Annotated in this window: 51 protein-coding genes and 1 other RNA gene (2 of these 52 cut by a window edge); 28 read left to right on the top strand and 24 right to left on the bottom strand. The window is 46.3% G+C overall.

Annotation, left to right across the window (positions count from 1 at the left end; genetic code table 11):
* The 7 genes in view from LA337_17605 to iolB are tightly spaced (at most 60 nt apart) and all read left to right on the top strand, a layout consistent with a single transcriptional unit that may run on beyond the window.
* Nucleotides 1-36 carry the 3' end of a sugar ABC transporter substrate-binding protein gene (locus LA337_17605; GenBank protein UBI14969.1) on the top strand. 894 nt of this gene lie to the left of the window's left edge, so only the last 36 of its 930 coding nucleotides appear in the window; its start codon lies off the left edge, out of view; it ends in the stop codon at nucleotides 34-36.
* A gap of 60 nt (nucleotides 37-96) precedes the next feature.
* On the top strand, nucleotides 97-1,644 hold the full coding sequence (locus LA337_17600) for a sugar ABC transporter ATP-binding protein (protein ID UBI14968.1): 1,548 nt from the start codon (nucleotides 97-99) through the stop codon (nucleotides 1,642-1,644).
* Nucleotides 1,645-1,655: 11 nt separating this feature from the next.
* Nucleotides 1,656-2,684: an ABC transporter permease gene (locus LA337_17595; GenBank protein ID UBI14967.1), complete on the top strand. Its 1,029-nt coding sequence runs from the start codon at nucleotides 1,656-1,658 to the stop codon at nucleotides 2,682-2,684.
* An 8-nt stretch (nucleotides 2,685-2,692) separates the two neighbouring features.
* Nucleotides 2,693-3,826, top strand: coding sequence for a Gfo/Idh/MocA family oxidoreductase (locus LA337_17590; protein ID UBI18506.1), 1,134 nt, complete (start codon nucleotides 2,693-2,695; stop codon nucleotides 3,824-3,826).
* 12 nt (nucleotides 3,827-3,838) lie between these two features.
* Nucleotides 3,839-5,743, top strand: a complete 1,905-nt coding sequence (gene iolC, locus LA337_17585) for a 5-dehydro-2-deoxygluconokinase (protein ID UBI14966.1) — start codon at nucleotides 3,839-3,841, stop codon at nucleotides 5,741-5,743.
* A 14-nt stretch (nucleotides 5,744-5,757) separates the two neighbouring features.
* Nucleotides 5,758-6,648, top strand: a complete 891-nt coding sequence (gene iolE / locus LA337_17580; GenBank protein UBI18505.1) for a myo-inosose-2 dehydratase — start codon at nucleotides 5,758-5,760, stop codon at nucleotides 6,646-6,648.
* 9 nt (nucleotides 6,649-6,657) lie between these two features.
* Nucleotides 6,658-7,476, top strand: a complete 819-nt coding sequence (iolB, locus tag LA337_17575) for a 5-deoxy-glucuronate isomerase (GenBank protein ID UBI14965.1) — start codon at nucleotides 6,658-6,660, stop codon at nucleotides 7,474-7,476.
* A gap of 129 nt (nucleotides 7,477-7,605) precedes the next feature.
* Here the strand turns inward: iolB and LA337_17570 are convergent, their stop codons facing one another.
* Nucleotides 7,606-8,118 (bottom strand): hypothetical protein, encoded by a 513-nt coding sequence (locus tag LA337_17570; GenBank protein UBI14964.1) that lies wholly within the window; start codon nucleotides 8,116-8,118, stop codon nucleotides 7,606-7,608.
* Nucleotides 8,108-8,878: a winged helix-turn-helix domain-containing protein gene (locus tag LA337_17565; GenBank protein UBI14963.1), complete on the bottom strand. Its 771-nt coding sequence runs from the start codon at nucleotides 8,876-8,878 to the stop codon at nucleotides 8,108-8,110. Before LA337_17565 ends, LA337_17570 begins: the two co-directional genes overlap by 11 nt.
* 976 nt (nucleotides 8,879-9,854) lie before the next feature.
* Between LA337_17565 and LA337_17560 the strand changes: the two genes are divergently transcribed.
* Nucleotides 9,855-16,793 (top strand): autotransporter outer membrane beta-barrel domain-containing protein, encoded by a 6,939-nt coding sequence (locus LA337_17560; protein ID UBI14962.1) that lies wholly within the window; start codon nucleotides 9,855-9,857, stop codon nucleotides 16,791-16,793.
* Between the two features lie 117 nt (nucleotides 16,794-16,910).
* A complete protein-coding gene (locus LA337_17555) occupies nucleotides 16,911-18,344 on the top strand; it encodes an EAL domain-containing protein (protein ID UBI14961.1) in 1,434 nt (477 codons plus the stop codon).
* 58 nt (nucleotides 18,345-18,402) lie between these two features.
* Here LA337_17555 and LA337_17550 read toward each other — a convergent pair whose 3' ends face one another.
* From LA337_17550 to LA337_17515, 8 genes are all read right to left on the bottom strand, one after another.
* On the bottom strand, nucleotides 18,403-18,759 hold the full coding sequence (locus LA337_17550; GenBank protein ID UBI14960.1) for a hypothetical protein: 357 nt from the start codon (nucleotides 18,757-18,759) through the stop codon (nucleotides 18,403-18,405).
* Nucleotides 18,760-19,479: 720 nt separating this feature from the next.
* Nucleotides 19,480-21,813, bottom strand: coding sequence for a toprim domain-containing protein (locus tag LA337_17545; GenBank protein UBI14959.1), 2,334 nt, complete (start codon nucleotides 21,811-21,813; stop codon nucleotides 19,480-19,482).
* Nucleotides 21,814-21,827: 14 nt separating this feature from the next.
* Nucleotides 21,828-22,148: a DUF5375 domain-containing protein gene (locus tag LA337_17540; GenBank protein ID UBI14958.1), complete on the bottom strand. Its 321-nt coding sequence runs from the start codon at nucleotides 22,146-22,148 to the stop codon at nucleotides 21,828-21,830.
* Complete coding sequence (locus LA337_17535) at nucleotides 22,145-22,372, bottom strand: hypothetical protein (protein ID UBI18504.1); 228 nt, start codon at nucleotides 22,370-22,372, stop codon at nucleotides 22,145-22,147. The genes LA337_17540 and LA337_17535 overlap by 4 nt, the downstream gene beginning before the upstream one ends.
* A 104-nt stretch (nucleotides 22,373-22,476) precedes the next feature.
* Nucleotides 22,477-22,926: a hypothetical protein gene (locus LA337_17530; protein ID UBI14957.1), complete on the bottom strand. Its 450-nt coding sequence runs from the start codon at nucleotides 22,924-22,926 to the stop codon at nucleotides 22,477-22,479.
* A complete protein-coding gene (locus LA337_17525; protein UBI14956.1) occupies nucleotides 22,919-23,218 on the bottom strand; it encodes a Derepression protein in 300 nt (99 codons plus the stop codon). Before LA337_17525 ends, LA337_17530 begins: the two co-directional genes overlap by 8 nt.
* Nucleotides 23,211-23,765, bottom strand: coding sequence for a host cell division inhibitor Icd-like protein (locus tag LA337_17520; GenBank protein UBI14955.1), 555 nt, complete (start codon nucleotides 23,763-23,765; stop codon nucleotides 23,211-23,213). Before LA337_17520 ends, LA337_17525 begins: the two co-directional genes overlap by 8 nt.
* Nucleotides 23,762-24,028, bottom strand: coding sequence for an AlpA family transcriptional regulator (locus LA337_17515; GenBank protein ID UBI14954.1), 267 nt, complete (start codon nucleotides 24,026-24,028; stop codon nucleotides 23,762-23,764). Before LA337_17515 ends, LA337_17520 begins: the two co-directional genes overlap by 4 nt.
* A 551-nt stretch (nucleotides 24,029-24,579) precedes the next feature.
* On the opposite strand from LA337_17515, the gene LA337_17510 reads away from it, so the two are divergent.
* From LA337_17510 to LA337_17490, 5 genes are all read left to right on the top strand, one after another.
* Complete coding sequence (locus LA337_17510) at nucleotides 24,580-25,383, top strand: capsid protein (GenBank protein UBI14953.1); 804 nt, start codon at nucleotides 24,580-24,582, stop codon at nucleotides 25,381-25,383.
* The gene (locus LA337_17505; protein UBI14952.1) at nucleotides 25,380-25,622 is read left to right on the top strand and encodes an ogr/Delta-like zinc finger family protein; all 243 of its coding nucleotides are present in this window, start codon (nucleotides 25,380-25,382) and stop codon (nucleotides 25,620-25,622) included. Before LA337_17510 ends, LA337_17505 begins: the two co-directional genes overlap by 4 nt.
* Nucleotides 25,623-25,638: 16 nt before the next feature.
* Nucleotides 25,639-26,214: a phage polarity suppression protein gene (locus LA337_17500; GenBank protein ID UBI14951.1), complete on the top strand. Its 576-nt coding sequence runs from the start codon at nucleotides 25,639-25,641 to the stop codon at nucleotides 26,212-26,214.
* Between the two features lie 259 nt (nucleotides 26,215-26,473).
* Complete coding sequence (locus LA337_17495; protein UBI14950.1) at nucleotides 26,474-28,174, top strand: metallophosphoesterase; 1,701 nt, start codon at nucleotides 26,474-26,476, stop codon at nucleotides 28,172-28,174.
* Between the two features lie 2 nt (nucleotides 28,175-28,176).
* Complete coding sequence (locus tag LA337_17490; GenBank protein ID UBI14949.1) at nucleotides 28,177-29,019, top strand: HAD family hydrolase; 843 nt, start codon at nucleotides 28,177-28,179, stop codon at nucleotides 29,017-29,019.
* A 14-nt stretch (nucleotides 29,020-29,033) separates the two neighbouring features.
* On the opposite strand, the gene LA337_17485 is transcribed toward LA337_17490, so the two are convergent.
* Complete coding sequence (locus LA337_17485; GenBank protein UBI14948.1) at nucleotides 29,034-30,230, bottom strand: tyrosine-type recombinase/integrase; 1,197 nt, start codon at nucleotides 30,228-30,230, stop codon at nucleotides 29,034-29,036.
* A gap of 499 nt (nucleotides 30,231-30,729) precedes the next feature.
* On the opposite strand from LA337_17485, the gene LA337_17480 reads away from it, so the two are divergent.
* From LA337_17480 to LA337_17445, 8 genes are all read left to right on the top strand, one after another.
* A complete protein-coding gene (locus LA337_17480) occupies nucleotides 30,730-31,575 on the top strand; it encodes a DUF6387 family protein (GenBank protein UBI14947.1) in 846 nt (281 codons plus the stop codon).
* A 280-nt stretch (nucleotides 31,576-31,855) separates the two neighbouring features.
* A complete protein-coding gene (locus tag LA337_17475; protein ID UBI14946.1) occupies nucleotides 31,856-32,062 on the top strand; it encodes an AlpA family transcriptional regulator in 207 nt (68 codons plus the stop codon).
* A gap of 20 nt (nucleotides 32,063-32,082) precedes the next feature.
* Nucleotides 32,083-32,382, top strand: a complete 300-nt coding sequence (locus tag LA337_17470) for a hypothetical protein (protein UBI14945.1) — start codon at nucleotides 32,083-32,085, stop codon at nucleotides 32,380-32,382.
* Nucleotides 32,383-32,676: 294 nt separating this feature from the next.
* A complete protein-coding gene (locus tag LA337_17465; protein UBI14944.1) occupies nucleotides 32,677-33,879 on the top strand; it encodes a tyrosine-type recombinase/integrase in 1,203 nt (400 codons plus the stop codon).
* Nucleotides 33,872-35,182 (top strand): site-specific integrase, encoded by a 1,311-nt coding sequence (locus LA337_17460; GenBank protein UBI14943.1) that lies wholly within the window; start codon nucleotides 33,872-33,874, stop codon nucleotides 35,180-35,182. Before LA337_17465 ends, LA337_17460 begins: the two co-directional genes overlap by 8 nt.
* Nucleotides 35,179-37,053, top strand: coding sequence for a DNA-binding protein (locus LA337_17455; protein UBI14942.1), 1,875 nt, complete (start codon nucleotides 35,179-35,181; stop codon nucleotides 37,051-37,053). The genes LA337_17460 and LA337_17455 overlap by 4 nt, the downstream gene beginning before the upstream one ends.
* A 14-nt stretch (nucleotides 37,054-37,067) precedes the next feature.
* A complete protein-coding gene (locus LA337_17450; protein UBI14941.1) occupies nucleotides 37,068-37,454 on the top strand; it encodes a hypothetical protein in 387 nt (128 codons plus the stop codon).
* Nucleotides 37,455-37,550: 96 nt separating this feature from the next.
* On the top strand, nucleotides 37,551-37,976 hold the full coding sequence (locus LA337_17445; protein ID UBI14940.1) for a hypothetical protein: 426 nt from the start codon (nucleotides 37,551-37,553) through the stop codon (nucleotides 37,974-37,976).
* A gap of 54 nt (nucleotides 37,977-38,030) precedes the next feature.
* On the opposite strand, the gene LA337_17440 is transcribed toward LA337_17445, so the two are convergent.
* The 6 genes from LA337_17440 to LA337_17415 all read right to left on the bottom strand — a co-directional run bounded on the left by LA337_17440 (nucleotide 38,031) and on the right by LA337_17415 (nucleotide 42,201).
* Nucleotides 38,031-38,345: a cell wall-binding protein gene (locus LA337_17440; GenBank protein UBI14939.1), complete on the bottom strand. Its 315-nt coding sequence runs from the start codon at nucleotides 38,343-38,345 to the stop codon at nucleotides 38,031-38,033.
* Nucleotides 38,346-38,364: 19 nt separating this feature from the next.
* Nucleotides 38,365-38,751, bottom strand: a complete 387-nt coding sequence (locus LA337_17435) for a hypothetical protein (GenBank protein ID UBI14938.1) — start codon at nucleotides 38,749-38,751, stop codon at nucleotides 38,365-38,367.
* 529 nt (nucleotides 38,752-39,280) lie between these two features.
* Nucleotides 39,281-40,564 (bottom strand): relaxase/mobilization nuclease domain-containing protein, encoded by a 1,284-nt coding sequence (locus LA337_17430; protein ID UBI14937.1) that lies wholly within the window; start codon nucleotides 40,562-40,564, stop codon nucleotides 39,281-39,283.
* Nucleotides 40,533-40,970 carry a hypothetical protein gene (locus LA337_17425; GenBank protein UBI14936.1) on the bottom strand — a complete coding sequence of 146 codons (438 nt, stop codon included), beginning with the start codon at nucleotides 40,968-40,970 and terminating at the stop codon, nucleotides 40,533-40,535. The genes LA337_17430 and LA337_17425 overlap by 32 nt, the downstream gene beginning before the upstream one ends.
* Before the next feature lie 202 nt (nucleotides 40,971-41,172).
* On the bottom strand, nucleotides 41,173-41,976 hold the full coding sequence (locus tag LA337_17420; protein UBI14935.1) for a hypothetical protein: 804 nt from the start codon (nucleotides 41,974-41,976) through the stop codon (nucleotides 41,173-41,175).
* Between the two features lie 18 nt (nucleotides 41,977-41,994).
* Nucleotides 41,995-42,201: a hypothetical protein gene (locus LA337_17415; GenBank protein UBI14934.1), complete on the bottom strand. Its 207-nt coding sequence runs from the start codon at nucleotides 42,199-42,201 to the stop codon at nucleotides 41,995-41,997.
* A 163-nt stretch (nucleotides 42,202-42,364) separates the two neighbouring features.
* On the opposite strand from LA337_17415, the gene LA337_17410 reads away from it, so the two are divergent.
* Nucleotides 42,365-42,862 (top strand): hypothetical protein, encoded by a 498-nt coding sequence (locus LA337_17410; GenBank protein ID UBI14933.1) that lies wholly within the window; start codon nucleotides 42,365-42,367, stop codon nucleotides 42,860-42,862.
* A 154-nt stretch (nucleotides 42,863-43,016) separates the two neighbouring features.
* Here the strand turns inward: LA337_17410 and LA337_17405 are convergent, their stop codons facing one another.
* The gene (locus LA337_17405) at nucleotides 43,017-44,732 is read right to left on the bottom strand and encodes an ATP-binding protein (GenBank protein UBI14932.1); all 1,716 of its coding nucleotides are present in this window, start codon (nucleotides 44,730-44,732) and stop codon (nucleotides 43,017-43,019) included.
* Nucleotides 44,732-45,916, bottom strand: a complete 1,185-nt coding sequence (locus LA337_17400; GenBank protein UBI14931.1) for a hypothetical protein — start codon at nucleotides 45,914-45,916, stop codon at nucleotides 44,732-44,734. Before LA337_17400 ends, LA337_17405 begins: the two co-directional genes overlap by 1 nt.
* A 407-nt stretch (nucleotides 45,917-46,323) precedes the next feature.
* Between LA337_17400 and hxsD the strand changes: the two genes are divergently transcribed.
* The 5 genes from hxsD to LA337_17375 are packed head-to-tail and all read left to right on the top strand — an operon-like array spanning nucleotide 46,324 to nucleotide 51,347.
* On the top strand, nucleotides 46,324-46,596 hold the full coding sequence (gene hxsD, locus LA337_17395; GenBank protein ID UBI14930.1) for a His-Xaa-Ser system protein HxsD: 273 nt from the start codon (nucleotides 46,324-46,326) through the stop codon (nucleotides 46,594-46,596).
* Nucleotides 46,596-47,984, top strand: a complete 1,389-nt coding sequence (gene hxsB, locus LA337_17390; protein ID UBI14929.1) for a His-Xaa-Ser system radical SAM maturase HxsB — start codon at nucleotides 46,596-46,598, stop codon at nucleotides 47,982-47,984. Before hxsD ends, hxsB begins: the two co-directional genes overlap by 1 nt.
* Nucleotides 47,977-49,089 carry a His-Xaa-Ser system radical SAM maturase HxsC gene (gene hxsC, locus LA337_17385; GenBank protein UBI14928.1) on the top strand — a complete coding sequence of 371 codons (1,113 nt, stop codon included), beginning with the start codon at nucleotides 47,977-47,979 and terminating at the stop codon, nucleotides 49,087-49,089. Before hxsB ends, hxsC begins: the two co-directional genes overlap by 8 nt.
* Nucleotides 49,086-49,721 carry a His-Xaa-Ser repeat protein HxsA gene (gene hxsA / locus LA337_17380; GenBank protein UBI14927.1) on the top strand — a complete coding sequence of 212 codons (636 nt, stop codon included), beginning with the start codon at nucleotides 49,086-49,088 and terminating at the stop codon, nucleotides 49,719-49,721. The genes hxsC and hxsA overlap by 4 nt, the downstream gene beginning before the upstream one ends.
* Nucleotides 49,722-49,739: 18 nt before the next feature.
* Nucleotides 49,740-51,347: a DUF6119 family protein gene (locus tag LA337_17375; GenBank protein ID UBI14926.1), complete on the top strand. Its 1,608-nt coding sequence runs from the start codon at nucleotides 49,740-49,742 to the stop codon at nucleotides 51,345-51,347.
* Between the two features lie 156 nt (nucleotides 51,348-51,503).
* On the opposite strand, the gene LA337_17370 is transcribed toward LA337_17375, so the two are convergent.
* The 5 genes from LA337_17370 to LA337_17350 form a co-directional block, all read right to left on the bottom strand.
* Complete coding sequence (locus tag LA337_17370) at nucleotides 51,504-52,733, bottom strand: tyrosine-type recombinase/integrase (protein UBI14925.1); 1,230 nt, start codon at nucleotides 52,731-52,733, stop codon at nucleotides 51,504-51,506.
* A 164-nt stretch (nucleotides 52,734-52,897) separates the two neighbouring features.
* Nucleotides 52,898-53,261, bottom strand: a transfer-messenger RNA (tmRNA) gene (gene ssrA / locus LA337_17365).
* A 72-nt stretch (nucleotides 53,262-53,333) separates the two neighbouring features.
* Nucleotides 53,334-54,497, bottom strand: coding sequence for an HlyD family efflux transporter periplasmic adaptor subunit (locus LA337_17360; protein ID UBI18503.1), 1,164 nt, complete (start codon nucleotides 54,495-54,497; stop codon nucleotides 53,334-53,336).
* Nucleotides 54,498-54,504: 7 nt separating this feature from the next.
* Nucleotides 54,505-56,691 carry a type I secretion system permease/ATPase gene (locus tag LA337_17355; GenBank protein ID UBI14924.1) on the bottom strand — a complete coding sequence of 729 codons (2,187 nt, stop codon included), beginning with the start codon at nucleotides 56,689-56,691 and terminating at the stop codon, nucleotides 54,505-54,507.
* Nucleotides 56,688-57,671: the 3' portion of a TolC family outer membrane protein gene (locus LA337_17350; GenBank protein UBI14923.1), read on the bottom strand. The gene runs 426 nt beyond the window's last position; 984 of the gene's 1,410 nt are visible here — the last part of the coding sequence; the start codon falls outside the window, past its right edge — the gene reads right to left on this strand; the stop codon is at nucleotides 56,688-56,690. The genes LA337_17355 and LA337_17350 overlap by 4 nt, the downstream gene beginning before the upstream one ends.

Raw genomic sequence — 57,671 nt, 5'->3', positions numbered from 1 at the left:
CAGCAGGCCGAGCGTATTAGTGAGGCCGGTAACTGATTCAGTGTATTTTCGCAGCCGCCGCGTAAGTGGCGGCTCACTATGAGGAGGAGCAGACCGATGTCGCAACCCTTACTGAAAGTGACTGACCTGGCGAAAAGCTTTTCCGGCGTCTGGGCGCTGAGCAGCGCGCAACTGACCGTCGGAGCAGGCGAAATTCATGCGCTGTTAGGTGAGAACGGCGCCGGAAAATCGACTCTGCTGAAAGCGCTGGCGGGTGCGCAGCCGCAAACGCGCGGGGATATCTGGTTTAACGGCGAAACGTTGCCGGTAGAGGACTCTCCGGTAGAGCGGCAGAACAAGGGCATTATCACTATTTATCAGGAATTTAATCTGCTGCCGAATATGACCGTCGCCGAGAATATGTTTCTCGGGCGTGAACCGCGCAAACGCAATCTGATTGTTGACGAAAAGGCGGTGAATCAGGAGGCGCAGGTAATTCTGGATTATCTGCAACTGAACGTTGCGCCAACCACGGCCGTGGCCCGACTGAGCGTGGCGCAGCAGCAAATGGTGGAAATTGCGCGGGCGCTGACGTTGAACGCAAAGCTCATCATTATGGACGAACCTTCCGCCGCGTTGAGCGACAGCGAAGTAGAAAGTCTGCACCGGGTGGTGCGGGAACTTAAAGGGCGTGGCGTGAGCATTATCTATGTGACCCATCGCCTGCATGAAGTGTTTCAACTCTGCGACCAGTTCACCGTTTTCCAGGATGGGCGTTTTACCGGAAACGGCGCAGTTGCGCAGACCACCGTTGAACAGTTGATCCGACTGATGGTTGGGCGCGATGTGGCCTTTAATCGCCGCCCGGCCAGCGAAACTCACCATGAAGATAAACCTGTGCGTCTGGCGGTGAAGGGGCTTAGCCGCGAAAAGCCGCCGCTGGATCCGCATGGTATCGCACTCCATGACATTAGCTTCCATGTTCATGCCGGAGAAGTGTTAGGCATTGCCGGGCTGGTTGGCGCCGGGCGTACCGAAGTGGCCCGCTGCCTGTTTGGCGCCGACGGTTTTACTTCCGGCAGCTTTGAACTTGATGGCGTGCCCTATCAGCCGCGCGATCCGCTGTTTGCGCTGGATCAGGGGCTGGCGCTGGTACCTGAAGATCGTAAAAAAGAGGGCGCGGTGCTTGGGCTGTCGATCCGTGACAACCTGTCGCTCTCCAGCCTCTCGTCACTGCTGCACTGGCGCTGGTTTGTGAATACCCGTAAAGAGGATGCCCTGATCGAATCTTACCGCCAGGCGCTACAGATCAAAATGGTCAACAGCGCGCAGGAGGTACGCAAACTCTCCGGCGGGAACCAGCAAAAAGTGATCCTTGCACGCTGCATGGCGCTTAATCCTCGGGTGTTGATCGTGGATGAACCGACGCGCGGCATCGATGTTGGCACCAAATCAGAAGTCCATCAGGTGCTGTTTGATATGGCGAAAAAGGGCGTGGCGGTGATCGTGATCTCCTCCGATCTGCCGGAAGTCATGGCGGTTTCCGATCGGATCATCACGCTGAGTGAGGGCCGGGTGACTGGCGAGATCCACGGTGACGACGCCAATGAAGAGCGGCTAATGACGATGATGGCCATCAACCACAACGCCCTGAATGCGGCATAACGGAGTGATTCATGACGCAGATTATTTCTAAAACGCAGGTTCCTGCCAAACGCGGCGGACGTCTTGATCCCATTGCCTTTTTTGAGCGCTTTGGGGTACTGATTTTCATGATCCTGCTGCTGATTTTCTTTCAGTTGCAGAACAGCAACTTTCTTTCTGAACGCAATATTTTCAACATCCTGACCGAAGTTTCCATCTACGGGATCATGGCTGTGGGGATGACGTTTGTCATTCTGACCGCTGGGATCGATCTGTCGGTGGGTTCCATCCTGGCGGTCTGTGCTATGACCGCCGCGTATGTGATTAAGGGCGACAACTTCACTACCGTTGACCCGAATGCCTGGGGCGGCATGAGCTGGCTGATTGGCCTTGGGATCTGTATGGCTATGGGGACCGCGATTGGTTTCCTGCATGGCCTCGGTGTGACCCGCCTGCGTCTGCCGCCGTTTATCGTCACCCTCGGTGGGATGACTATCTGGCGCGGCCTGACGCTGGTGATTAACGACGGCGCGCCGATTGCCGGTTTTGACGCGGGTTACCGCTGGTGGGGGCGAGGCGAACTGCTCGGTATCTCCATTCCAATCTGGATATTCGCGTTGGTGGCCGTAGGCGGTTATCTGGCGCTGCATAAAACCCGCTGGGGGCGCTTCGTGTACGCCATCGGCGGCAACCCGGAGGCGGCACGTCTGGCAGGGGTTAACGTGAAGCGCGTGCTGGTGAGCGTCTACGTGTTAATTGGCTGTCTGGCAGGGTTGGCGGGCTTCATTCTCAGCGCGCGGTTGGGCAGTGCGGAAGCAGTGGCCGGGATCTCGTTCGAGCTGCGCGTCATCGCTTCGGTAGTCATTGGCGGCACCTCGCTGATGGGCGGCTACGGGCGTATCGGCGGCACCATTATCGGCTCGATCATCATGGGCATCCTGATTAACGGTCTGGTGCTGATGAACGTTTCGGCTTACTACCAACAAATTATTACCGGCTTAATTATCGTTCTGGCGGTGGCGTTCGATACCTACGCCAAGAGCCGTCGCGGCGCACTGTGAGGATCATGATGAAAGAGGTTCGTATTGGATTGATTGGCACCGGGTATATCGGCAAGGCGCATGCCATCGCCTATGCCCAGGCCCCGACGGTGTTTAACCTGCGCGGCAAATTGGTGCGTGAAATGGTGGCGGAAGTCTCGCCGGAGCTGGCGGCCGAGCGGGCGCAGGCGTTTGGCTTCAATCGCTCAACCGGAGACTGGCGTGCGCTGGTGGCTGATCCGGCCATTGATGTCGTGGATATCTGCTCACCCAACCATCTGCATAAAGAGATGGCGCTGGAAGCGATTCGCCATGGCAAGCATGTGTACTCAGAAAAGCCGCTGGCGCTGAACGCCCACGACGCACGTGAAATGGTTGAGGCCGCAAAACGGGCGGGGGTGAAAACGCTGGTGGGATTCAACTACATGAAGAACCCAACGGCGCAACTGGCGAAAGAGATTATTGCGCGCGGTGAGATTGGCGAGGTGATCCATTTCTACGGCACCCACAACGAAGACTACATGGCCGATCCCCTTGCGCCTATCCACTGGCACTGTTTTAAAGAGACCGCCGGACTTGGGGCGCTTGGCGATCTGGCGGCGCATATCGTCAATATGGCGCAGTACCTGGTGGGGGATATTCAGCAGGTCTGCGGCGACCTGAAGATTGTGGTGCCACAGCGTCCAGCGCAGGTTGGTTCCTCGCAAATGGTGACGGTAGAAAACGAAGATCAGGCTCACGCAATGGTGCGCTTCGCGGGCGGCGCGCAAGGGGTGATTGAAACCTCCCGCGTGGCTTGTGGCCGCAAGATGGGGTTGTCGTATGTGATTACCGGGACCAAAGGGACTATCAGTTTTACCCAGGAGCGTATGGCCGAGCTGAAGCTCTATCTGCATGACGATCCGGTCAACCGCCAGGGATTTCGTACTTTGCTGGTTGGCCCGGCACACCCGGACTACGGCGCATTTTGCATGGGGGCCGGGCATGGTATCGGTTTTAACGACCAGAAAACCGTGGAAGTACGTGACCTGGTGGACGGTATTGCCGCCGATGCGCCGCTGTGGCCGGACTTTGAAGAGGGCTGGAAGGTGTCGCGCGTGCTCGACGCTATCGCACTCTCGCACCAGGAAGGCCGCTGGCTGAACGTGAACGACATTGTCTGAAGAGGTATCAACGTGGAAAAGCAGTTTGATGTGATATGCATGGGCCGCGTGGCGGTTGACCTCTACAGTCAGCAAATTGGCGCGCGCCTGGAAGATGTGTCGAGCTTTGCCAAATATCTTGGCGGCTCGTCCGGCAATGTGGCTTACGGCACGGCACGCCAGGGATTGCGCTCCTCAATGCTGGCGCGGGTTGGCGACGAACATATGGGACGTTTCCTGCGTGAAGAATTAAGCCAGGTAGGCTGCGATACCAGCCATCTGATCACTGATAAAGACCGCCTGACGGCGCTGGTGCTACTCGGCATTAAAGACCGGGACACCTTCCCACTGATTTTTTACCGTGATAACTGCGCGGATATGGCGATTACCGCCAGCGATGTTGATGAACAGTACATCGCTTCTGCTCGTTGTCTTGCCATCACCGGGACGCATCTCTCTCATCCACAAACCCGCGAGGCGGTGTTGACGGCGCTCGCTTACGCCCGGCGTCACGGCGTGCGTACGGCGCTGGATATCGACTATCGCCCGGTGCTGTGGGGGCTTACTTCCTTAGGCGACGGCGAAACACGTTTTATCGCCGCCGATCAGGTCACTCGCCAGTTACAGGAGGTGTTGCATCTTTTTGATGTGATTGTTGGCACTGAAGAGGAGTTTCATATCGCGGGCGGCAGTACCGATACGCTGCTGGCGCTGGCGCAGGTTCGCGGTGTGAGTCACGCGACGCTGGTCTGCAAGCGCGGTGCGCTCGGCTGCTCGGTGTATACCGACGCGATCCCGCCCCGGCTTGACGATGGCCTGACGGTGACAGGCGTGCGCGTGGAGGTGCTGAACGTGCTGGGGGCGGGGGATGCGTTTATGTCCGGTCTGCTGCGCGGCTATCTCAACGATGAGGGATGGGAGCAGGCATGCCGCTATGCCAACGCCTGCGGTGCGCTGGTGGTGTCGCGTCACGGCTGTGCGCCGGCGATGCCGAGCAAAGTTGAGCTTGATGATTATCTTTCTCGCGCTGCAGAGGTTCCACGTCCGGATCTCGATCCGCATCTCAACCATTTGCATCGCGTGACGACCCGTCGCCGTGCATGGCCGGAACTGTGCGTGATGGCCTTCGATCACCGCAGTCAGCTTGAAGAGATGGCGCTGCAGTGCGGCGCATCCCTGAAACGTATTCCGGCATTGAAACAGCTTATTTTGCAGGCCAGCCGTGAAGCGGCCAACAGCGCCGGGCTGGAGGGCAAGGCCGGGCTGCTGTGCGATGGTACGTTTGGTCAGGATGCGCTGAATTCGATAACCGGAGAGGGATGGTGGATCGGGCGCCCTATCGAACTGCCGGGATCGCGTCCGCTGGAGATGGAGCACGGCAATATAGGTTCGCAGCTCATCAGTTGGCCGCAGGAGCATGTGGTGAAGTGTCTGGTTTTTTTCCATCCGGAAGATGCCCACGCGCTGCGTCTGGAACAAGAACAGAAGATTACCGAAGTGTACCGCGCCTGCTGCCAGTCCGGGCATGAACTGCTGTTGGAGGTGATTTTGCCCGCCAGTATGCCGCGCAGTGATGAACTGTATTTGCGCGCCATTTCCCGCTTCTACAACTTAGGTGTTTACCCGGACTGGTGGAAACTCCCGCCGCTCACTTCTGCTGGCTGGAGCTCGCTGAGTGAAATTATCGCGCGACGTGACCCGCACTGCCGTGGCGTGGTGATCCTCGGGCTGGATGCTCCGGCTGAGCAACTGCGCGCTGATTTCAAAGCGGCTGCGGGCCACGGGGTGGTGAAAGGGTTTGCTGTGGGACGCACGCTGTTCGGCGACGCTTCCCGCGCGTGGTTGAAACACGATATTGACGATGCGCAGCTGGTGGCGCGCATTAAAGATAACTACCTGCAGCTTATCGCCTGGTGGCGCGAGCGCGGACAAGCATAATTCAGGAGAAGATGATGACGGTACAATTAGGTATTAATCCACTGACATGGACGAATGACGATCTTCCTTCACTGGGCGCTGAGACGTCGCTTGATACGTGTCTGAGCGAGGGCAAAGAGGCTGGATTTGCTGGCTTCGAACTGGGCAACAAATTCCCGCGTGAGGCGCGACTGCTCGGCCCCATTTTGCAGCGCCACGACCTGCAACTGGTTTCCGGCTGGTACTCCGGACGTCTGCTGGAACGCAGCGTGGAGGAGGAGATTGCCGCCGTGCAATCGCACCTGACGTTACTGCGCGAACTGGGCGCGAAGGTGCTGGTATTTGCCGAAGTCAGTGGCTGCATTCACGGCGAGCAGCAGACGCCGGTGCATCTGCGTCCGCGTTTTCCGCAGGCCCGCTGGCAAGAGTATGGCGAGAAGCTCACCGAATTTGCCCGCTACACGCAGCAGCAGGGAGTCCAGATTGCTTATCACCATCATATGGGCACGGTGATTGAGTCTGCTGAGGATGTGGATAATCTGATGACGCATACCGGTGATGAAGTTGGGTTACTGCTCGACACCGGACATTTGACCTTCGCCGGGGCCGATCCGCTGGCGGTAGCGCAGCGCTGGGCGTCGCGTATCAACCATGTTCACTGCAAAGACGTGCGCGCCGACGTGCTGGCGGATGTCAAAAATCGCAAAACCAGCTTCCTTGATGCGGTACTGAGCGGGGTCTTCACCGTGCCGGGCGACGGCTGCGTTGACTATCCGCCGATCATGGCCTTGCTGAAGGAGAATCGGTATCAGGGTTGGTTAGTCGTGGAGGCGGAGCAGGATCCGGCCATCGCGCACCCGCTGACGTATGCGCGTCTGGGTTATAACAACCTTAGCCGTCTGGCGCGTGATGCCGGGCTTATCTGAGGAGGTGACATGTCACGTTTATTATCACGCTGGCAGCAGCCGGACGCGCAAGGGTGTACGCAGTCGGTGACGCCTGAAGCTGCTGGCTGGGGATATGTCGGCTTTAGAGCGTATGAACTGGAGGAAGGGCAGCAGTTGACGTTGCCTGCTGTCAGCGAAGAACGCTGTCTGGTACTGGTCGCTGGACGCGCGACCATCACCACGCCGGGCGCAACCTTTACGGATATCGGCGAGCGGATGAGCCCGTTTGAACGCATCAAACCGTGGGCGGTGTATGTCACTTCTGGCGAGGCAATACAGGTCCAGGCGGTGACCAGACTGGAGCTGGCAGTTTGCGCTGCACCAGGAAAAGGAACCTACCCGACGCGGCTGATTGCACCTAAGGATATCGATGGTGAAGCGCGCGGCAAAGGCCATAACCAGCGTTACGTGCATAACATCTTACCGGAAGATAAACCTGCTGATAGCTTGTTGGTGGTGGAGGTGTGGACCAATGAAGGCTGCACCAGTTCTTACCCAAGCCATAAGCATGACGCCGATAATCCTCCTCACGAAACGTATCTGGAAGAGACCTACTACCATCGGCTCAACCCGCCGCAGGGATTTTGTATGCAGCGGGTATACACCGACGACAGGTCGCTCGATGAGTGTATGGCGGTCTACAACCGCGACGTGGTGATGGTGCCAAAAGGGTACCACCCGGTGGCCACCCTGGCGGGATATGACAGCTACTACCTTAATGTGATGGCGGGTCCGGTACGCAAATGGATGTTTACCTGGGAAGACGATCACGCGTGGATTAACAGCGATTATCCGGTTGAGAGATAGGATGAAAGCGTGTGGCGACAGTGAATCGCCACACGTGGAGTCAGGGCCCGTGCGTTGCCGTGGCCCTGCACTGGTTTAACCGCAGGAACAGACTGAGACAGGGAGCCAATGCTGGATGGCGGCTCACTCCTACAATTTACTGACGCAGACGTTTGTGGGCGAAAAGGTATTGCCTAACAGATAGGCATTATTCATTTTATACATTTGCGCACGTTTTCCGGGCGTGAACGGATCGTAGATATTATGGGTAAACATCTCATCCGACACATTATCCAGACTGTGTTTACTCATTTTCATGTCTTCCAAAAACACAACGCCTTTGTCTCCTATGCGGTAATTAAAACTGACGGAGCGTTGCAGGATAAGCCGATGTCCTGGACGGTTGTCTGCTGGTGGCGTCGTGGTAATAATTCCAGAAAAATCAAGGACGCCGGTGTTATCTTTTTGCAACTGGAGCATCAGGCTACCGTCGTATTTCCCGCCCCCGGGTAGTTCGGGGAGTGAGAGTGTTGAAACGCAATGCACGCTTATCCCCTGATTAACTGTAATGAGCGCAATTCCATTCGCGCTCAACAAGGCGCTGACGGCGACCAGAACGGCGGCTCCTGCAAGTAATATCTTAGTTTTATATTTAGTATTCATGGATATAAAGGTCCTTGCATCCAGCAAACTTTGTTTTTTCTACATTATTGAAAGTGCAGCGGGATAAAAATACACGACCTTTTTCGCCGTAGACGTACAGATCGTCAGGCTGGAAAATAAACAATGCGCCAGCCAGACACTTCAGGTGTAAATCAGCCATTTTTTGTGCTTTTTCAAGCTTTGCGGTCGCTACTTCTCGCGAGCTTTCAAAAACGGTATAGACCGGACAGAGGTCGATATTGCCAAGTTTATACAGGTGTACATCGGGAAGATTGGTTTTAGCGCTGTTAAACAATGTGTTGACTGGGTAAAGAAGCATGATTAAGGAGATGCCCCCAGCAGCTAACAACATCATTTTTACGCGTTTAGACAGGGAAGGCGTGGCTTTCGGCGGTGCAAGGGAAGTCACGGTAACTGAAGGCGGTTCTTCAATGGTGGCTACCAGCCCTTCAGCGATGAAAAAGCCGACCCGCGGCACGGTTTGAATAATCTCATGTTCACAACCGAGTTCCTGTAATCCTTTACGAATCAAAGAAATATATTGGCTTAACGAATTATTTGAGGCCTGCAGACCATTTTTGTCCCAGACATTGGTAAACATCTCTTCTCTCGAGACCACTTTTCCTTCCTGCTCGAGGAGATAGGTGAAGATCCTGTTTGCTGTAATAGACAGGGTAAGGGCGTTATCCGACGGATTCAGACTGGCCAAAACGCCATCATCAGTTCTGAATGTAACTTCATTGTTAATTAGATATTTCATTTTTTCATCATTAACAGAGTATTACTTAATTATAAACCATAGTGGTATTTCTTCTTCACTACAGGAGCGCGGGATGTTACAAGTCCGAAGCATGAGGAGGGGCGTTTCATTTTAGCATCGTAAAGGACACTCCCGGCATAAAAAACCATGAAATTACTCATTTTAAGTATAAATACCTGCTTCATTTTGATGAAATTATAAGAGCGCTACTATTTTCAGATAGACCACTATATTCATTCACCGGTTTGATAACTCCGTAATTCTGGGTCGCTAGTTGATTTACAAATTGTCGGTAGCTTAGTAGATGGCAATTTTTATAATGAGAAAACGATAAATTACTTAAGTAAAATAATCGAAAAATAGTATGGTATCAAGAGTCTTAAACAATAATTAGAAACGGGTTGAGATTTTTAACTTATTACGGTCAATTCCTGATGGTACAGATTTCCCGGAACTTGCTTATCGCGAAGTTGTGTTTTTTGATTGACTGTAACTCTCTTTCTCGCAGCCACAATTTAACTAACTCAAATGAGTTACGTTTATATCGAATGAATCTTACAATGAGATTGCTCTTATAAGTTATTTGTTATTTCAGAACTGTGCTGATAAGTATTTTTTACGGGGCGCGAAATAAATTAATATGCGTTTTACTTAATTTGAAATGTTTGTTAGTTGTATCAGAGATGGATTTGTCACATTACATTGTTTATGCAATTCATTAACACTCACCTGTTCATTTTTTCAGCTCCATCAAAAGTTAAACCTATAATCAAATTGAATCATGGATAAATCATCTATAAATTGCGAATTTATCAGTATAAATAGATTGTTGGTCGGTGCAGCCATATCATTCGTCACGTACAAGTTGCTCAATGTTTTAGCGGGAAAATCTCCAGAGAAGAGGTACCTGACCGCTGGGTAATTATGAGCATCCCATAATGCTATGTGACCACGAATTTTACCAGGAAGGGTAATCGTGGAATTATTCGGAATGGTAATGATGAACAAGATCTTTAAAGTGGTATGGAGTGTTTCGCACTCGTGCGCTGTTGTTGTTTCTGAACTGGCAAAGCGTTGCAGCGCTTCTATAGAAACCAATAGCTCAGGTAGTATTGAATCTAAAACGCATAAATTCAATATTTCAAAAATAGCGCTAAGCATAATCGGTGCCGTACTGGCTACGCATTCCATATATGCTTTTGCCGCCGACTACGTCTTGCCAGATTACTTACCATCGACTAACGCTAATGGCGCAGGGCAACTTGTTGTCGGTGACGGTGAAACTATGAATATTATCACCGGTACCAAAGGATATGGCAGCATTGCCTCAGGTGCATCGGGCTTTAAAACGATGACGATTCAACAGGCAATGGATAATGGGTATATTTCGTCAGGGAGTGAAAATATAAACCTGACGCAGACGACTTTAGGTGGCCGAACCCACAGCATTCAATATGTTGACCCCATCACCGGGGCTTCGCGTACACTCCAGGTGTATGACAGCAATAATTTTGCAGCAAATAGCGTTGGCGATCTGACGACTTATCTGGGGGTCGGCGTCGGTGATGGGCAGTATGTGAACATGAAGCTGGCGACGGTGACATCAGGCGGTACGCTGGATGTGAATGTCGGTTCAACGGGAAGCGACTGGGCATCAAACCCGGCAAATATCTTCAATGCTGTCACGAAGGTCTCTGGAGTTTATAACGTTGAGAGCAGCGCCAGCGATACTAAAGACGCGGTACTGAATTACAATGCCAAAACTATCGTGCAAAGCGGTAGCGTTGGCAATGTCGCGAACAATGCCGGTAAAGATTATAACTTTGATACTGCAACCTACAACGGCACCTTCTCCAGCTCGCTTGGCGAGTATACGGTCAATAATCTGGATGATTTAAAAAACTACAATGATGCTCTGGTGAAAGCCGTAGAGGCTGGCCAACTTTCGCCCGCGGACTACGAGGCTGAGCTGCATAAAGCCTACACTACAGAACAGAAAAACATTCACTTTGACACCAATATCCCGGACGGCGATGCGGTGTTGCAGGCTGCAAATCGTGATGTGAACAGCTTTATTAAAGCGTCCGGGGCGCGCTCTGTCGTCAATATTTCTGCTGATGCCAATATTCAGGCGGTGTTCAGCGATACTTCCGTGGTGACGCTAACCGACGGAGCCACGCTCAATAACAACGGTACGCTGGGGGCTGCAGCCGGTGCATCCGGTGGTGATTATGTCGTTTCCGCGCGTGATAGCATCGTAAATAACAACGGGATTATTGACGCGGGAACCAGTCGTGATGTGAAAAATGCGTGGGTTGGCGCTCATACAGGGATTCTCGCGACCGGAACGACGAAGGTACAGAGCGACGGCGTTATCAACCTCGCCTCGCACCAGGATATCTATAACGCCTATGGCGTGCTGATGAATGACACGGCAACCTTTATTAATAACGGGGTAATGAATATTGCCACCGGAGGCGAGCCTGCGAAATCTTCCGATAGCGTCTATACCTACGGCGTATTTGTGCAGCGTAATGCTGTTGCTACCAATAACGGCACGATTTACATCGGACGTACTGCGCAAGCGGTAAAAGATGAGGCGACCAGCGAGGTTCAGGTCACTCTTCCGGCCATTGGTATGTATGTGAAGAGTGGGACCATCACTAACACCGGTAACATCACGATTGGCGAAAAAGTCGAGAATGCTGTTGCCATTCAGGCCAACGGTAGTACGTCTCCTGGCGCAATCAACGTTACCCAGGACGGCGTCATTGATATCAATGGCACCGGTTCTGCGCAAAATATTGGCTTGATGGGAATTAACGGTGCAAAAGGGCTGGTGAACAGCGGCACGATTAACCTCAATGGGTACAGTGCCAGCGGCATTGAGCTGCAGGGAGGGAGTCAGGCGCTGCATTCGGGCACGATAAATATCACCAATGGCAGCACAACGGACAATTCGTTAAAAAATATTGGCGCCTGGGTCGAAGGGGCCGGGTCTCAGCTTACGATGAGTGGGAGCGTGAACCTTGCCGCAGATAACGCCATTGGTCTGCACGTTCGTGACGGCGGTGTTATCGATATTACCAATACGGGCAATGTCTCATTTACCAGCGGCAAGAACCAAATTGGCTATTTTGTTTATGGTGCAGGTTCAAAAGTTAACGCTTCTTCTACTAATACGCAGGACGTCTCGACTGAAGGCTCAACGTTATATCGCATAGAGGGTGGCGCGACTTTTGATGGCAGCGGGTCGTCTGGTACGACAATGATGGCATCAGGCACAAACAGCACAATTCTGCAGGTGACCGGGGCGGGGAGCCATTTTGATTCCGGCTCGCAATCGCTGAGTATTACCGGGGACGGTGCGACCGGGATTAGGGTTGAAGGCGGAGCGGATGGGGTTATCACCAAAGACGCGGTGATCGTGAAACTTTCCGGTAAAGACACCACAGCCGGGATTGTTGATGGTAATTATTATGACTTGTCCGGGAATGTTGATGAGAGCCAGAAAGGCGACTCAACCCTGACCAGTTACGCCACGCTGAATACCAGCAATACGGCGGATGGCGCTTTCGGCTACATCGCTCGTAACGGCGGTACGCTCAACCATAAAGGTAAAATCGACTTTGATCAGGCGGGCAGCACAGGCGTGCTGGTTTCCGGCGGTACGTTGAATAACGACGGCGACATCAAGGTTAATGGCGTGGCGGTCAGCATTGAAGGCGCTGATTCCGTTGTGAACAACAATGCGACGGTTAGCGCGACGGATGGCACCGCAGCCTATCTCGTCGGCAATGATGCGTCATTAAGTTTGACGGGTTCGGGAGAAACCAAAGCATCAGGAGACGCGCACGGTATCTTGCTGGCCGCTGGCGCGCAAGGTCTGCTGGTCGATGGAGCCACTATCACCATGGACAGCACAGGTAAAGGCAGCGCCATTGAAAATGTCGCCAACATCGCGGGTATTCAGCTAAAAGATACAATCATCAGCGTGGGGAATGGTATCGGTATTCATACCGGGGCATCCCTGGCGCAGACCAACTCCGGAACGATTAACGTGACGGGGAGCGGTACGGGGATCCTGTTTGAAAATATCGACGGCAGCGAAACGAATCAAACGCTGGATATGTCTGACTCGCGCGCTCTGGTTATCAATGTTGAGCAGGCTGCGGGGAAAGGGATCGTCACCAATGCGTCAACTGACCTGAAAACGGGCGTCAGCGTTAACGTGCTCGACGCTAACGGTGGTGAAGCGTTGATTGTTGGTGGCACGACCAAAAATGTTGAACAGGCTGGTGAGCTGACGTCGAAATCGACCAGCCACGCGGTGGTGAATGTTGATAACGGTTCCCTGGAAACGTTTATCAATAAAGGCGTTATTAAAGCGCTGGATGCGTCGCAAAAAGCGGTAGAAATGCTCTCGGGGGCAGGCATCGCGTTTACTAACGCGGCGGGCGCCAGCATTGTTGGTCAGGTTAACCTGATGAGCGGTGATAACACCGTTACGCTGGAGTCTGGCAGTACCGCAACCGACATCCAGACGGGCAGTGGTAACGATCTGTACATCCTGAAAGATGTCAAAGAGACAGAAACCTCGCTGTTTACCAGCCTTAATGGTGGTGACGGGGAGGATACACTTCAGCTGAATAATGCACAGTACATCCTCAATCGCGCCGATGCTATTACCGGCATGGAGCATATCGATCTCACCGCAGGTTCAGTATTTACCGTTAATAATGTTGATTATGCGCTGGGTGATAACCAAAACGATGCGACCGGTACGGGTTACAACATTGATGCGACCAGCACCTTGACGCTGAATTCTGACGCTGCGCTGGCCTTTAACAGCCATCTGGCGGGAACGGGAACGGTCGCCGTTGATGCCAGCGGTAATGCGTTTGATTTTACCAGCAACAATGCGGCTGATGGATTCAAGGGGATGCTGGCGCTGACGAACAGCACCTTTGAGCTGGCTGGATTAAATACCCAGGCGCTGAACCAGGCAACATTAAATATCGGCGAGGGGAACGTCACCCACGTGGGGGCCGGTGAGCAGAATATCGGCGGCCTGGCGTTTAACGGCGGTACCGTCAGCTTTGACGGTGTGACGCCGGGGCAGAGCAGTGCCGCAGGAACAATTCATGCTGGCGCGATGGATCTCTCCGGACGCGGAACCGTGCAGGTTGATACCGGCACGATTACCAACGATCGTCCGCTGGCTGATACCACGCTGTCACTTCTTGAACAGGACGATGCGCAGTCGCTGATCCAACTGGCGACATCAGATACTGCCGTCTCTGGCGGTGCGGGCAATCTGACGCTAACCGATAGCAATGGCAATATCATCAGCGATGGGGTTGAAGCCGGCATCAGCCAAAATGGAGAGATTGTTGCGAACGCAACGTATGATTATCGCCTTACCGGCGGGGAAAACGATGATGGGTTGTACATTAGCTATGGTCTGACACAGGTCGAACTGCTGGCCCCCGGAGACAATGCACTGGTCCTGGATGCGAACGGAAAAGCCGGTAATGCCGCAGATCTCAGCGCCCGCGTGACAGGCACTGGCGATCTGGCGTTTGACAGTGCCCGGGGCCAGACGGTATCGCTGTCGAATATGGATAACGATTACACCGGTATCACCGATGTACGCAGCGGCAACCTGCTGATGAAAAACGATAATGTTCTGGGACAGACCAGCGAACTGCGTCTGGCCGCTGATACCGGTTTTGACATGAACGGTTATAGCCAGACTGTCGGTAAGCTGACGGCGGCGGCTGATTCACTGCTGGACATCAATGGCGGTAACCTGACCCTGGAGCAGGGTGGCACAGCTGATGGAATATTGACCGGAAGCGGCGCGCTGAACATCAATGGCGACACGCTGACCATCACCGGTGAAAACAGCACGCTGACGGCAAAAACGACCATTGCAGAAGGCGCGCGCGTGCTCATGAACACGACGCTGGGCCTTGGCACCGGCGATATTGTGGCGGCGGGGACGCTGACGATGAGCAAGGCCGCAGGCGCGCTTTACAACAGCATCAGCGATGCCGGACGGGTTGAACTCAGCGAAAGCGATGTCGCGCTGGTGGGCAACAACAGCGCCTTTACGGGGCAATTTGCTGTGGATGCGCATTCCCGGCTCACCGTGTTTACTGCAGAAAATCTGGGCAGCGCAGAGGTGAGCAACAGCGGTTCACTGGTGCTGAACAGTAATACCGACTGGCAGCTTAATAACGATGTTTATGGTAGCGGCGATGTGACCAAGCTGGGAGCCGGCTCCATTACCGTCGGCAATAACGCCGCCTGGACGGGCAAAACGGAGATTGAGCAGGGCGGCCTGGTACTGGGGGACGGTACATCTCCGGTCACGCTGGCCAGTAGCGAAGTCAACATTGCGGCTGCGGGGATGCTCTCGGGCACGGGGGGCGTTGCAGGTCATGTGAATAACGCCGGTGTGCTGCAGGTGGGAACCGGGACCGGCGACAACCTCCTGTTCACGGTGGGGGGCGACCTGGTTAACAGCGGTACCCTCGCAACCGGTGTGAATGGTCAGCAGGCCGGTAATCAACTGGTGGTCAATGGCAATTATACGGGGAATGGTGGCCATCTTTCCCTGAACACCGCGCTGGGGGATGACAATTCCGTTACGGATAAGCTGGTGGTGAAAGGCGATACCAGTGGCACCACCTCCGTCAGCGTCACCAACGCCGGTGGGAAAGGGGCCGCCACGATTGATGGGATCGAAGTTATTCATGTTGATGGCGCATCGGACGGTGAGTTCACCCAGGCTGGCCGTATTGTGGCAGGGGCATATGACTACAGCCTTGGGCGCGGTCAGGATGAGAACAGCGGCAACTGGTATCTGACCAGCGGCAAAACCAATCCGGATCCCGAACCAAATCCGGATCCGGATCCCGATAAAGATCTGCGCCCGGAAGGCGGCAGCTACACGGCTAACCTGGCGGCAGCCAACAACATGTTCGTCACCCGTTTGTATGATCGCCTGGGCGAAACGCAGTATACCGATGCCCTGACCGGCGAGCAGAAAGTCACCAGTATGTGGATACGCCACGTTGGCGGGCACAACAACTGGCGTGACGGCAGCGGCCAGCTGAAAACCCAGAGCAACCGTTATGTATTGCAGCTGGGAGGCGACATTGCGCAATGGAGCCAGAACGGACTTGACCGCTGGCACCTGGGCGTGATGGCGGGCTACGGGAACGACCACAGTAACACCCGGTCATCACGCACGGGTTATCGTTCCCGGGGTTCAGTCAATGGCTACAGTACCGGCGTGTATGCCACATGGTATGCCAATGATGCGTTGCATAACGGCGCCTGGCTGGACAGTTGGGCTCAGTACAGCTGGTTTGATAACAATGTTAAAGGCGATGACCTGCAGGGCGAGTCATATAAATCAAAAGGGGTGACCGCCTCGCTGGAAATGGGATATGCCCAGAAAATGGGCGAATTTTCCGGCAGTCATGGCACGCTGAATGAATGGTACATCCAGCCTCAGGCGCAGGCGGTCTGGATGGGCGTGAAGGCGGACGATCATCAGGAAAGCAACGGCACCCGTATCACCAGCAACGGTGACGGCAATGTACAGACCCGGCTGGGCCTGAAAACCTGGATTAAGAGCCATCATCAGATGGATAACGGTAAAGAGCGTGAATTCCAGCCGTTTGCCGAACTGAACTGGCTGCACAATTCACGTGATTTCAGTACGACCATGGACGGCGTGAATGTTCGTCAGGACGGGGCGAAAAATATCGCCGAGGTAAAAGTGGGTGTGGAAGGACAGGTGAGTCCGCGTCTTAATCTGTGGGGCAACATCGGGGTCCAGGCTGGCGACAAAGGCTATAACGACAGCGCTGCGATGGTCGGTGTGAAATGGAACTTCTAAGCTGATTCTGCCGGGCAAGTTCAGCCAGACTGGCATATGTCAGTCTGGTTATTTCCTCCTGAAATAACATCTAAAAAGCGTCCTTCAGGGCGCTTTGTTCAACAACACGAGTTAATCATGTCTGTAACCAAGAAAATCACACCCATCATGCTGGTGTTGCTTTTTCTTCTGGCCGGTGTGCTGACGTCATGGCAGCAATGGGATAGAGAGGGACAACTTGTCAGGGAACACGCGATAAATAGCCTGATCGAAGAAATCGACACGATATTTGACGACGTAAATACGCTGGCTGTGTTGGCCAGCGCAAATATCCAGGAAAATTGCACCGACGATCTGCTACGAAAATTGCGTCTTCTTACGGCATCTGGCGAGAAGATTCGTTCAGTCAGTATTATCAGGAATGGTGAGTGGAACTGTTCTTCTCTCGAAGGCAGAGAATCGCCGGGGATTGTTTCCAGAGGAACGACCACACACTCACTGATGATTGAACAGATTTATCGGCTGAAGACGGAGATGTATATCCTCTATTTTCCGTTTCAGGGGCAGGTGGTGGCGGTTGCGGTATATAAAGCGGCGATCGATAAAATTCTCATGGATTTTGCCCGTAAAGCAAAAATTGATGTGCATTTTTTATTGTATCCAGCAAAACATCCTTTCGTGCAGATGGCCTCACAAAACTATCCTTTCTGGATTGTGACGGATTCACAGGATGGCATTGCAGATTATGTGCGAGATAATCATTATCTTCTTATTTTATTTGTTCTACTGTCGTTGCTGTTATATTTCCACTTACGCCGGGTGCAGCAGATTTCACCGATAAAAATACTGCAGCGTGCGATTCATAATGATGAATTTGTTCCATTTTATCAGCCCGTCGTCGAACTCGCTTCCGGAAAAATCGTCGGGGCTGAAGTTCTCGCTCGCTGGAATCACCCTGAGCAGGGAATTATTCCCCCTAACGAATTTATCCACACGGCTGAACATAGCGGCTTGATCAATGCGCTGACGCTGAAACTTTTGACGCAGGTAGAGACGGATATGCGGTGCCTCAGGGATCATTGCGATATACCCTTTCACATCGGTATTAACATACCTCCACTGTCACTGGAAGATAATGAATTTACCGATGCCACTATCGCCTTTATTCGGCGGATGAACTTGTTTCATATTGGCGTGATGCTGGAAATCACCGAGCGACAGCAGAGTCTGATTCGTGAAAGCGTGCTGAAGCGCTTGAAGGAGGCGGGAGCGGCACTAGCCCTGGATGACTTTGGGACCGGGTATTCTAACTATGCTGCGCTGCAACGTATTTCGCCGCGATTTTTGAAAGTTGATAAGATGTTTATCGATTCATTGGGTAAAGGTGGCGTGAGTGATAGCATTATCAGCAACATTGTTCACCTCTCTGAACTGGCCAGGATCCCATTGGTAGCGGAAGGGATAGAAAGTGAAGAGCAGATGGAGAGGCTGCGACGGATGGACGTTAACTTTGGTCAGGGATACCTGTTCAGTAAACCAGTACCCTTTAATGCGTTTCTGCATTTATTATAAGAATAGCTGATAATAAAAAACCGCTTTCGCGGTTTTTTATTTTTCAATGTTTGGAAGATTATTCACTGACTTTTTTCTCAACGGAGGCAGCACCTTCTTTGGTCTTATTCCAGCCTTTCTCGGTACCCTCTTTTGTTGCATTCCAGCCTTTTTCAGTACCTTCTTTGGTTGTATTCCAGGCTTTTTGTGAACCTTCACTTACTTTGCTGCTCAGGTCATCTTGTTTGCCTTCAGCAGCATGTTTGGCTTTTAATTTTTGCTCTTCGCCCTGATTCTGCGCCTGATGCAGTTTTTCTTTTGCGGTATTGGCGTTTTCGTGTGCGGCAGCTACATCATTATCAGTTGCGTGTGTCGTGGCGGCAATAACGGGAGAAGCCAGCAGAATTGCAGATAATGCGATAATTGTCTTTTTCATAATATCCTCGCTTAGCGTTATAAGTTATTAGCATGGTTAAGCATGGCATACAAACGAAGCGCTGGCTTTAGGAAAAAACTGTAAGTGCGGATAACGCTATTTTTTCCACTTTTGCAGTGTGAGCAATTAATACGGTTACGTTGTCTTGGGGGGAAAACCACATTTAATATTGGGTTAAATAACGAGTTATCATCATTATTTAGCATGGGCCTGCATCATGATGCTGCCTGATATTTATTTGGGGCTGAAATTCGCTTATCAGAAGTGAAGTTGAATTTTAATCACACGTTCACACGTGAAACTATACGTGTACCCATTTCTCTGGATTTGACCAGTGCTACTGGCAATACAGACACAAAAAAGCCCTCAGCTTACGCTGAGAGCTTTTCATCGGTGTTTGGGCTGGCGGAGTCTGAATAATATTTTCAACATCATGTTTTTATTGTTTATTTTTCAATTCAACTTTCATTGGTATACCTAAGCGTATACCAATGGCGATTTGTTGCAATGTTTCCTGTGGTTAAGCGAACTTGTTTTTGAATAGATCACATCAAGAAAAAAACTTTTTTTACGGAAAACTGTTCACACTGTTCACTCGCCATTATTTATCTTTAATTTCAATGCGATATCCAGTGAACAGTCCGTGAACAGTGAACACTTTACTGTTCACTTTCCGGGATTTCAGATAAAAAAAGACCGGCTGATGCCGGTCCGGGTAGGTTATGTCGCGGTGGTTTCGTCGCACCGGGGCAGCCAGTCGGCGTTGCTTTCTTCCCTGAGCGCAAGATTCGTCTGCATACCCTGATTTGTTCGCCGCCTGGCGTAATTCAGCCCGTACTCTTTCAGCATCGATGACAGCCCTTTGCCGAACATGGTCAGGCTGAGTGTGTTCTTGTAGCCGTGTGCCTCCATGTAGACCAGATAGGCGTGATACAGGTACAGGCGCGGCTGTCGCGGGATGATATTCGCATTCCCCATGTACATACCGTCAGGCTCGGGCAGTGCCTCCAGATAGCCACAAAAATCGAACGTCGGGTCAGCGTCGCGCTTGATGCTGAGTGCCTCGTCGGAGTTCTGCTGCGACTGGAGCAGTGTGCGCGCGGTCATCGGGTCGCTGAACGTCTGCATGAGCTGGCGCACGATGACGGCCAGCTCCCGGGCGATTTTATCTTTCAGCTTCGGGTCACGCTCTTCCGGGGCAATCTGTTCCGGGAAGTGCATTATCACCCGGCGACGGGACACCCCGCCGCTGCGGTCGGTGAAGCGCATCGGGTTATTGTTCACGGCCAGTATCACCGCCGGAATATGGGTGGAGTATGCATCGCGGTATTTCGGGTCGACGGAGACCGCATCCCCGCCGGTGATAGCCTTGAGTCCTGCCCCGTCACCGCTCCATTTTTCCTGGTCAGGCAGGCGTATCAGCGAGAAGCCAATCAGCGCCGCGCGTTCGCGGGGCGACTCCAGCGTTTCGATAGTCGCCGACGTGGCGTTATCTTCCCCGGCGAGCATGGTCGCAATTTCGGCCAGAATACTTTTCCCGCTGCCGCCGGGACCGGTCACTTCGAGAAAGAGCTGCCAGTCGTAACGGTTCGCCAGCACCATAAACAGCGCGGCGAGTATCACGTCACGTTTATCGGCACGCGAACCGGCAGCGCGGTCGAGCCAGCGCCAGAAATTCGGCGCGTGCGTCTCCAGCGTTTCCCCCTCCACCGGCGGGGTGAAATCCACGTCGCACAGGGTGCGCAGCCAGTGCGATTTGCTGTGCGGGCTGAATATACCGCTTTTGGTATCAAGCACGCCGTTGCGAAAGCCAATCAGCCGCCGTGACGGGGCGTCCTGCTGCGGAATAATCAGTTTCAGGGTGTCGACCACCGAGGCAATTTTCCCCGACGAAAACGGGGCGCGCAGGCGCTGGAACAGCCCGGCCACGTCGCGCGCAAAGTCCGACGGCGGGATGATTTTCCAGATTCCCGCCTCATAGCGGGACAGGAGCTGCCCGTTTGCATCCACCGCCAGCGCTTCGCCGTAATGCTCATGCACCCGCATGGCTTTCTCACTGGTGCTCATGGCGGTAAATTCCGCCTCGCTCATGGTAGAGAAAGGGCTGTCAGCCGGTGGCCGGATGGCGTCATACATGGCTTTACGCGTGGCCTCCCCGCCGTGCTGTGTATACGCATCATTCCAGTCCCCGAACACCGGCGGCAGGGCGAGCACGCCCTCGCAGGACTCTGCGGCCGCAGACGCTTTGGTCTGGCCGTCGCCGTTAAGGTCGCGGTCGGCGGCCAGCACAATCCGGCAGGCCGGGTATCTGTGACGGGCAAGGCTCGCCAGAGAAAGGAGGTTCACCGACGACAGCGCCACCATGACGGTTTCCCCGGTCAGGTGATGCACGGTGAGCGCGGTCGCATAGCCCTCCGCTATCCACAGCCGTTTTCCCGCCTCTTTTTTCCCGTCGAGAATATGACATGCCCCTTTTACCTGCCCCCCTTTCAGGGTGCGCTTGAGGCCGTCTGCGTTAATGAGCTGGACGTTAACCAGTGCGCCGCTATCGTCATACAGCGGGACAACCACATCCCCGGCGCGGTACGTCACACCGCCGGTTTTATGCAGGGTGGTGAGCGTCAGACATTCCCGACCGGGGAAGCCCTTGCGGGTAAGGTAGGCATTGCCGGTGGCCGGTCGGGCTTTCTCCATCAGTCTGGCGGCCAGCGCGGCCGCCGCTTTGCGGTCGGCCTCAGTTTCAGCGTCTGCGGCCGCAGTCACCGCCGGGGAGACCGGCGGCAGGTTGCCGGTCACGGCGTTCACCTTCCCGGCCGCCTCTGACGGGGTCACGCCGAACACTTTCTCAACCAGTTTCAGACCGTCTCCCGCGCCGCACTGGTTACAGAACCACGTCCCGCGCCCCTCTTTATCGTCAAAGCGAAAGCGGTCGGAGCCGCCACACACCGGACAGGCCTGATGGCGGTTTTTGATGACCGTTACCCCCAGCGCCGGGAGAATGCGCGGCCAGTGACCGCACGCCTGTTTTACGGTGTCCGTTACGTTCATTTTCATTGTGGTTGTCTCCCTCAGTGCAGTGCCGGTGCGGTGATATGACGGGCGCAGAGTTCATCCATCACGGCCAGCCCGAGAAAGGACAGCGACGGGGCGGCTTTCAGTGGTCCGGCTTCCATTAAATCTTCGAGCAGGGCACAGGCAATCTGACGGCCTTTTTCCTCGCCATGCTGGCGCAGATAGAAGCCCTCCAGCTCGGCCGCAATGGCGCTTTCCAGCGTACTGAGCGTGAGCTGCGGGTAGCGGTGCTGACGTTCGCACAGGGTCAGCCAGGCACAGGCGACCGCACGGCGGTAAAGTGCAGCGCGCAGAACGGGAGATAATGCGGTTTTCATACGTTGCCCTCCCCGGTCAGCCAGCGCTGATTACAGCGGTCGACCACACCGTCGAGCCGGGCAGTCATGAAGTAAATCACCGAGGTGAGCTGTAGCTGCTGCGCCGGATTGTGGCGCAAAGAGGTGCAGTCCTGCACCTGCATCAGGTCGCCGACGAGCTGGCCGACGTTGCGCATATGTTCGAGGCATTCAAGGTCTGCCCGGCTGATGGTGGGCTGGTTTATATTCTGCGGCCGTTCCGTACTGTTAACAGGCATTATTTCGTCTCCTGAGGACGTGCGTATCCCTGCGCAGATACGCACATTTAATATTCGTTATCGTTTTTTAATTACAGATAATGGCGGTAGCTGTTATCCGGTTTTATTTCCGTTTCCGGCCTGAAATTATTCCGCCATTTATGCGCCACCGGCGCCGGGCGTTTAACCGGGGGAATATCGTCAGGATATTTATCGATATTCCGCGCCCGGTATTGCTGTAATGCCGGGTCAGCCGCTATTTCGCGTAATACGGCATGGCGGTTTTCAGGGTTGCGCTTAAATACATCGGGATGCTCACAGGTAAAGTCCCGCAAAAAACGACCGAGCGGAATTTCTGCCATACGGCCACCGGCAATTATACGAATGAGGATGGTGTAGGTGCGCCGGTACGGATTCCAGACCAGCCCCGGACAGCGGTACGGCATATCCCACGGAATACCGTCGGCCAGCACGCCCGACACCACCACATCAGGAAATCCTGTACAGCGATATATTTCACCCGGCTGAGGGAAATCAAACATGGTGCTCACCTCCGTTTCCCGACGTCGTGGCGAGAAAGTCACGGCACAGGCCTTTGGCTTTCAGCTCTTCCAGGACGTAGCTGACGTCCTCATGGATATAACTAAAAATCTGCGGCAGGTATAGCTGGTGTAAACCGTTCAGCTCACGGCGCAGCAAATCTCCACCGATGAACTGCGAGACGGCGCTGGCGCGATTGAGTTTATGGTACGCCTCTATGCTGAGGTGTTCCTTCATGGGGTTAAGGTCATCACGACGCGCTGAGACGGTCTGAGGGGTGTTTTTATTACGCATGTGACACCTCCACAACCGGCAGGCGGGCGGCAAGGGAAAGCACGTATTCGCGGACAAGGGTGCGGCGGGCGGCCAGCTCGTCACCGGCCACGGTGCGGAGCATACAGATACGGGGTTTACGGTCTGCGCGACGGACGGCGGCAAACACAAAGACAAACTGCGGGTGTGACGGGGTGAGGGTCGTAGCCATAAGGGCAACCTCCAATAAGTAGCGGTTATTGCCACCACCGGAGTTCCTACACTCATGGGTGGTAGCCCGGACGGGGGTAGGAATACCGGCCTTATTGGAAACCGGCCAGCCCGAAGGCTGCCCCGCCCGGACCACCATTATCTGATACAGGCCAGTGTGAAACCACCACAGCCCGAAAAATGGGTGTACCTGAGCAACGACGTAAAAAAACACGCATGGCGCGTGTTGAGTCGCCAATAAGTAACACGGGTTCCTACGCCCGGCTGTCGATTTTGCGACAGCGACAAAACTGTACCAGGAAACACACAACGGATGCAAGCCAGAAAAAGGGGCTTTGTGAAATCGGCTCTGATTCATGCGTCGTATTTCCGGTTGCGGTGCGCGACACGTTCTGCCATCCACGCCGTGATTTCAGACTGTAGCCAGGCGACATTTTTACCCCCGAGGGAAACCTGTGCCGGGAAAGCATTGCGGGCGATTAAATCGTAGAGCGTGGAGCGGGACAGGCCGCACTGATGAATGACTTCCGGGAGACGTAAAAAACGTTCCTGAACCGGGGCTGAAACCGGCATCAGGTGCGTGCCAGTGGGAGAAGGTGGTACTGATGAAACCGTGTGCATAACGCTACCTCGTTAATATCCGCAGAGATCCGGACGTGTCCGTCCGGTATCAGGTAGCGCTCTATTTTGTGAATATTTTTTCTCAATGCAACAGGGGGAAATTGTACAAAGCACGGGACAACGGATGCTGTTTTTTTACTCAAGACCATTTAAAGGCACTGGAAGGAGTTATAAGGCACTGGAGATTTCAAAAGTGAAATGCAAATTGATTTAATCACCCTAACAGCATGAATTAATAGGATATACCGCATAAAATTTACATTCGGGATGTTCAGACCAGTGAACAGTAGTGAACAGTTGGTGAACACTTCTTTCTCAACTGTTCACTCTTTAATTTATTGTTTTACTTATATTTTTATACTGAGTGAACAGTAGTGAATAGTTATATGTAAAAAAACAAACAGAGAGAAGGGTTTTCCTGCGACCTTTCTCTGGCCAGCCGGGTTTTGAAGTCCTGTTTGTGCCATGTCTGCTACAACGGTAATGAATCGAGTTGTTGTCTGAGGGACGGCAGAATGGCGTCAGGTTGAAAACACAGAGAGAACCCGACGATGAAACCAGATTTGTTTACCGCGGTAATGAAAACCATCGGCAGCACGCAGGATGAGAACATCCGCACGGCCATTGACAGTGCACTGGACAGCCTTAACGAGAAAGCAAACCAGAACGCAGAGGCCACGATAAATAATGCGCTTGAGGCATTCAGCAAGGCCAAATCCGTGCACACGGAAAATATGCTGAAACTGAATGATATTGATGCCGCCATTACCCGCAGCGGGAAAGAGCGTCAGAACGCCCTGAATGAAAGTGCCGAAGCCGAACAGAACTGGCGTACCCGTTTTCGCGAACTGCGCGGCATGATGACCCCTGAACTGAAAGCCGAACACAGTCAGCGAGTGGCTGGTCGGGAGCTGGCGGAGGAATTCACCGCCCTGATTGATGAGCTCAACGATGATAAAGCCAGTACCATGCTGGCCGCCTGTACATCAGGAGATAAGTACGTCGGCACGCATTTTACGGTGTTCTCTGCCTACTCCCGGAATGAGTGGGCGGCCGTGATGAAAGACATCCCTCCCTCACTGGTGCGCGCATTTGCGTTACGTCTGCGTGAACTCGAAATGAAAGGAGAAGAACACCCTCACAACGTTCTCATTCAGGAACTGGGGGAGAATGTACTGGCGCAAAGCAGGTACTACGCATTCAACATGACGCAGGAGCCGGTAATTTCAAAAATTGGGCTTCACCGTCCGGCACTCACCGGCGTGGATATGAAACTCTATAAAAGCCCTGTTCTCAGAATGGCGCGGGCTAAAGAGCTGGCACAAAAGAAAAAATCGCGGGGGGTTAAGCCATGATGCGCTGTCCGTACTGCAAACAGGCTGCCCATGTCCGTACCAGCCGTTACCTGTCGGATAACGTCAAGCAGAGCTACCTCCAGTGCGTGAATGTCTTTTGCTCCGCAACCTTTCGCACCACCGAGTCTATCGACGAGGTGATACGGCCACCGGCAGAAGAAAAGCCCGAACCGCCGCAGACAGTACCAGAAACACCGCCCCGAATTCTGGACTGCGCCCGCTCATCGCTGCGCCACTGATTCAGGAGAAAAGACAATGGCACGAGCACTACTGGAACAGGCCTTTGAAACCTGTCAGAAGAATAAATCGGACTGGATGAGCAGCAAGTCAGCACTGGCGCGGGCTGAAATGGCGCTGAAAGAGCTGGAGCTTACCTGCACCCGTTATGAACCGGAGGCCGCACAGGCGCTGCGGGATGATATTGACCTGAAAAAATGGGCGGTAAATCAGTCGGCCGGGCAGTACATCCGGTCACATGAGGCCGTGCAGCGTATCAGTATCCGGCGTCAGCTCCACGCCTTTATGCAGGTAAGCGGCGACGCGCTGGCCGCCGCACTGGCACCGGAATTAATGCACCTCAGCGAACAACCTGACATCGTCAGAGAACGGGCTCTCGACCGGGCGGCCGCCAGTGTTTGCGAAGCGCTGTCCGTTCATGTTACCCGCGGAGGAAATATTGATTATGCAGAGGAAGATCGCGACATTCTGACAACCATCGGTTTCCGGCCTGACAGAGCATCGAGAGACGACAACCGGGCAAAATATACGCCTGAACAGAGTCAGATTTTCATGCGCCGACAGGCCGCGCAGACCCGCAAAAAATCCGCATAAAACGCCCCGAAAATACCCGTCTTTTTAATAAAAATAGCCATGCATGCCTACGCTGCATGGCTTTGCATGCAAAACCCTGAATTTTCCACCCCGCGCCGCACCAGCACTGGCGCGGCCTGAGTCCCTTCATGCACCTGCATTAAAAGTGCCCCACGAAGCGGGCAGGCGTGGCGGGGAGAGCATTGCGCGCCAGAGTTCTGAATGATAATTTGACAGCATTGTTATCGTTTAGCTTGTAGTTCTTAATGAAGAGGGTTCTATGAATACCGATACCTTAATTTTAAGGTTCCGTGATTTGGTAACAGAGAGTGGTGGTACAATTGCCGAGCACTTAAAAATCATCAAAGAACATGGTTATGTTTATTGGGGATGGTGGGCTAAACCTGGTGAACAAGTTCCTTCATATTTTATGGATATATCAAAAGAGCTGAGGGAGACAACAAAGAATATATATCTTTTTGACTCTGGAACAGGGAAGTTATACGCGGCGATCTTAAATGAAATGATTTTCAGTGGCGTTGATATAAAGTGTCCGGACACTAATTTTACGCCTAGTTACTATACAAGTCGTTCATGTTCTGCTTGGTTGAAGTTGATAGATATCACCGAAGTAGATGATAAAAAAATATATGAAACTCTTAATTGTTTGTCGTATTCAGAAACGAACTCTCAAATGTTTTTAGATGGTACTAGTTTTTCAGACTTTGAAGGGAAGCAAGTATCAAGCCTAAGGGAGTTACAGTATCAGGAACGAACGCTTTGGTTTGTTAATGATTTTATTAAAGGCAAGCATGATACGCATGAGATTCTATTAAAAAATGCAAATGTTAGTATTCCTCGGGTTTTTCATGAGAAACATATTGTTTCAAAGTCAGGTATATTTCATTGGCTGTCGGATTTGCATTTTGATGATGCCAATAAGTTTCATCAATTTACTGGTTTTAATAAGCGCACCTTGCAAACACTATTAGATGAATATTTCCAAGATGAAATTGAGTCGTTGATTGTATCTGGTGACATTACTTGGAAGGCAACGGAGCAGGAATTTAATATCGCTCTGGAATTTTATAGAAATCTGTGCGCTAACAGTTCTTTAACTTTTGACTCGATCGGTATATGTCCTGGAAATCATGATGTTAGCTTTAGTGAAGGTCTCTCTCATGATACTTTATCTGCGCTTCAAAAGTTGCATGAAAATATGCATCAAAAAAAGGAAGAAATACCACTTGATAATAATGGTGATGGTGGCAAAGATATTGAAATAAAAAAGGAGGATAATGTAAATAAACTAAGTGGTGAAGAATGGGATTTGTTAGTTTCAACAGAGCTTGGAGAAGATTCCAAAAACAACTATCGCCAACATTTTAAAAATATCTATAATATTGAGCCAAATAAATATCTATCAATGGGTAGAAAGTATTTGGTTAAAAACCAACGATCTGTTGAGATATGCTACTTAAACAGTAATCTTTTGCAACAACATCGATTGGCCTTTCAGGGGCAAGGTTTTATAGGTATTGAGCAACTTAAAGATGCAGAAGAAAAAATGGGTTGGAAAGGTGTTCCTAAAATGATGGGAACAGTAAGATTAGTTGTATTGCATCATAACCTATTTGCGGTAAATTATTTTTCCACTCCTACTATGGGGATGCCCGGTGGGATTGTGTATGATGCGGAAGCGGTAGTTCAATGGTGTTTTAAAAATAGAGTAAATGTTATTTTACATGGACATACCCATGAAAGGAGTATGACTAAACTTACCCGTAAATGTGAAGGTGGAGGTGAGTATAGTGTATGGGTGGTTGGGTTAGGTAGCACTGGTGTTGTTAGCTCTCATTTGGTTAACTCTAAATATAATGAAATGGCTACCTTTGATTTCAATCATGAAGAAATAAAACTAAATATATACCATGTTTCTGAGTCGGAAATAACTTTTGATAAAGAAATTATTTTGGATTGATTATGAAAAAATTACTGATTACAGATTTAGACAATACTTTGTATGATTGGGTTTCATTTTACGCTCAATCATTTACTAGTTTGCTAAATGAATTGTCAATAATACTTGGTGTTGACAAGGAAATATTAATTAAGGAGTTTAAACAGGTTCATAAATTTCATGGGAATTCGGAATACCCCTTTGGTGCGCTAGAGTTACCATCAGTTATTAGTAAGTTCAAATCAAATGATAAGGTTTTTTTAAGTAAGAAGGTTGATAGCGCCTTTCATGCATTCAATTCTACAAGAAATAAAACATTAACTTGTTATTCGAATGTATTGAGTACATTGCAAGAAATTTCTTCCTCAGGTATTGTTATCGTTGGGCATACAGAGGCGCCAGTAAGAAATGCATTATTTCGATTGGAGAAATTAGGTCTCCTAAAGTATTTCAAACACTTATATACCCCTCATGATAGATATCATGATGATTTAAATGATAAAACAAAGCAGTGGTTGTCTTCGTATGGTGATTTTCTTATTCTTTTAAATGAGAAGCAAAAGAAACCTAATCCTGAGTTATTGATTGATATTTGCTCAAGTGAGGGGGTGGAAAAAGAAGATGCAGTTTATATAGGCGACTCGATTGTAAAAGATATTGCAATGGCGAATCTTGCTGGAATCGACTCCGTATGGGCTGAATACGGAAAACAACATTCTCAAAAGTATTGGGATGTCTTAGTTTCTATAACTCATTGGACTGAGGAAGATGTTGCTAGAGAAACTCGTTTGAAAGTAGAGTTAGGAAAACAAAAGCCAACTTATACAATATCCAGTTTTGATGAGTTGAAAGATATTTTATTCTGATTTTTCTTTGGCGGTTAATTAACCGCCATTTTAATCTGTAATCCCCACCAATTCATTAGCTCTATTCTTTTTTCAATATAAATAGCTCTATTATAAGCTCTCCTGACCTCATTTTTGTCGCTATGTGCAAGTGCAGATTCAATTACATCGGAATTAAATCCATGTTCATTCAACGCTGTACTTGCGATTGCCCGTAATCCATGAGCAACTAATTTCCCACCATAACCAATACGTTTTAAAGCAGCATTAGCAGTTTGGCTGTTCATGGGTTGTTTTGGATCATTCCTACTCGGGAAAACATGTTCCCTATGAGCGCTGATGGGCTTCATCACATCCAGAATCTCTAATGCCTGTGGTGATAAAGGAACGATGTGTTCCCGCTTAGCTTTCATCCGTTCGGCTGGAATAGTCCAGAGCTTCGCATCGAGATCGATCTCTGCCCACTGAGCACCGGAAGCCTCAGAAGGGCGCACAAGGGTCAAGAGCTGCCACTCAATAAGACAGCGAGTCGCAACAGACAGATTTGACATGACTAGAGAACGCATTAGCTTTGGCAATTCCTCTGGCCGCAGCGTCGGCATGTTTTGTTTTTTGGGCTTCTCAAAGGCCATCCCAACACCTGATGCTGGATTGGCATCAATCAGACCAGTGTTTACGGCATAAATCATTATCTCGTTAATGCGCTGCACCAGTCGACGTACAGTCTCAAGCGCCCCACGAGCTTTGATTGGCTCAATCGCTTCAACCAATGTACGGGCTTTGATTTGCTGAACGGGGATCTCACCGATGGCAGGGAATACATCTTTCTCCAGTGAGCGCCAAATGTCTTTTGCGTAATCAGGGGTAACGCTTTTGCTTTTGAGCTGGAACCAGTTTGCCGCAACAGTCGAAAAAATACTGTCTAGGGCTATCTGTTGCTGTTCTTCAACAACTTCGGCCTGAACTTGGGGGTCGACGCCATTAGCTAATAAGGAAAGATAATCCGCTCTTAACCCTCGGGCATCAGCAAGCGAAAGGGCGGGGAAGGAGCCGAGTCCCATCATTGTTCGTTGCTTTGTTGCCGGACGTTGATAACGGAAACGCCAGAGCTTTTTCCCGCTGGTTTTCACTATCAGGAAAAGCCCATCACCATCATGTAGAGTTAGATCCTTCTCTAAAGCTTTAGCGCGCAGAACTTCGGTGTTGGTCAGGGGGCGCGTTGTCCGTGCCATATGGCCGCTCCTTCGTGAATTGGTATACGTTTTTAGGCCTACATCTTACCGTATACCTAAACGTATACCAATTATCACTGGATTCAGGCGGATCTTCTCGGATGGTTACGGACAAATAACAGATACAAAAAAGCCCGCAAGGCTTACGCTGTGCGGGCTTTCAGGACTTCCTCGGACGACTCTGGTAATCGTTGAGGGAGAATTTTGGTGCTGGGGTCCCTGTAATTAGTTATTCATTCCATTGATTTTTAATATTATTTAAACTTTGAATTTTATGTGTGGTTCTAAAAAGGAACCATAAATCGTAATGGTATGGGTTCTCACGATTAGCGGATTGGATAATTGTATCAAAAGGAAACAAATTCTTCAGTTCAACTCCCTGCTGGTAGCTGAACTGCGCAAGCAGGATCTGCTTTTCACCGATTAGTGAATGCGGTAGTTTTTCAGCAAAACTGAATTCTATCCGTAGGGCAGTACCAGCATAGGTGGAGAATGGATTTTGAACAACTGGTCACCAGAGCACACAAAAGACATCAAGAGTTGGTTTAAGATTGATACATATCGCAAATTTGAAGACCTCTCATTGCTCCAGTTTTACCATGAGATATGGGCTCGTAACTTGTTCTTTAAGGAGTATCGGGAAGAGTTTGAGAGCAGAACTCTTATGGGTTACTTTTCAAAAATTTTCAGTGGCAATCCTTTTTTAATTGAAGAAGGGCAACTGGGATACATGACTCCTGCCAACAAACTTTTTCAGCCTCCCCATTTTTTTCTTACAACTCTTGATCGCCTTGCTGAAACGAGCATCATTGCTATGCAACGCGGAGGTTTTGTTTGGGATGGTGATGACAATTATTCAATAAACAGAGATCTTCGGGAAGAATCACTTTCAGATATTATGCCAGATCAGTTTTCACGAACAGTCATGTTCGAGATTGATTTGGCAAGTGGCACAGACGAAGAGATTGCAGAGTCGCTTAAAGCTGCATTACCGCAGTGGCGTAAAATCAAAGGTATCGAACCAGATCCTTTAGAATCAGTTCGCTTTGGGTATGGAACTATCAAGAAACTCATCAGTTATCGTGTGATACCTATGCTGGATATCCTGGTGTGGGCAGCCGTTAAAAAAATCCGTGTCTCTGACGACAGGTTATCCAGACTGCTATATACAGACGATGACGAAGAAAGCGAAATGAGGCAGTCTAGCCAAATCAAAGATACCGACAGGCCTTTGGCTCTTAAATCCTGCACAACTGACTTTATCCGACAATTCAATTACTTCATGAACAAAAATAGCCATTTGAAGCAAATGAAAGTCTCTGATGTAATGAAACTATCGGATTAGAATTACATTTATAACTATTTGTTTTAATTGTGAAAATTAACTAAAGGCATCATTGTGAATGGTGTTTTTTTTTGCGATTTTTACTTTAAACCGGGCATTTTGACACTTGCTATAAAACGGGGGAATTTCAGCTACTCTCAAGTTCCCCTTTTTTGTACGGCACCAACTTCGAGAAAACCATCCTGCATAGCTACGAAGAACCTCCGCTTCAGGAGCTTCGCTCTTTTCTTTTCCCAACTGTTCGTATAGTGACTTCACCGCAACGACAAGGGATAACGAAATGAAAAATCAAGCAACCCGCCTAATACGATTACCAGAAGTTCTCGAACGAACTGGCTACGGAAAAGCCTGGATATATCGTCTGATCAACGATGGTAAGTTTCCTGCTCCTGTCAAAATTGGAAGTCGTGCAGTAGCTTTCGTTGAAAGTGAGATTGATACCTGGATTCAGTCTGTTATCGAAACAAGTCGAAATAATGTTGCTTAATTGAACATAGGAGCGGTTTTATGAATATCGAAGAATTTGTAAGCGAAGAAAACCATATGTGCAATTTATGCAGAGATCTTTTTTACAAGATCTTTGACCAAGAAGTGATTTATGACTTACCTAATAACGAGTTTAATAAAGAAATCGTTTACTGGCTCAGTCAGTACCTTGTAGGAAATCTGAGAGAACCTTTAGACTCGATCTCTGAGCTTAATGCTTGCAAACAGATATATGTTTACGAGACCTGGTTATCTCTAATTAAATGTCCTGATGAATTTAAACTCCTAGCGAAGCGGATAATTTTATATCTAATGGATTAAGAGCTTTTTATGAAAGTGTAAAGTTTGGCTGCATAATTTACCTTAAAACTTTACAGAATAAATTACATTATTTTGGTTGTCGTTTATTAGCAAGGCAGTGAGATAGTTTTCGAAGTATTAGGTGTACATAAATAATACTAGATCTACCAGATGATAATTTGACAGGAATAATCGTCTATCTCACTGTTTTAATTTAAATAAATAACACTAATGGTTCAATTAAATTTGTAAATCTACAAAATGCTTATTATTAATATATTGGAATTATACTTTTTGTAAAGTTAGGAGGGAAATATGAGCAGTATTTGTGTAGATTCGTTTATGTTGGAAAATGGTGAGAGGTATTGTCATGTCGTAAATAAAAAAACTGGTGAGCCATTGTATTATCCAAATTTGTATATAACAACACAAGTCAGAAATCGGTCAGAGTCTATATCGACAATGAAAGTTATTGCCGGTAGCATTTCATTGTTATATCGATTCTTTATGAGGAAAGAGATCAATATTGATGAAAGAATTCAGAAAAGGATATTTCTGGCTCCTCATGAAATTGATGATTTGATTGAGTTTACTTCATTCAATTTTAAAAATGGCGTAGATAATGATTTTTGCTTTTCAAATGTCAAAAAAACAACTAAGTATTTTCGGATTACAACAATAGCTAACTATCTGGAATGGCTATGTAATATACTTCTTTCTCATACAGGTCAGAAAGATACAATAAAAAAGATACTTGTTTTCATTAACAACATAAAAAGAAAGAAACCAAAAAACAATGATAAATATGTTATGGATATCGAAAAGAGCTTAGACAAAGCTCAACTGGATTCTTTGTTTGGCATTCTTTCTCCAGGAAGTAACTTGAATCCGTTTACGGAAACAGTACAAAAAAGAAATAACTTAATATTCCTGTTATTACATTGCTTTGGCATGAGAGCCGGTGAACTTTTGAATCTGCGAATTGGTGACATAGATTTTGCAGAATCAACAATAGCAATAAGGAGGAGAGCAAATGATAAAAAAGATCCACGAGTTTATCAGCCATTAGTGAAAACTTGTGAGAGGAAATTAATTGCTGATGCGAACCTTATATATGAAATTTCAGATTATATCTTGAATGATCGTAGGAAAGTTAAAAATGCTAATAAGCATGACTTTCTGTTTATTACCTATAAGGAAGGGAAGACTCAAGGGCAACCGCTGTCATTTTCTTCATACCATAAGATAGTGAGTGTTGTTCGTCAATCATCCTCGCTTCTAAGTGGATTAACAGGCCATAAATTACGACACACATGGAATTATGAGTTCTCGAAAACAATAGATAAGGCTAAGGACATATCCGACGAAAAAGAGCAACAAATCCGTTCTTATCTAATGGGATGGCTACCAGGTTCAGACACTTCAATAATCTATAATCGCAGGCATATTTTCGAGCTATCGAAAAAAACTGCACTTGAGCAGCAAGAGCAACTATTCAAAGGGGGATTTGATGAATAATTTAATTAAACAAAACTCTGATAAAATGTCAATTCATGAACAAAAAATCGTCACTTTGATTGAGAGCCATGGAATCAATATTAGAGACTTGATATGTGTTATGAACAAAAGTTTGGTTTGTGGATTTGTGAATACATTACAGTATTATTTTTGTAGTAAAAGCCATTTGCATGTAAAAACAATAGTTAAAAATATGAAGGATTTTATTAACAATGTTTCTCCTAATTACATTGATGATAAGGTTCTAATTGAATATCAAAATAAGCAATTATCAAAAGCCCCAGCATCATTTCGTGTTTTACGACCATTTTTTACTAAATGGTTTGAATCAGGATACCCTGGAATAGATGAAAGTGCTGTTGAAATAGCAAAGCATTTTGACCTAAGAATAAAAAAATCTGGTCAACCTATATTACAAGATGATCCAACTGTGGGGCCACTGACTAAAGAGGAACACACTTCCTTGATCAAGGCTATGAGTCACGCATATAGCATAGGTGAACTGTTATTGTCAGATTATGCGATATCGCTATTAATAAGTCTTACCGGTAGAAGACCTCAGCAGTTAGTTATGTTGAAATATAAAGACCTTCTTCAAAAGAACTTAGATAATGGTAAAGTAGAATATTTAATTTCAGTACCACGAGTTAAACAAAGGGGTAAACAACTACAATATCGAGAACTGCCAATAATCTCAGAGGTTGCATCAATTGTTCAACTTCAAGCTAATCATTCCGTGAGGCTTGTTGAGCAAACCCTTGGCAAAACCCTTGATGATCATGCCAAAAGCAAGGTTCCAGTTTTCTTGAACGAGAAAAAACTTCTTGATTTAGCCATAATAGATTTTAACTTCCTGGAGGCTAGTAAAATATACGCAAAACCAACAATTGCTAATAGAGCTTTGAAGAATATTGTTAATACTGGGAAGTTAATTTCAAACCGTACAGGATCTCCACTCAATGCTACTCCTCGCAGGCTTCGTTATACAATAGCAACTATGCTGGCTAAGGATGGTCATAATGCCAATACTATAGCTGAATTGTTGGATCATTCTTCTACTTCAAGTACGGGGGTTTATATTAAAAATCTTGCTGAGAGTGTTGAAAGGATTGATTCCGCTGTTTCAGAACAATTATCATTTGTCGCTGAAGTTTTTATGAATGGAATAAAGTCAAAAGAGATGATGAATTTCAAGTTTTGCTCTTCGAGAAAATGCCAAAGTCAGAATTTAAATGTAAATTTTCCTTGTGAAGAATGTGCTTTCTTTATGCCAGTTGATATTGACGAGGTAAATCCCCGATGAGTAATATTATTTTATTTAAATCTAAAAAACAAATTACAGCAGAAAACAATTATAATGAGTTCATAAATTTTTGCCGCTATCAACTTTCAGGGCTCACCCAAAATCAGGATTGGGAACAATATGTCTGGAAAGGGTATGTAACCTTTAGAAAGATAGGGGTTGGACATAAAGCATTTAACTCCAAAGATGCAATGCATGAAGATTTTCTCGATTTTGCAAAAGCATATATCAGATATCAACACTCATTGAAACCCTCGAAAAATTATGGGGCTACAATGATGGCTTTGAGATGTCTCGAACAGGCTCTTTTGCAAGTTCTGAACAGTGGTCTCATTTATAATGTTACAGCCGTTGTTTTTGATGAGGCAATGCAAATCGGAAGTAAATATTTTGAAGGTAATGTTCTCGCACAATGTGGGATACAGCTTGAAAAAATATCAAAATTTCTATGTGAACATAACCTTGTGAAATCAGGATACATATCCTGGAAAAACCATGTGAAGAAGAAGGTCAAAAACAACTATCTTCCTGAGATTGAGGACTATCACAGAAACGATAAGTTACCAGATGAAACGGCATTACTTGCTATTGCTGATATTTTTTCTAAAAATGATGAGCTACTGAGTCCAAGGGATAAATTCACCAGTGCAGTATTTGCACTTCTGCTTTGTTGTCCGAGCCGAATTTCTGAGATTTTAGCCTTACCTGCTGATTGTGAGATTACACAAAAAGATGAGAAGGGTATCGAAAGATATGGTCTGAGATTCTATTCGGTTAAGGGGTATGGCCCTAATATCAAGTGGATTCCACAGGTTATGATACCAGTTGCGAAAAAAGCGATTAGAAGATTGCTTTCCTTATCACAAAATGCAAGGGCGTTTGCTCAATGGTGCGAAAAATATCCTGATAAATTTTACCAACATGAACTTTGTCCAAAAGTTGATGAAAAATCAAAGTTGACAGTTATACAGGTTTGTCATGCACTTGGCTACCCTTTACATGATCACAAATCTTGCGTTCTAAAAATTAAAAAGACAAGTTTGGATGGTGGGAAAAGTTTCTTAAACCCCAATGATTATAACTATTCATTGAGTGAGTTATGGGTAATGATTATCTCTGGTTTCAGTAAAGACTATCCTTGGTATGATGAAGAAAAATCCATAAGATTTAGCAATGCATTATGTTTATTAAATCCTCGCCAATTTACTTCATCCCAAATGATTGATATATACTCATTTCATAAGCCAACTAAAGGATTCTTTTTTAATGATATACAAAATAAAAAACGTCATGAGCATGGATTTAAAAATATTTTCGCCCGACACGGGTATTATGATATTGAAGGTCAACCACTACTTATTCGCTCACACCAACCAAGACATCTTTTAAACACAATAGCCCATTATGGTGAAATGTCTGAACTGGATATAGCTAAATGGTCTGGTCGTGTCAATGTGAATCAGAATAGAGTTTATAATCATGTGTCAGAAGAAGATATGTTAGATAAAATCAAAACTATTAAATTGAGCATGAAAAATTATTGTCAAAGGAAGTCCATACCCACAAATGAATTGACAGTTGATTTTGATAACCTGAATCAAGGAGCAATTCACTTAACAGAATTTGGCTACTGTGTGCATAACTATTTAGTTCGTCCTTGTACTAAAATCAATGAATTTATAGAATATAATAATGAAACCCTGGAAATGAAATCAATAGATAGAATTAGACTTGAATCTATCCGAGAAAAAGTAACAAAACTGAAGAGTATAACGCAGACCGCTTATGAAAATGGTGATTATGGTGCAGACAAATGGCTGCAACACCATGAAAAAAACCTGGAAAGAATTAATAAGCTTTTGAATAATTAAAATAGGAGATACTTATGGCAAAACATTTGAACAGGAGTGAAATAAAGGCAATTACACACATTATATTGACTTGGGACGGCAAAATCACATGGAGTGATTTATGTGAATCAGTTTATAAGAATTTAAACAGAACTATCACAAGGCAATCTTTAAGTGCTCATGATGAAGTTGTTGAAGCATATAGAACAAAGAAAAATTTGTCTAATTTGAAAAAATCTGGCCTTAAAAAGCCAGCTAATTTAACGATTGCGGCACAACAAATAATAAATCTTAAAGCCGAAAATGAAATGTTGAAAAAACAGAACAATAGATACAAAGAGCAGTTTAGCTATTGGCAGTATAATGCTTATAGACATGGCCTTTCTATGGAACAATTGAATAGACCGTTTAATAAAAAATAACAATTGATAGGTTACACCTATTGACAAGTTAAATAAATGCGATAAATATAGATGTATGGTCAGGAAGACTATTTCAATAATGCAAGGACGCATTCTATGTACAAACAAAAAAACTTTCCAGTGGAACCACTGGAAGAACAGCTTATTATTATCGTTGATAAATTTATCTCTAAGCGATATCAGCCGAATGATAAAAGTTTCTCATACCAGCTATACCTGCTTTTTGTTGGCTATCATTTAAAATATTTCTATCCTAAACAAAAATATACTCGTTCTAATAGAAATATAGACAACATTATGACGATGTTCAGTACTGTATACAAATGTCTTACAAGTACTTTGTTACAGCGATTAAACAATAAGGAGGCTGTTATCAGGGAGCTAAATTCTCTCGTTAACTATATTGATAACAATCAAGAAAAAGCTGAAGAAATCTATGCTACTGTCAGAGCACAATATGAAATGAAAGTAATTGAGGGAGAGTTAACCCATGAAGTTCGCGTGAGAGCCGTCAGGTTATAGGCAATAAAAAAAGCCCCTATGCAGGGGCTAAAAGAGACTTCTTGATATAGAATACTACTGAACTTCTTTCCAGACACCATCAGCTTTCATAAGCTTAACAGGCTTTGTCTGTTTCATATTGCTGATGGATGCATCAACAATGCAGTTATAAACATTGTTTGCTTCTTCTGTGCAATTTACTTTCTTCACATAATCGATTCTTAAAAGATCTTTTTCGGGAATACTTGAGTTCAGAGCTTTCATACTTGCATTTGATCTATCTACAACACTTTTGAAAGCATTGTATATGTCTTTTTCAGAAGGTTCGGAATTACAGGCTGTTAATAGAAAAGTAGAAAGGAGAACTGCGAGAATTGAGTATGTTTTCATTTTCTTATCCAGGAAACGATTAATTAAGAATGCCAGATTTTGTATTGTTATTATCAGTAGAGAATGTCCATTTGCTTACGGTTTCTCTATTGAAGTCGATTTCGAGAGTTTTAGACTGAGTCTGGGAACCGCCAGTTAGCAAACCGACAACAGGGATAAAAGTCGAGGCATTGAACTGATTGTTATACATGAAATATCTCCATTGCTCGTTGCCATCGTCAAGAGTCGTTCTGGTATCAGGCTCACCAAGTTGAGCAAGTAGCTCTGCCTTAGTTGTTTTGTTTTTAATTATTTTTGATTGTAGGCTCTGTGCCGTTACATTTTTGATTTTTTGGTTGCCGGATGTAGAACAGCCAGAAATTGAAAATATTGCAATGAAAAAGGAGGTGACAATAATTTTTTTCATTTTATTTTCCTTATTATATTTGGACAGGGTTAACTTTTATGTGTGAAAACGGCTCTGTGTGCAAATTTCTTACGTAAATAAAATCTTAAAAAAATTGCTGATGCAAAATAGATAACGACAGTTAATATAAAACTTTGACTGATAGCGAATATGAGGAAAGCAATCGCTAACAGCACAATTCCTATTAGTAAAGCAAGCCACGGTGAAACAACACCATAGTTAATTGTTGCGTGACAGCCAGTGCAGACACGTACTCCGAACTGGCTCTCTTTAAAGCAAAATGGACACTTTATTATTTCGTTTTTCATAGCTATCCCAATCTGGAAGATTAAATGCTGTTTGTAGGGATTCTCGATGACCGGCTCGCTTTAGTAAAATTGCTTGTACCGATCGATGATTGTTGCTTGATAGGTGTAGTCTATCATAATTACATTATCGATCTGTAATAACGATCAATATTTTCTTGACTAAACACAAATTTATTACTCTGTAATAGAGTGCGTTTACGAGGGGGGGTGTAATTGACTGTCTATAAACGAATTTTTCTCGCCTTGTTTAAAGGTTGGATTACATGAATTTTTGAGAAGTGTGTGTGGGTTTTGTGAAGAATGGACTTCCCATAGCTTCTGAGAAGCTCTGCAAGCCTTCTAAGAAATGGAAGCCAGCCGATAAGTCTGAGATGCTTTTGCTGTTGTACTGCGTTTTTTTGAAGAATCTTTTCTACTATTTCTCTTCTTCTGTCTTCTCTGAGTCGCAGTTCGAGTTCAGCAATTTTTTCACTTATGCTTTCCCTTGGAATATCCGTTGTTGCAACATCTTTTGCAGGAGCAGGAGCAGGAGCAGGAGCAGGAGCAGGAGCAGGAGCAGGAGCAGGAGCAGGAGCAGGAGCAGGAGCAGGAGCAGGAGCAGGAGCAGGAGCAGGAGCAGGAGCAGGAGCAGGAACAGGAACAGGGACAAGGACAGACATTGGTATATGAGCAGGTAGAGCTTCCTTGGTCTGTATGCCCGTTCGAAGAGCTTCTAAATGGTCAGGGTTGTAGTTAAGTTGCTTTTGAAGATTTGCCCAAGAATAACCCTTGCCTAACTGTGAAGCCTTGAAAGCAATATCGCGGTAGGAGAACGAGAAGCCGTTCATTTTCCCGGTTGAAGCGACATTCGCCGTCCAGCCGACTTCTGCTTCTTCCAGTCGTTTTGTGAAAGTTAGAAGGTCCGGCTTATCAGATAAACTTTTATCAAGTATCTGTTGGAGAGCTTCCTTAGGGGAGGTAACACCAGTCCGGGCCGATAGCATTTGTTCGTTACGAGAGATTCTTTTCCGCTTCGGTTGCTTTGGTGCAATGGGAGGTGCTTTCTTGGTCACTGTTAGATTATGAGTGATTTCAAGCTCACTGATTATACGGGTACTTATAAGGTTCTCATTCCTGCCAAGGTAGAGCTTCCCACCGGCCATATCGATTCTGCTTGCGATGATATGTATATGCTGGCCTTCGTCGTCATGTAAGACATAGCAACGGAGATGGGTATCACTGAATCCCATCATCTTCATGTATCCGTCAGCTATGTTTACCCATTGGTCATTCGATAGTGATTCACCATCAGGTAAGCGAAGCGAGTTGTGCCAAACGGCCTTCTGAACATCAGGGCGAAGTTGTTTGCTGCTATCAAATTCAGCAATCAGTTCAAGGGCTGAATCTCCAAGCATATTGCCCCCGATTACGACTGGATCGCTTTTATGATGTGCTCCCGGCTTCAATGCATATTGAACAACACCTGCGAAGCTTTTACCCCTCTTGATCTTCCGCATACCCTTCACGAGGGATACTCCAAAAATCTATTCTTAGCAAGTTGTGACGAAGCTCTTCAAGTTGTCGCTTTACAGCGAACAATTCAGTATGGGTAAGCTGACTGTCCTTGCTTTTACAATCTATATGGGTCGCAATTCGATTTAGCTTTTGCGATATATCAGTTAAAGCTTTCCAGGCTTTGGTATTAATCGTTGGTATAACAGGAGGCAACTTTTGAAGGGAAGCCATACGAAGCCACTCTCCTTTTCTATGAGAGCCTCGCTTTATATTAAGGAGTTGCAGTTCTTCAACATTCAATCGGACACTGACACAATAGCTTCTTACAGCTTCTGAAGGAATTTTACTTTTATTAAAACTACCACGGCGGGAAGTTTTGGATAGATCTATGTTATCTGTATAAATACTCTCTTTCATATAAACTCCATTTTATATGTTACTGACTGATAAGCATAATCCGTATGCTTTATATATCATTTATACAATTAATTAGTAGTTTGTCAATCAGCAACCTTGGTTGTGTAGGTGTTCTTTTATTGTCTGACTGAAAGGAAGCAAGAAAAGCAAGAGCTTTATAGAGCGGTGCAACCGCTTCTATAAATTAGCTCTTGCTTACTCATTATAAATCTAACAGAATTTTTATAATATCTTTTAATTTGTTCTTTTTAAATTCAGCTTTTCGCTTTTCAAATTCTTCATAATGCTTGAAAGAGAAGGAGGTAGCTGATAATATCTCCTCCTGTTTTAAAATCAATGTAATTCGTTCTTTAAGTATTTTATAATCTGTTGTAAAAGTGACGGTCAGTGTATCTTTATGACGAAAGCCACTTATCCATGGAATGAACTCGATTTCCTGATCCGGCCCTTCGGTCTCACTTGGCTCGCCGGTTGTAATAACATTTCCGACATAAACTTTTCTATCTTGCATGGTTAACATCACGACAGCATCATCTTTATTTTTGCTTATTGATGCATTTAGTAAGAATTTATCTAAAGGACTGTCATTTAAAATTCTTGACATTATGTATGGCTTTATATCGAAGGTTCGGTATTTTATAAATAAACGAATAAAGGAAAGTAGAGTCCATACTATAGGGAAAAATAAAGTGAAAATAGTTATTGAGAAAATAATGGATAACTCATCAAGTAATTTTTTATCTTGATTGATAGAGTTTATAAAATTTAGGTGAGTATGGATAAATTTTATGACGTCAAAGCTTATTGTTGTATATGGTATGCTCAGAGAGCCAGAAGTATAAATAAAAAACACTACCCCAAGGATCATTGAATAAAGACCATATTGGGCACTTTTCAGGTATAAGAACTGCCCTTCATAGCGATGAAGTTTATATTTATATATGGGGTGGATGTGGACTAATAGAAAACCGCTGACTAATATAGGTATCACTAAAAAAACAAACATGCCGCAATCCTTATGCGATCATTGATTTTTACTGCGTTCTACAATGTTACTGGCTCGTATGTACAACTCTTTGAACTCAGGATTATTGATAACTTCATCAGCAGAAACTGTTATAGTCCCGCGACCGACCACTTTTAACGATGAATAGGTATTCTTTAGTTTCCTAACCATTTCTTCCTCGTCTTTACCAGGAGCAAGCCCTAAAAAACGTAAAATGCTTGTCATAAATCCTCCAAGTATCGAGTGGTTATTAAATGACCCTGCTTATCTTATACACTACTACTCATCATCTGTCAAGTATTTATTCGCAATTCATACATAAGGAGATTTATTATAAAAACTGAAGCTCTATATTTTTAAAACACTGTTGCCATATGATATTGATTTAATGCGGGAAATTTTCGCAGCCTATTTCAAACACAAACATTTTCGAATTTTATCCAAAAGGAAAAATGTTATTGACGGAATTTGCGATGTACTTTTTGGCTACACTCAACGCCTCCATCCAGCGATGGTCCATCAATCATATACTCCTGCTATATCAAAAGAATTAAATAACTTAGTAAAACATAATTTTATTCTTGATATAATTTCCCCTGTACCTTACAAAGGATTATATATCAATATAAAAATCGAGAGTCTTCCTTATTTGAATGATGGGTTACTTAAAAAAATATTAGAATTGGATTTGTCAGTATTTAAAGATTTAGAGTCTCTAATGAAAGAAAATAACGGTGTTGCATATAAGGATATACCGCTATTTAATGAAACAAATATATTTGGCTTTGAGTTTTTGAAAGTTACAGACCGTGTTAACTACTCAGAGTTTATGATCGATAGAATATTTTTTGTAAAAACAAAGGTAGAAATAATAATTTCTGTATGATGATATTATGAAAGAGGTTCATAAAACAATAGGGGACATAAAAGAATCTATTGACTCATTGGTTAATGATGGCAGGATAAATTATATTAATTCGCAACAAAGCAATTGATATCAATGGATTCACTCTTAATCAAGAGTGAATCCATTTCTGATATTAACTTTTACTCCATTGTTCAATTATCTTATCAAACTCCGAATCTACCCACTCTTTCCTCCATTCATCAAGGTATTTGATGTCAATTGACGATGGTGGCATTGTACATTTTTCTATTTTTACAATGGAAGGTATTGATATTGAATCCCCCATGATTAAGGCTTCACCTTCTTTGAGTGATGGTAAGAGGTTTGTAATATCACCTACTGTATCCGGGAGTAATCGCTTAACATAATTTTGATCGTCTGGGTTCGTTAACCGCATTGAGATAAAAGTATTACATTGAGAAAATATTGTTTCTGAAATTTCAGAAGGTCTTTGACTTGCAAGGAGAAGGGTCACACCGTATTTTCTTCCCTCTTTGGCAATCCTTTCAATTGCCTCTTTGGATGTTCTATATTTGCTCAGATCACTTTTAGGAGCATATTTATGTGCTTCTTCGTAAACAATCAAGATTGGGATATCTTGATTCTCATTCGTTTTTCTTTTGATTTTTTTTGAATGATAACCAAATTCAAAAATTAACCGAGATATCAATGATACACAAATGCTAAGTACTTCAAAAGGAACACCGCTTACATCAAGTATTGTAATGTTTGATTTATCTTTTCCATAGCTTATTAAGGCTTGTAATGTCTCTTTAAATGTTACGGATTTGCTACCTTCACCCAGAATGAAGTCTAATCTCTTATCAAATAATTTACTTTGTAATCGATCAACAAAATTGAGAAGTTTTCCATTTAAAGCACCGGCTGAACTTCCATCAGGTGTTAAATTCTCTTTGAATAACCTATGTGCATTTTTATTGTCAAACTTGAAAGTTCCTTCCTCATCTGACCAAATATGTTCATTGTCTTTATTTTTTCTTTCATTATTTCTGTTGTTAATGTAGTTGATAACTTCATTAATATCGAAATAATATGGCGAATGAAAGCTTATTATTTCCTTTGTGGCTGGATCACCTTGAAAATGTTTCTTTTTATTTAAGGTAATTGCCTGTCGGAACACGTTTCTCTGGTTATGATCATTTGCTTCTGTATCAAGAAAAAGTTCTTCTAACTCATCGCCATTTAATAGCCAATATGGAAGGTTTAATGTATCCACATTCAATATATTGGAATTAGGGAATGCATTTTCATATTCAGAATGTATGTCAAAAATAATTATATGAGAATTGTTTAACCCTTTATAACCTTCTTGCTTTTCATCTATGGCTTTTTGAAGTATTTTGGCAACAGTGTGAGACTTACCTGACCCCGTTGAACCTACGATAGCAATATGTTTATTGAAAAATCTATTTCCATTCACAGGTACAGATACTTTTGTATTAAGTGATAGGCTTGAAAAAGTAAAGCGATCTTTTATGTCTATGCTGTCTGTATATATAGATATTATTTCGTCTAACTTAGCTGGTTCAACTTTTTTAGGTGGAAGTGCAAGTGAATCACCCCCGCGATAGAACTTTCCATTTTTAACAAGACCTATTGGGCTTGCTTCTATCATGTATTTTTGCTTTTGGCTTTCCTTAACCTCAATAGAAAAATTATCTATGATGGCCAGAAGAGCAACATCTTGATTATCTGAAACCCTTAAATAAGATCCTACACCTAATTTTTCTTCTGCTATCTTAAACTCTTCAAGGTCGTCTACAGAAATTTTTAGTTTATTTGGCGACACTGATACTACTTCTGCATTAATATCATTATTCCTGCTCATTACACTATCTCCTTTATATCGGCAAAGTCTTTAACTTGTATGTTTACCTGGGGTAGTTGGGATGGGATATCAAGGCAGTTTTTCGTATAGAACTGATATACTTCTTTTCTTATATGAATACTGTTCAGTATTTCATTGAAATCATCTATGTCGTTGATAAATTGGAAGTGGATTTCTTTATTTGAAAACCCTTCGACTAATATTTTTGGAGTAAATACACTTCCTTTAAAAGGGTATCCATCAGCGAAAATTAGATTTTCATTGTATAATTGATTCTTCAATTCGTATAATTTATCTTCGCTGATGCCATGAACAAGTAAAAAAGGAGAATATGGTCGATCTGCTCTTTTAGATAAATTAGACCAATTTAATTGTATTTTATATATACAGTCTTTAACTGTTTTTATATCAATCTTGTCTTGAAATTCCAAGATGAAAAAACGAGCATAAGGAGAAGTGTTTACACTTCTCCTTATGAAAGATTCTTTTAGTTTTCTTAAATATTCTTTTCTTCCTTCATATTGATAAAACCATATGTTAAATAAGACTCTGGATTTGTTGATACTTTCAATAAAATCTGATTTTTTTATCCTTCGAACTTTTTTATTACAAGAGATATCATAGGTTTTTCTGAAAGCATTAGAATAAAAATAATGCTCTGCCTCATAATCTTCACATTGAAAATGGTTTTTTATTATTTGTATAGTTTGTTTTTTTTGATCAGTAAATGATTTGGCATTGATATTTATAACTAATCTATCCAAAAAGGCTTGTAGATCCTCTTCGGTAAGCCCATTTTCTATATGGTACTCATGTTTGATTTGTTTTTCAGTGTATATGAGGAAGTTAGATTTGAAGAAGTCAACTTTTAATGGAAGTGTTAATTTGTTTTGTCCTGATTTATAGTGCCCGAAAAGATAATAATTCGCCCCTTTTTCTTTATTGTCCTTAAAGTGTGACAACATTAGTCTTATAGGCTTTGATATGACGGAGTGGTTATAATCTGTACTCTCATAGTATTTGCATTGGATCGCAGTTAAGTGCCCATCGTTGTAGACATCAATATCTTCAATGCATTCTATATCAATTGAGTCATCCATTTGTGGTAACGAAAAAATTTCAATAATCGTTTTATCAACTTGATAACAATACCCACGAATTGTATCAACTGCACTTCTGTCCACTTTGTTATCCTTTTTGAGATAAGGTGTTAAAAGTTTATAAAAATATGCTGTGTTAATAACAATGCAATGATTGCATAGCTTCATGATTTTGCCACAAAGCTAATCTATTGACATGCAAAAAGAACCAAAAGCATTTGCTTAATATGCTAATTATTAAGGTGTAAATAATTCGATGGCGGTAATAACTTTCTAATTCTTTGCCTGTTATCTCAAAAAGTAGCCTATGTGTAACCTATTGCTGCATCATGTGAGCACGTGATTCGATTGACTTCTAGTTGAACTGAATCTCAGAATTTTGACATACTCAGTAACATTTTTCTAAAAATGTTGTATCTTTAATTCTATAAGAAAAATCTCTAAATGGAATAAGTTTCTTTCCGTTATTATTTCTTTGGAAGGTAATAACAATGTGGGAAAAGGTGTTACAAAAAGATCAGTTTTCTGAATGGGTTATCCGAAACACCCTCTACTGGATGACTCCTGTAAGTTCATGGAAACTTGAAGAAAATATATCCTCCTGGATTATCTTCTTTGAGACAAGTAGTCCTGAATGTGAGTTTGAATTCGAAAGGCTGGTAAACGATTTTAGCCTCAGGGAGAAACTTCATCATCAAACCGGTCAATTGCGTGATGCCATTGTCAGCAAGGTTCTCCGAAGCATAGATGACAGGCTTGCATAATGAGACTGATGCCTTTCAACTTCGACAGGATGCCTGACGACCACGTTTTCATCAGCAACCTCGCTGGCTTTCATCATTTTTTAGGTGAGCAGGAATTTCTCGATCTGATAAACGGTCATATCAGTCAAGAACAGTCCTCATCGCTTGAAAGCAAACTTTTCATCAGCGGAGATGATAATTCCTCTGTTACCCCTTATGCATTAAGTTCGGCTTTTGCCAAACGACTCATGAACGAACTGGCGGCCAGGCCAATCTTTATGATTGTACCTACTCTTCGTTGCGATCATACTTGCAAATATTGCCAGGTCAGCAGGGCATCGGCCACCGCTGATGGTTATGATCTCAACCCTAAACTGTTACCGCAAATTGTTAACACCATAAAGAAACTGGGTACACCTCCCTACAAGATAGAAGTACAGGGCGGTGAACCACTTCTCAGGTTTGATCTTGTCCAGTCAATCTATCACGAGTGCGAGATTTCATTGGGTAGTGATGCTTTCGAAATGGTGATTGCTACAAGTCTGTCATTACTTGATGAAAGCATCCTCTCATGGGTTAAAGAGCGGAATATAACCTTCTCTGTCTCGCTTGATGGGAATGAAGCCGTCCATAACAAGAATCGTATTCTTACTGACTTTCAGGCTCACAACAAAGCAGTAACAGGTATTCGGAAAATCACAGAAGAACTTGGGGAAAACCGGGTAGCAACTGTCACTACTGTTACTAAGGAACTGACAAAGGAGCCAGCTTCCATAGTAGATGCCCATCTGTCTCTGGGTCTTACAGACATGTTTATCAGGCCTGTTAGTCCTTATGGGTTTGCTCAGAAGCAGAGCTTCACTTTTTCAATGCCAGAGTATTTTGATTTTTATAAAGAGTTAATGCAGGAAGTGTTGATTCAGAATGAAAAGGGAATACCTGTCATTGAGCACTCGGCTGCTATCCATCTCAAAAGAATTTTCAATCCGGGATTCAGTGGTTATGCAGATCTAAAATCGCCAAGCGGAGTCGTGCTGAACTGCATCCTGTTCAATTATGACGGTAAAGTCTACGGTAGTGATGAAAGTCGTATGCTTCAGAAAGTAAACCCGGAAGCAGATTTCAGTGCAGGAGAGTTTGCCTCACTCTCATTCAGTAGCAACGAATACTACCGTTCCGCTCTTTCATCCTCATTCAATTTTGCTATGCCGGGATGCGATACCTGTGCTTATCAGCCTTTCTGTGGGGCAGATCCTTGCCAAAACATTAGTGTTCATGGCGAACCTGTTGGTGACAAGAGTCGGTCTACTTTCTGCCAGTATCACAAAGGCATGTTCCGCTTCCTTCTGAATGAAATTTCTCAGGATGGGCCGATGGCAAAGATGCTAAAAGGGTGGACTTATGTCTGAGGTGCTGAGAAACGACATTTTCAGGTTTACGGCAGATCTGCCAGTTCAGCAAGGTTTCTATCGCCTGTGCAAATTTAAGCCCGAAAATCCTCAATTCTATCTGCCAAATTTACTGGTCAGTGAAACTCAACTTGATTCCAGACTTCCTGCATATTTTGCAGACTTCGTTGTGAGCACTGATCTTTTCAATTCCATAGAAGATGGTGATATAGGGATTGTTAACAATGGCAACATGATTAGAGTGATTTTGTCACGGAGAGCAAACCATAACACTGTTCTGGTAACTGAAAGGTGCAACAACAGTTGTCTTTTTTGTTCTCAGCCTCCTAAGACAGGAAACGATGACTGGCTTCTTAACCAGTCAGCACTTGCCATCGCCTCTTTCTCACTGAATGGTGTAGTAGGAGTGAGTGGGGGAGAACCTCTACTGTATGGCGAAGATTTCCTGCAATTTCTGGACTTAATAATCGAAAACTCACCTGAGACAGCTTTGCATGTTTTGACCAATGGACGAAAGTTTGCAGATGTCAGTTTTACTCAACAGATGAAAGAGCGAAGCGAAAAGCTCAAAATAACTTTCGGTATTCCTCTTTATTCTTCAAGGTCGTCAGTTCATGACTATCTGGTTGGAAGCGTCGGGGCATTTGATGAGACAGTTAGGGGGCTTATCAATGCCGGTAACTCAGGGATCAACATTGAGTTAAGAATCATTCCGACACTGGCTAACTATATGGAACTGGACAAAATCATAGAGTTCTCTAGTCGCGTGTTCTCCAATATCAACCAGATTTCTCTAATGGGGTTAGAATCTATTGGCTGGGCACGTAAAAACTGGTCATCAATCTTCATTGAGCATGATAGCTATGGTGAGAAAATTCTCTCTGCCATAGGAACAGCACAAAGGTCAGGCATCCCCCTGACAATCTTCAATTACCCATTGTGCCATCTTCCTGAAAGAGCCTGGGGATTTGCTACTCAATCAATTTCTGACTGGAAAAATTACTATCCCAAAGAATGTGATGAATGTACTCAGAAGTCTTCATGTGCTGGTTATTTCAGTTCATCAAAAGGCCGTTTTCATCAATCACCGAGACCAATTATATGAAAAAATTTAATTTCGCTGCTCTGCTTCCGGGATTTTTAGCACTCAATAATTCTGTATGGGCAAGTGATTCCTCCACTGGAGCAAGTGATTTGCCCGGCATGACTCTTAATGAGCATGATTTAGTCATAGCTCCACTTAACACGGAAGTACCTTTCTACATTGCAGGGCATCGTAGTCATAGCTCCCATCGAAGCCATAGTTCTCATAGATCTTCGTCTGGTGGTGGGTACTATGGTGGAAGCACTCCTTATTATCCTAAAACATACAGTTCACCAAGCTCATCAGGCTCATCCACTTCAGGTACAAATTCGTCATCGTCTTCTTCATCTGTTCGTTCGCTTCGCTCTAATGACACCGATGCCTCTACGACCACAAACTCTGCTGGAATGAATGGAACTACTCGTGCAAGTAGTGGGCTGGCTTCTGATACTGAGAAGCGTAAGCGTTTGATCATGCGAGTGCAGTTCGCATTATTGGATAAAGGGTTTTATAACGGCAATATAGACGGAAGTATGGGGCCTGCGACACGAACTGCTATCAAAAATTACAGAGTTGCATATGGGCTTCCTACTCCAGTAAGAGAAACATTAGATGCTCAGTTATTGAACTCTTTGAATATACTGGCTCGTTAAAATATTAGGTAAAATAGAATGAAGATAAAACTCTCTATTTATAAAACAAAAAGGTTTAGCGATGATATTGATCAGGTTTTGAATTTGGAAAGGGTCAAAAGACCTGTTGAATTCGATATGGAGGATGCACGAGCATATCTATATGTAAAGGAGTACATGGACCCAAAACCTCCTGAATGGACCACCTTTTTTATGGGCCAAAACCCTGGCATAGAACCTGATTTCTTCGGTATGAATAGTAGCACAGGAGCAGTATTAGTTATTGAAGCTAACAATTCCAGATATCTTATTCCCTTTGGAACCGGTCATCACTTAATCAATGATGGCAGCATTGTCAAAGGATTTGGGCTTAAAACAACTCTTAATAGTATAGAACATAAAAAAATTCGCAGTTTAGATAAAGGCAGTCACAACGAAACGAACCTGTTAACTCGCAGTCAGAGCAGTAAAGAAGTCGATATATACAACCTAAAAATAGATTCTGAGATGGATATTCTCACAACTCTCACAGGCACTTCGACAGAAGATATTTTAGGAAGTAAAATTACTGGCAAAGATGCGTTTGTGATCATGCCGGATATTGAATTGAAGGCTATTCCAGCACTGTTGACCAAAATAGACTCTATTTACTTATTACCTCTTCCTGAAGAATTCGAATGGGTTAACAATATCAAGGAGGCTGATGAACAAGAAGTTGAGATATTGGATTCGCTTTTGATTGATCGGATAAAGGAAAAAGACTTCAATGATTTATGGCTTGGAGAGCCAGAAATAGTAGACTGGGAAAATCAAATAGGCTATTGCTTTGATAAGAGACAAAGGTTCATTCATGAAACCTTATCAATATACCATGTTTGTGATTATTTTGATGGTAAGAAAACTGAAGTAACTGTTGATGAACTCAAAAAAAGTTACCTGCATGTTTTGAACGCCGATTTTGAATCGATAAAAAAATGGTCTTTATATAGGTGCCTCTATGCCGAGATAAAGGAAGGTGATCAGAACTATATTCTTCGAGACTCTATATGGTATGTTGCAGATAGGAATTTTGTATCGACTATTGATGATGAAATGAAAAAAATAATTCATTATGAGGAGTCGGATAAATTTCCTGTATATTCATATAAACGAGAGGAGGATTATAATAAGAAACTTTGCCACGATGATAATTCCTTTACACACATGGATCAGAAATTCATTCATCATGGTGGTGGTAAAAGTAAGATTGAATTTTGTGATCTTATCAGAGGTCAATCAGATTTTATCCATGTAAAATATTATACTGGTTCGCAAAGTATGAGCCATCTTTTTTCACAAGGATTTATAGGTTCTGAACTTTTTATAAGTGACTCTGAATTTCGAGGCAAACTTAATGAGAAACTACCTGCTCATATAAAATTAGCCGATCATATAAATAGACCAGATGCTAAAAAATATAAGCTAGTTTTCGCCATAGCTTCTAATAAAAATCTTCCCGAAGATTTACCTTTGTTTTCTAAAATAAACTTGAAAAATTTCCACAAGAGTATTACCAATTTTGGGTATGAGGTCAGGATCTGCAAAATTGCTGTGGACCCAGATATTTATAAAAAGAAGCTATGTAAACCACAAAAGAACAAGCTTTAAATAAATTTTTCAATGCCAGAGACGTTTGCCAGTTCATGCAGAAAATCGCTTTTGTAAGTTACAGCCCATGTATCTTGGTTTAGAACAAAGTGGTGTCAAAAAAGGTTTATGTCTTGGTGGATAAGGGGCTGGGAGATTTAACCCCTTATAGAGTTGTTATGCCGCAATAGCTTTAAATTTTTGAGCAATGACATAATCACTCCACCACTGCATAAGAGCAACTCGTTCTGTTAGGTATTCTGCTCGATTGTAAGCTGCTATTATTTCATCCTTCTTCGAGTGTGCAAGAGCAGCTTCGAGGACATCAGTCCTAAACTTGCCAGACTCCTCAGCAGCCGTTCTAGCGATTGATCGCATACCGTGAGCTACAAGCTCACCTCCGAAGCCCATACGGATTATGGCCGCATTAGCTGTTTGTTCATGCATGTGATTGAGTGGAGCTTTGATACTGGGGAAAACCCACTCTCTGTGCCCACTGATGGCTTTCATTGAATCCAATACTCGCAAAGCTTCTTTACTTAATGGGACCTTATGTGGCTTCTTCATCTTCATAAAATCGGATGGTATGTTCCACATGCCGGTTTCTATATTAATATCAGACCATCTTGCACGAACTGCTTCGCCTGGACGAACCCATGTTAGAAGCTGCCATTCAATCAATAATCGTGTTTCTAAACGGATAGAAGCATTGTTTAGAGCAACCAGGAAGCGGGGGAGTTCGGAAGGGGGTAATGCAGGCATATTCTGCTTTTTAGGCTTACTGAACCGTTGCCCCAGGTTGTCTGCCGGGTTGAATTCTATGAGTTCTTCTGTTGCTGCATAGCGGAAAATTTCATTCAGGCGGGATATGATGCGGCGAAGTGTTTCAAGGACACCTCGTTGCTCAATAGGGTCAAGATGTTGCTTTAAGAGTTTGGGTCGGATCTCATTGACAGGAACATTACCCAATCCGGGAAAGATATTTCTCTCCAGGCTTCGCCAGATGTCTTCTGCATGGTCTTGTGAGATACCTGAGGTCTTTACCTTCTCATCTAACCATTTTCTTGCCACGGCTTGGAGAGTGTGTTCAGTAGCATTCTTTAAGGCATTAGCTTTATTGCTGTTATGGACTTGGGGATCAATGCCATTGGCAAGCAAGGAAAGGTATTCTTCACGTAAAGCTCGTGCCTTGGCAAGTGTAAGATGAGGATAGGTTCCTAAGCTCACTTTAGTTCGCTTTTTGGTCACTGGCACTGCATACCTGAAATACCAATTCTTCTTCCCTCCTTTCGAGAGGGGAGCGATTCGTAGTATCAAACCATCTCCGTCAAACAAGTTGATTTCTTTGTCGGCTGGCTTGGTGCTTTTGATTTCAGTGTCAGTGAGCTTCTTAGCGATTTTTGCCATTTGGGACCCTCGATTTTTGGACCCTTCTTAGTGGGTCCCATTCAGGGTGCCATAACTCGTAGTTCTCAGCAATTCTCACTGGACGACAATAGACGTAAAAAAGCCCGCAGAGCTTGTGCTGTGCGGGCTTAGTAGACTTCATTGTACTTCAAACAACTAAAAATTGGTGGAGCTGGCGGGAGTTGAACCCGCGTCCGAAATTCCTACATCCTCGGTACTACATGCTTAGTCAGTCTTTACATTCGCCTGGCACCTGCGGACAGACACGCCACTACCAGACTAGCCTGATTAGTTTTAACGCTTCAACCCCAGGCAGGGCATCCACGCGATCTCTTTTGGGTTTGACCTCTCTTTGATCCCCGTCTTAAGAGCGGAAGCTAGGGAGAGAGGGCTCAGAGCAGGTTATTAAGCTGCTAAAGCGTAGTTTTCGTCGTTTGCGACTATTTTTTTGCGGCTTTTTACGAGGCCAACCGCCCCTCGGCATGCACCTTGGGTTTCGCGAATCCCGTCGAATCCAGAATCAGCCCCAATGTGTTAGAGCAAGTATAACAGACTTGTGACACGCGTGACCAGCCCCCGCAACCCCTAATCCTCAAGGATTTATCGTTCGCGCAGCGCTTCTTTTGCGCGATTAAACGGTTTGATTAAATAGTCGACGATGGTTTTTTCACCTGTTTTTATATCCACTGTGGCAATCATGCCTGGTACGATGGAGAAATGGCGTCCCAGTTTGTTCTGCAAGAAGTCCTGATGGGTGCGGATAAACACGCGGTAGTAGAAGATTTCCGGTTTCACTTTGTCCTGAATGGTGTCCGGAGAGATGGTTTCGACTACGCCTTCCAGACCGCCGTAAATGGCGTAGTCATAGGCGGTTATCTTCACCAGTGCCCGCTGACCGGGGTGGATGAACGCGATATCGCGCGGCGACAGGCGGGTTTCTATCAGCAGATGGTCGTCAAGCGGCACAATCTCCATCATCTCGCCATTAGGCGGGATTACGCCGCCAATGGTGGTGACCTGGATGTTTTTCACGATACCGCGCATCGGCGCGCGAACGGTCAGACGGGTGACGGAATCCTCGCGTCCTTTCAAAATAGCCGCCAGCATGTCCACTTCGGCGTTAGCTTTTGACAGCGCTTCCCGCGCCTGCACGAAATATTGCGAGCGCAGGTCGGTGATTTTTAATCCCAGATCGCTTTTTTGTCGTTGCAGGCGCAGCACTTCTACGTGGCTGGCCGCGCCGCTTTTCTCCAGCCGTTGGGTGATGGCCAGCTCTTTATTGACCGAGACCAGCGCATCCTGCAGTTCCGCCATTGAATCCGCAAGCTGCGCGCGGCGGCTTTTATACAGGCGAGTTTCGGAGGCGATGAGATCCGGCCAGGCGCGCAGTGAATCGGGAAAGACCAGCGGCAGATCGTTAACTTCGGCATTAAGCCTTGCGCTGGAAGCCAGTGAGGCGCGATAACGGGCGGCGCTCTCCCCAACGTTGGACTCAGAGCGGGTGGGGTCGAGGCGCGCCACAATTTGATTGGCCTGCACTTTATCGCCCTCGCGAACCGTAAGCTCGGCGAGAATGCCGCCATCCAGCGACTGCAAGATCTGCTCTCGCGAGCTGGGTATTACTTTCCCGCTGCCGGTTGAGACTTCATCCAGCTTGCCGAAATATGCCCAGATACCCAGGACGGCAAACAGCAGCGTGCTGAGCAGAATAATGCGGCTGGCCCCGGAAAAACGGTGCTCGCGACGGATATCAAGGTCATCCATGGCGGCGTCATGCGGATTGGTTTTCATTTTTCCACTCCCGACCGTGAGTTGGGGCGGGTGCCCGGCTCGCATTCAACGCCTGCGCTTTCGGGGCATCCATGACCAGTTGGCCTTCTTTTAACACCACCACGCGCTCGACCAGTTCCAGGACCGGTACGCGATGGGTGGCGACAATCAGTGTGCGGTTGCCCAGCCACTGGTTCAGGCGCTGAATAAACTCCCGCTCGGTATGTTCATCCAGCGAGGCGCTGGGTTCATCGAGCAGCACGATATTGGGCGATCGCAGCAGCATTCTTGCCAGCAGGATCGACTGCCGTTGTCCACCGGACAAACCGTTGCCGCCCTCCATAATGGGATGTGCCAGCCCTTTGGCGAGTTGTTTAACGAAAGCCGCCGCGCCGCTGACCTCCAGTGCTTCGAAGATCTGCGCGTCGCTGGCGTGCGGTGCGCCGAGGGTCAGATTCTCGCGCAGGGTGCCGAAAAACAGCCGTGCGTTCTGGCTAAGAAAGCCGATGTTGCGGCGTAAATCAGCCATATCGATCTGCGCCAGACTGAGGTTGTCGAGTCGGACATCGCCCTGGATAATCTCCACTCCGCCCGCCATGGCCTGTAGCAGGGTTGATTTTCCGGCACCGTTACGCCCGAGGATCGCCACCCGTTCGCCGGGCATGACCTCCAGACGCGAGATGCGCAGTGGAACGCGCTGATCGTCGCTGTGGTAGCGAAAGTGCGCGTTTTCAAACAGATAATGACCGTGAAAAATCTCCTGATGCACCCGGTCTTCATCGTACTGCGTTTCGGTGGGAAGCTGCATGATGCTGTCTAACCCCATCTTCGCGGCCTTGACCTGTTGCCAGCGCGCCAGCACGCCACACAGATTAGCCATCGGGGCAATCATTCTGGAACCGAGCATCGAAGCGGCCACCACCGCCCCGGTGGTCATGGTGCCTTCAATGACCATCGGCGCGCCGAACATAATGATGGCGGCGTAGACCAGGCTTTGTACCGACATACCCCAACCAATCAGCCCCTGAGTCAGCCTGCGCGTGCGCAGCCCGGACTCTCCGGTAATGCGGATGTAGCTGTTCCACTGCTGTAAAAAGCGGTTTTCCGCCTGCATCAGCTTGATGTCTTCCAGCCCCTGAACGCTTTCGACCAACACTGCGTTGCGCAGGGTGGATTCATGGGCAGCCTGGTTGGCGAGCACCGCCAGCTTCTTCTGTAATAGCAAACCGGGCAGGATCATCAGCAGGGCTGCGACGGGAGCTATCCATGCCAGCGGCGGGGCGATAAAGGCCAGTACCACGATAAACAAAAAGAAAAACGGCAGATCGACAATGGTCGACATGGTCGAAGAGGTGATCATCTCGCGAACCTGTTCCAGCTCGCGCAGTTGAGAAATGAAGCTCCCCGTCGAACGGGGAACGGCGCTGTTGCGCAGCCTCAGCGCGTGGCTGAACACGCGATCGGAAATGCGCATATCGGCGCGTTTGCCGAGCAGGTCCATTATGTGGGTACGCGCTTCGCGCAGCAAAAAGCCAAACAGCACCGCGACCAGAACGCCGGTGGAGAGAACATACAGCGTTGGATAAGACTGGGCAGGGATCACCCGGTCATAGACCTGCATGGAGAAGATAATCCCGGCGAGCGACAGAACGTTAATCAAAAAGGCGGCAATCATGACCGGCAGGTAAGGGCGGATGTCCTTTAACACCAGTTCGCGCATCCAGTCGGGCTTGAAGCGCGAAATATAGCGGTCGACCCGACTGTCCTTCAGCGCCGACAGCGGGCGCAGCGCGGTAATGCTCACGATCTCCGGCAGAAGTTCTGCAATCGTTAACCGGTTACGCTGGCCTTCTTCGGCGATGATAAAAACATCTAACGTATCTTCACCGTTGAAATGTTCTATCACCATCAGTTGGCCGTCGCGTAGCTCCGCGACTACCGGCAGACGCCACTGACCGAACGCCTGCGTGGCGGTATCCAGCGCATGAAATGATAGTCCCGCCTGACGCGCCAGTTGCGACAGGGCCGTGGCCCGGCTTTTTCCCGCAAACCATGGGGCGTTGGCCTGGATTGCGCCGGGCGAACAGGTAACGCGATAGTGGTTGGCAATATGCGTCATCGCCTGTGCCCACTGGCTCAGGGCGTGTTCGCCAATCGCATCTTCCGCATGTGAATCGAGGTCGCTCATAGCTTGATCTCCACCGATTGAATACTGCGGTTATTTAAGGCGAACGCCTGGCGAAGAGAGCCCGTGTTATAGAGGCAGTTCAACTGGAGCTGGCGCAACTGGTTTTGAGTCTGGAGTTCCGCAAAACGGGCCTGATACACCTCTTGCTCGGCGTTAAGCACGTCGAGCAGCGGACGCGAGCCGAGGTCCAGATACTGCTGCTGATAAAGCTCACGCGTTTGTTCACTCAGCCGCTGCTGGCGACGCAGAATCTGCAGAGCGGTGGCGAGGCTCAACGCCTGGCTGCGGGACTCCAGTAATTTCTGCCGTACTTCGAGTCGGGTGCGCTGGATGGAGTACTGTGCAGACTCTACCGCGTGACTGGCGGCGTTGCGCCTGGCGGTGAGTCCGCCCCCCTGATACAGCGGCATCTCGACCTTTACCCACGTGGAGTACTGGGTTTTGTCGAGCACCTCATGGCTGGGGTATTTGTCGTTGAGATAGTGCTGAACCGACGGCTCAAGAGAGATAGTGGGCGTCATCTGCGCGTTGGCGTAATCGAGGTTTGCCTGCGCCACATTTGCCTGCGCCCAAGCCGCCAGCACCGCAGGAACCAGTTTATCTTCCGGTTTGACCACATCGCAGCTGCTGTCCAGTTTGGCCGGAAATTCGTTGCTGATGCCGTTAAGCGAGTTCCAGCCGAGGTAACTCATCAGAGTGGCCTTGCTGCTGTCAAGATTGGCCTGATACTGCGCCCACTGTGAACGCGCGGACTCGATGCGCGCATCGGTTTGCACCACGTCTGACAGCGAGGTTGCCCCTTCATCATTGCGTTGACGGGTCAGTCGACCAATGCCGTTTAAGGCGGTGAGTTGCTCTTCGGCGGCATCCACCATTTGCTGCCATGTCTGCACCTGGACTATCGCGTTGGCGGTTGCGTGGGCGATGGTATCAATACTGAGTAACACATTCGCCTGCTGTTGTGCGGCTCCGGCGGTCTC

The organism is Citrobacter europaeus (assembly GCA_020099315.1).
Lineage (GTDB): Bacteria > Pseudomonadota > Gammaproteobacteria > Enterobacterales > Enterobacteriaceae > Citrobacter > Citrobacter europaeus.
Note: the sequence above shows the minus strand (reverse complement) of the source record. Positions and strands in the feature narration are given on the sequence as shown.

Coding starts and splice junctions, on each gene's coding strand:
- LA337_17425 (UBI14936.1), bottom strand. CDS start 40,970: ATGAAAGAGAGTATTTATACAGATAACATAGATCTATCCAAAACTTCC.
- LA337_17595 (UBI14967.1), top strand. CDS start 1,656: ATGACGCAGATTATTTCTAAAACGCAGGTTCCTGCCAAACGCGGCGGA.
- iolE (UBI18505.1), top strand. CDS start 5,758: ATGACGGTACAATTAGGTATTAATCCACTGACATGGACGAATGACGAT.
- LA337_17530 (UBI14957.1), bottom strand. CDS start 22,926: ATGTTTGATTTCCCTCAGCCGGGTGAAATATATCGCTGTACAGGATTT.
- LA337_17505 (UBI14952.1), top strand. CDS start 25,380: ATGATGCGCTGTCCGTACTGCAAACAGGCTGCCCATGTCCGTACCAGC.
- LA337_17525 (UBI14956.1), bottom strand. CDS start 23,218: ATGCGTAATAAAAACACCCCTCAGACCGTCTCAGCGCGTCGTGATGAC.
- hxsD (UBI14930.1), top strand. CDS start 46,324: ATGTGGGAAAAGGTGTTACAAAAAGATCAGTTTTCTGAATGGGTTATC.
- LA337_17540 (UBI14958.1), bottom strand. CDS start 22,148: ATGAAAACCGCATTATCTCCCGTTCTGCGCGCTGCACTTTACCGCCGT.
- LA337_17360 (UBI18503.1), bottom strand. CDS start 54,497: ATGGATGACCTTGATATCCGTCGCGAGCACCGTTTTTCCGGGGCCAGC.
- LA337_17545 (UBI14959.1), bottom strand. CDS start 21,813: ATGAAAATGAACGTAACGGACACCGTAAAACAGGCGTGCGGTCACTGG.
- hxsA (UBI14927.1), top strand. CDS start 49,086: ATGAAAAAATTTAATTTCGCTGCTCTGCTTCCGGGATTTTTAGCACTC.
- LA337_17450 (UBI14941.1), top strand. CDS start 37,068: ATGGCAAAACATTTGAACAGGAGTGAAATAAAGGCAATTACACACATT.
- LA337_17445 (UBI14940.1), top strand. CDS start 37,551: ATGTACAAACAAAAAAACTTTCCAGTGGAACCACTGGAAGAACAGCTT.
- LA337_17435 (UBI14938.1), bottom strand. CDS start 38,751: ATGAAAAAAATTATTGTCACCTCCTTTTTCATTGCAATATTTTCAATT.
- LA337_17590 (UBI18506.1), top strand. CDS start 2,693: ATGAAAGAGGTTCGTATTGGATTGATTGGCACCGGGTATATCGGCAAG.
- LA337_17375 (UBI14926.1), top strand. CDS start 49,740: ATGAAGATAAAACTCTCTATTTATAAAACAAAAAGGTTTAGCGATGAT.
- LA337_17565 (UBI14963.1), bottom strand. CDS start 8,878: ATGAAATATCTAATTAACAATGAAGTTACATTCAGAACTGATGATGGC.
- LA337_17600 (UBI14968.1), top strand. CDS start 97: ATGTCGCAACCCTTACTGAAAGTGACTGACCTGGCGAAAAGCTTTTCC.
- LA337_17405 (UBI14932.1), bottom strand. CDS start 44,732: ATGAGCAGGAATAATGATATTAATGCAGAAGTAGTATCAGTGTCGCCA.
- LA337_17440 (UBI14939.1), bottom strand. CDS start 38,345: ATGAAAACATACTCAATTCTCGCAGTTCTCCTTTCTACTTTTCTATTA.
- LA337_17460 (UBI14943.1), top strand. CDS start 33,872: ATGAATAATTTAATTAAACAAAACTCTGATAAAATGTCAATTCATGAA.
- LA337_17555 (UBI14961.1), top strand. CDS start 16,911: ATGTCTGTAACCAAGAAAATCACACCCATCATGCTGGTGTTGCTTTTT.
- LA337_17550 (UBI14960.1), bottom strand. CDS start 18,759: ATGAAAAAGACAATTATCGCATTATCTGCAATTCTGCTGGCTTCTCCC.
- LA337_17355 (UBI14924.1), bottom strand. CDS start 56,691: ATGAGCGACCTCGATTCACATGCGGAAGATGCGATTGGCGAACACGCC.
- LA337_17475 (UBI14946.1), top strand. CDS start 31,856: ATGAAAAATCAAGCAACCCGCCTAATACGATTACCAGAAGTTCTCGAA.
- hxsB (UBI14929.1), top strand. CDS start 46,596: ATGAGACTGATGCCTTTCAACTTCGACAGGATGCCTGACGACCACGTT.
- LA337_17465 (UBI14944.1), top strand. CDS start 32,677: ATGAGCAGTATTTGTGTAGATTCGTTTATGTTGGAAAATGGTGAGAGG.
- LA337_17510 (UBI14953.1), top strand. CDS start 24,580: ATGAAACCAGATTTGTTTACCGCGGTAATGAAAACCATCGGCAGCACG.
- LA337_17470 (UBI14945.1), top strand. CDS start 32,083: ATGAATATCGAAGAATTTGTAAGCGAAGAAAACCATATGTGCAATTTA.
- LA337_17500 (UBI14951.1), top strand. CDS start 25,639: ATGGCACGAGCACTACTGGAACAGGCCTTTGAAACCTGTCAGAAGAAT.
- LA337_17410 (UBI14933.1), top strand. CDS start 42,365: ATGCGGGAAATTTTCGCAGCCTATTTCAAACACAAACATTTTCGAATT.
- LA337_17455 (UBI14942.1), top strand. CDS start 35,179: ATGAGTAATATTATTTTATTTAAATCTAAAAAACAAATTACAGCAGAA.
- LA337_17415 (UBI14934.1), bottom strand. CDS start 42,201: ATGACAAGCATTTTACGTTTTTTAGGGCTTGCTCCTGGTAAAGACGAG.
- LA337_17370 (UBI14925.1), bottom strand. CDS start 52,733: ATGGCAAAAATCGCTAAGAAGCTCACTGACACTGAAATCAAAAGCACC.
- LA337_17520 (UBI14955.1), bottom strand. CDS start 23,765: ATGAATCAGAGCCGATTTCACAAAGCCCCTTTTTCTGGCTTGCATCCG.
- LA337_17515 (UBI14954.1), bottom strand. CDS start 24,028: ATGCACACGGTTTCATCAGTACCACCTTCTCCCACTGGCACGCACCTG.
- hxsC (UBI14928.1), top strand. CDS start 47,977: ATGTCTGAGGTGCTGAGAAACGACATTTTCAGGTTTACGGCAGATCTG.
- LA337_17420 (UBI14935.1), bottom strand. CDS start 41,976: ATGTTTGTTTTTTTAGTGATACCTATATTAGTCAGCGGTTTTCTATTA.
- LA337_17485 (UBI14948.1), bottom strand. CDS start 30,230: ATGGCACGGACAACGCGCCCCCTGACCAACACCGAAGTTCTGCGCGCT.
- LA337_17570 (UBI14964.1), bottom strand. CDS start 8,118: ATGAATACTAAATATAAAACTAAGATATTACTTGCAGGAGCCGCCGTT.
- iolB (UBI14965.1), top strand. CDS start 6,658: ATGTCACGTTTATTATCACGCTGGCAGCAGCCGGACGCGCAAGGGTGT.
- LA337_17495 (UBI14950.1), top strand. CDS start 26,474: ATGAATACCGATACCTTAATTTTAAGGTTCCGTGATTTGGTAACAGAG.
- LA337_17490 (UBI14949.1), top strand. CDS start 28,177: ATGAAAAAATTACTGATTACAGATTTAGACAATACTTTGTATGATTGG.